Annotated in this window: 55 protein-coding genes, 1 tRNA gene and 2 pseudogenes (1 of these 58 only partly in view); 27 read left to right on the top strand and 31 right to left on the bottom strand. The window is 56.8% G+C overall.

Features of this window, described 5'->3' with window-relative positions; genetic code table 11:
* The first annotated feature begins 162 nt into the window (after nucleotides 1–162).
* Nucleotides 163–483: an I78 family peptidase inhibitor gene (locus ACEN8Q_RS13035; RefSeq protein WP_057396100.1), complete on the top strand. Its 321-nt coding sequence runs from the start codon at nucleotides 163–165 to the stop codon at nucleotides 481–483.
* Between the two features lie 70 nt (nucleotides 484–553).
* Here ACEN8Q_RS13035 and ACEN8Q_RS13030 read toward each other — a convergent pair whose 3' ends face one another.
* Entirely contained in the window at nucleotides 554–766 is a 213-nt protein-coding gene (locus tag ACEN8Q_RS13030; RefSeq protein WP_003179963.1) for a cold-shock protein, read from the bottom strand.
* A gap of 291 nt (nucleotides 767–1,057) precedes the next feature.
* Nucleotides 1,058–1,357, bottom strand: a complete 300-nt coding sequence (locus tag ACEN8Q_RS13025; RefSeq protein WP_413422208.1) for a hypothetical protein — start codon at nucleotides 1,355–1,357, stop codon at nucleotides 1,058–1,060.
* Between the two features lie 383 nt (nucleotides 1,358–1,740).
* Between ACEN8Q_RS13025 and thrS the strand changes: the two genes are divergently transcribed.
* The 12 genes from thrS to ACEN8Q_RS12965 all read left to right on the top strand — a co-directional run bounded on the left by thrS (nucleotide 1,741) and on the right by ACEN8Q_RS12965 (nucleotide 13,015).
* Nucleotides 1,741–3,663, top strand: coding sequence for a threonine--tRNA ligase (gene thrS / locus ACEN8Q_RS13020; protein ID WP_413705290.1), 1,923 nt, complete (start codon nucleotides 1,741–1,743; stop codon nucleotides 3,661–3,663).
* The gene (gene infC, locus ACEN8Q_RS13015; protein ID WP_172435703.1) at nucleotides 3,663–4,214 is read left to right on the top strand and encodes a translation initiation factor IF-3; all 552 of its coding nucleotides are present in this window, start codon (nucleotides 3,663–3,665) and stop codon (nucleotides 4,212–4,214) included. Before thrS ends, infC begins: the two co-directional genes overlap by 1 nt.
* 60 nt (nucleotides 4,215–4,274) lie before the next feature.
* Nucleotides 4,275–4,469 carry a 50S ribosomal protein L35 gene (gene rpmI / locus ACEN8Q_RS13010; protein ID WP_002553160.1) on the top strand — a complete coding sequence of 65 codons (195 nt, stop codon included), beginning with the start codon at nucleotides 4,275–4,277 and terminating at the stop codon, nucleotides 4,467–4,469.
* A 28-nt stretch (nucleotides 4,470–4,497) separates the two neighbouring features.
* The gene (gene rplT / locus ACEN8Q_RS13005; RefSeq protein ID WP_007905879.1) at nucleotides 4,498–4,854 is read left to right on the top strand and encodes a 50S ribosomal protein L20; all 357 of its coding nucleotides are present in this window, start codon (nucleotides 4,498–4,500) and stop codon (nucleotides 4,852–4,854) included.
* Nucleotides 4,855–4,963: 109 nt separating this feature from the next.
* On the top strand, nucleotides 4,964–5,980 hold the full coding sequence (pheS, locus tag ACEN8Q_RS13000; protein ID WP_007992477.1) for a phenylalanine--tRNA ligase subunit alpha: 1,017 nt from the start codon (nucleotides 4,964–4,966) through the stop codon (nucleotides 5,978–5,980).
* A 26-nt stretch (nucleotides 5,981–6,006) separates the two neighbouring features.
* A complete protein-coding gene (gene pheT, locus ACEN8Q_RS12995; RefSeq protein WP_413705289.1) occupies nucleotides 6,007–8,385 on the top strand; it encodes a phenylalanine--tRNA ligase subunit beta in 2,379 nt (792 codons plus the stop codon).
* 3 nt (nucleotides 8,386–8,388) lie between these two features.
* A complete protein-coding gene (gene ihfA / locus ACEN8Q_RS12990; protein ID WP_002553164.1) occupies nucleotides 8,389–8,691 on the top strand; it encodes an integration host factor subunit alpha in 303 nt (100 codons plus the stop codon).
* Nucleotides 8,672–9,028: a MerR family transcriptional regulator gene (locus ACEN8Q_RS12985; RefSeq protein WP_003179985.1), complete on the top strand. Its 357-nt coding sequence runs from the start codon at nucleotides 8,672–8,674 to the stop codon at nucleotides 9,026–9,028. The genes ihfA and ACEN8Q_RS12985 overlap by 20 nt, the downstream gene beginning before the upstream one ends.
* An 89-nt stretch (nucleotides 9,029–9,117) precedes the next feature.
* A tRNA-Pro gene (locus ACEN8Q_RS12980) sits at nucleotides 9,118–9,194 on the top strand.
* Nucleotides 9,195–9,699: 505 nt separating this feature from the next.
* The gene (locus ACEN8Q_RS12975) at nucleotides 9,700–10,740 is read left to right on the top strand and encodes an ABC-three component system protein (protein ID WP_222585592.1); all 1,041 of its coding nucleotides are present in this window, start codon (nucleotides 9,700–9,702) and stop codon (nucleotides 10,738–10,740) included.
* Nucleotides 10,728–11,219: an ABC-three component system middle component 2 gene (locus ACEN8Q_RS12970; RefSeq protein WP_413705288.1), complete on the top strand. Its 492-nt coding sequence runs from the start codon at nucleotides 10,728–10,730 to the stop codon at nucleotides 11,217–11,219. The genes ACEN8Q_RS12975 and ACEN8Q_RS12970 overlap by 13 nt, the downstream gene beginning before the upstream one ends.
* A 2-nt stretch (nucleotides 11,220–11,221) precedes the next feature.
* Nucleotides 11,222–13,015, top strand: a complete 1,794-nt coding sequence (locus ACEN8Q_RS12965; RefSeq protein ID WP_222585593.1) for a hypothetical protein — start codon at nucleotides 11,222–11,224, stop codon at nucleotides 13,013–13,015.
* Nucleotides 13,016–13,089: 74 nt separating this feature from the next.
* Here ACEN8Q_RS12965 and mobH read toward each other — a convergent pair whose 3' ends face one another.
* Nucleotides 13,090–14,814, bottom strand: coding sequence for a MobH family relaxase (mobH, locus tag ACEN8Q_RS12960; protein WP_413705287.1), 1,725 nt, complete (start codon nucleotides 14,812–14,814; stop codon nucleotides 13,090–13,092).
* Nucleotides 14,815–15,037: 223 nt separating this feature from the next.
* On the opposite strand from mobH, the pseudogene ACEN8Q_RS12955 reads away from it, so the two are divergent.
* A pseudogene (locus ACEN8Q_RS12955) lies at nucleotides 15,038–15,222 on the top strand (hypothetical protein).
* A 135-nt stretch (nucleotides 15,223–15,357) separates the two neighbouring features.
* Here ACEN8Q_RS12955 and ACEN8Q_RS12950 read toward each other — a convergent pair.
* Both ACEN8Q_RS12950 and ACEN8Q_RS12945 read right to left on the bottom strand, forming a co-directional pair.
* Nucleotides 15,358–16,320 (bottom strand): ArdC family protein, encoded by a 963-nt coding sequence (locus tag ACEN8Q_RS12950; RefSeq protein WP_222585595.1) that lies wholly within the window; start codon nucleotides 16,318–16,320, stop codon nucleotides 15,358–15,360.
* A gap of 136 nt (nucleotides 16,321–16,456) precedes the next feature.
* Nucleotides 16,457–16,786 (bottom strand): hypothetical protein, encoded by a 330-nt coding sequence (locus ACEN8Q_RS12945; protein WP_222585596.1) that lies wholly within the window; start codon nucleotides 16,784–16,786, stop codon nucleotides 16,457–16,459.
* Nucleotides 16,787–17,216: 430 nt separating this feature from the next.
* On the opposite strand from ACEN8Q_RS12945, the pseudogene ACEN8Q_RS12940 reads away from it, so the two are divergent.
* Nucleotides 17,217–17,988 (top strand): annotated as a pseudogene (locus ACEN8Q_RS12940) (IS5/IS1182 family transposase); the annotation flags it as partial.
* Between the two features lie 192 nt (nucleotides 17,989–18,180).
* On the opposite strand, the gene csiR reads toward ACEN8Q_RS12940, so the two are convergent.
* On the bottom strand, nucleotides 18,181–18,879 hold the full coding sequence (gene csiR, locus ACEN8Q_RS12935; RefSeq protein WP_222585597.1) for a DNA-binding transcriptional regulator CsiR: 699 nt from the start codon (nucleotides 18,877–18,879) through the stop codon (nucleotides 18,181–18,183).
* A 194-nt stretch (nucleotides 18,880–19,073) separates the two neighbouring features.
* Here csiR and glaH point away from each other — a divergent pair, with 194 nt between their 5' ends.
* The 4 genes from glaH to ACEN8Q_RS12915 all read left to right on the top strand — a co-directional run bounded on the left by glaH (nucleotide 19,074) and on the right by ACEN8Q_RS12915 (nucleotide 24,397).
* Nucleotides 19,074–20,051, top strand: a complete 978-nt coding sequence (gene glaH / locus ACEN8Q_RS12930) for a glutarate dioxygenase GlaH (protein ID WP_222585598.1) — start codon at nucleotides 19,074–19,076, stop codon at nucleotides 20,049–20,051.
* An 87-nt stretch (nucleotides 20,052–20,138) separates the two neighbouring features.
* Nucleotides 20,139–21,413 carry an L-2-hydroxyglutarate oxidase gene (gene lhgO / locus ACEN8Q_RS12925; protein ID WP_222585599.1) on the top strand — a complete coding sequence of 425 codons (1,275 nt, stop codon included), beginning with the start codon at nucleotides 20,139–20,141 and terminating at the stop codon, nucleotides 21,411–21,413.
* Between the two features lie 13 nt (nucleotides 21,414–21,426).
* Nucleotides 21,427–22,875 carry an NADP-dependent succinate-semialdehyde dehydrogenase gene (gene gabD, locus ACEN8Q_RS12920; RefSeq protein WP_222585600.1) on the top strand — a complete coding sequence of 483 codons (1,449 nt, stop codon included), beginning with the start codon at nucleotides 21,427–21,429 and terminating at the stop codon, nucleotides 22,873–22,875.
* A 100-nt stretch (nucleotides 22,876–22,975) separates the two neighbouring features.
* Nucleotides 22,976–24,397, top strand: coding sequence for an aspartate aminotransferase family protein (locus ACEN8Q_RS12915; RefSeq protein WP_222585601.1), 1,422 nt, complete (start codon nucleotides 22,976–22,978; stop codon nucleotides 24,395–24,397).
* A 918-nt stretch (nucleotides 24,398–25,315) separates the two neighbouring features.
* Here the strand turns inward: ACEN8Q_RS12915 and ACEN8Q_RS12910 are convergent.
* Complete coding sequence (locus ACEN8Q_RS12910; RefSeq protein WP_222585602.1) at nucleotides 25,316–26,059, bottom strand: cache domain-containing protein; 744 nt, start codon at nucleotides 26,057–26,059, stop codon at nucleotides 25,316–25,318.
* 105 nt (nucleotides 26,060–26,164) lie between these two features.
* On the bottom strand, nucleotides 26,165–26,899 hold the full coding sequence (locus tag ACEN8Q_RS12905) for a FadR/GntR family transcriptional regulator (protein ID WP_222590372.1): 735 nt from the start codon (nucleotides 26,897–26,899) through the stop codon (nucleotides 26,165–26,167).
* Nucleotides 26,900–27,178: 279 nt separating this feature from the next.
* Between ACEN8Q_RS12905 and ACEN8Q_RS12900 the strand changes: the two genes are divergently transcribed.
* The 4 genes from ACEN8Q_RS12900 (at nucleotide 27,179) to ACEN8Q_RS12885 (ending at nucleotide 31,468) form a co-directional block, all read left to right on the top strand.
* The gene (locus ACEN8Q_RS12900) at nucleotides 27,179–28,672 is read left to right on the top strand and encodes an aldehyde dehydrogenase (RefSeq protein ID WP_222585603.1); all 1,494 of its coding nucleotides are present in this window, start codon (nucleotides 27,179–27,181) and stop codon (nucleotides 28,670–28,672) included.
* Nucleotides 28,673–28,759: 87 nt separating this feature from the next.
* Nucleotides 28,760–30,238, top strand: coding sequence for an APC family permease (locus ACEN8Q_RS12895; RefSeq protein WP_222585604.1), 1,479 nt, complete (start codon nucleotides 28,760–28,762; stop codon nucleotides 30,236–30,238).
* A 66-nt stretch (nucleotides 30,239–30,304) separates the two neighbouring features.
* Nucleotides 30,305–30,790 (top strand): ester cyclase, encoded by a 486-nt coding sequence (locus tag ACEN8Q_RS12890; RefSeq protein ID WP_261398000.1) that lies wholly within the window; start codon nucleotides 30,305–30,307, stop codon nucleotides 30,788–30,790.
* 279 nt (nucleotides 30,791–31,069) lie between these two features.
* Entirely contained in the window at nucleotides 31,070–31,468 is a 399-nt protein-coding gene (locus ACEN8Q_RS12885; protein WP_222585605.1) for a DUF3742 family protein, read from the top strand.
* On the opposite strand, the gene ACEN8Q_RS12880 is transcribed toward ACEN8Q_RS12885, so the two are convergent.
* The 5 genes from ACEN8Q_RS12880 to ACEN8Q_RS12860 all read right to left on the bottom strand — a co-directional run bounded on the left by ACEN8Q_RS12880 (nucleotide 31,457) and on the right by ACEN8Q_RS12860 (nucleotide 36,016).
* On the bottom strand, nucleotides 31,457–32,998 hold the full coding sequence (locus tag ACEN8Q_RS12880) for a conjugal transfer protein TraG N-terminal domain-containing protein (protein ID WP_222585606.1): 1,542 nt from the start codon (nucleotides 32,996–32,998) through the stop codon (nucleotides 31,457–31,459). The two genes, ACEN8Q_RS12885 and ACEN8Q_RS12880, sit on opposite strands and share 12 nt — an antisense overlap.
* A 10-nt stretch (nucleotides 32,999–33,008) precedes the next feature.
* Nucleotides 33,009–33,317 (bottom strand): hypothetical protein, encoded by a 309-nt coding sequence (locus ACEN8Q_RS12875; protein WP_222585607.1) that lies wholly within the window; start codon nucleotides 33,315–33,317, stop codon nucleotides 33,009–33,011.
* A gap of 3 nt (nucleotides 33,318–33,320) precedes the next feature.
* On the bottom strand, nucleotides 33,321–34,703 hold the full coding sequence (locus tag ACEN8Q_RS12870; protein WP_222585608.1) for an integrating conjugative element protein: 1,383 nt from the start codon (nucleotides 34,701–34,703) through the stop codon (nucleotides 33,321–33,323).
* The gene (locus ACEN8Q_RS12865) at nucleotides 34,700–35,656 is read right to left on the bottom strand and encodes a TIGR03756 family integrating conjugative element protein (RefSeq protein WP_222585609.1); all 957 of its coding nucleotides are present in this window, start codon (nucleotides 35,654–35,656) and stop codon (nucleotides 34,700–34,702) included. Before ACEN8Q_RS12865 ends, ACEN8Q_RS12870 begins: the two co-directional genes overlap by 4 nt.
* 105 nt (nucleotides 35,657–35,761) lie before the next feature.
* Nucleotides 35,762–36,016 carry a helix-turn-helix domain-containing protein gene (locus ACEN8Q_RS12860; RefSeq protein ID WP_222585610.1) on the bottom strand — a complete coding sequence of 85 codons (255 nt, stop codon included), beginning with the start codon at nucleotides 36,014–36,016 and terminating at the stop codon, nucleotides 35,762–35,764.
* 168 nt (nucleotides 36,017–36,184) lie between these two features.
* Here ACEN8Q_RS12860 and ACEN8Q_RS12855 point away from each other — a divergent pair, with 168 nt between their 5' ends.
* The 3 genes from ACEN8Q_RS12855 to ACEN8Q_RS12845 all read left to right on the top strand — a co-directional run bounded on the left by ACEN8Q_RS12855 (nucleotide 36,185) and on the right by ACEN8Q_RS12845 (nucleotide 37,786).
* On the top strand, nucleotides 36,185–36,442 hold the full coding sequence (locus tag ACEN8Q_RS12855; RefSeq protein ID WP_222585611.1) for a LasR-specific antiactivator QslA: 258 nt from the start codon (nucleotides 36,185–36,187) through the stop codon (nucleotides 36,440–36,442).
* 364 nt (nucleotides 36,443–36,806) lie between these two features.
* Nucleotides 36,807–37,055: a hypothetical protein gene (locus ACEN8Q_RS12850; RefSeq protein WP_020300912.1), complete on the top strand. Its 249-nt coding sequence runs from the start codon at nucleotides 36,807–36,809 to the stop codon at nucleotides 37,053–37,055.
* Complete coding sequence (locus tag ACEN8Q_RS12845) at nucleotides 37,052–37,786, top strand: zeta toxin family protein (protein WP_222585612.1); 735 nt, start codon at nucleotides 37,052–37,054, stop codon at nucleotides 37,784–37,786. Before ACEN8Q_RS12850 ends, ACEN8Q_RS12845 begins: the two co-directional genes overlap by 4 nt.
* Nucleotides 37,787–37,821: 35 nt before the next feature.
* Here ACEN8Q_RS12845 and ACEN8Q_RS12840 read toward each other — a convergent pair whose 3' ends face one another.
* Genes ACEN8Q_RS12840 through ACEN8Q_RS12800 form a run of 9 tightly spaced genes read right to left on the bottom strand, consistent with a single transcriptional unit; the run spans nucleotide 37,822 to nucleotide 45,289 of the window.
* Complete coding sequence (locus ACEN8Q_RS12840; RefSeq protein WP_222585613.1) at nucleotides 37,822–40,575, bottom strand: conjugative transfer ATPase; 2,754 nt, start codon at nucleotides 40,573–40,575, stop codon at nucleotides 37,822–37,824.
* Nucleotides 40,575–40,991, bottom strand: a complete 417-nt coding sequence (locus ACEN8Q_RS12835; RefSeq protein ID WP_222585614.1) for a TIGR03751 family conjugal transfer lipoprotein — start codon at nucleotides 40,989–40,991, stop codon at nucleotides 40,575–40,577. Before ACEN8Q_RS12835 ends, ACEN8Q_RS12840 begins: the two co-directional genes overlap by 1 nt.
* Nucleotides 40,954–42,471 (bottom strand): TIGR03752 family integrating conjugative element protein, encoded by a 1,518-nt coding sequence (locus tag ACEN8Q_RS12830; protein WP_222585615.1) that lies wholly within the window; start codon nucleotides 42,469–42,471, stop codon nucleotides 40,954–40,956. Before ACEN8Q_RS12830 ends, ACEN8Q_RS12835 begins: the two co-directional genes overlap by 38 nt.
* The gene (locus ACEN8Q_RS12825) at nucleotides 42,461–43,273 is read right to left on the bottom strand and encodes a TIGR03749 family integrating conjugative element protein (RefSeq protein WP_222585616.1); all 813 of its coding nucleotides are present in this window, start codon (nucleotides 43,271–43,273) and stop codon (nucleotides 42,461–42,463) included. Before ACEN8Q_RS12825 ends, ACEN8Q_RS12830 begins: the two co-directional genes overlap by 11 nt.
* Entirely contained in the window at nucleotides 43,270–43,911 is a 642-nt protein-coding gene (locus ACEN8Q_RS12820) for a PFL_4703 family integrating conjugative element protein (protein WP_222585617.1), read from the bottom strand. The genes ACEN8Q_RS12825 and ACEN8Q_RS12820 overlap by 4 nt, the downstream gene beginning before the upstream one ends.
* Entirely contained in the window at nucleotides 43,908–44,321 is a 414-nt protein-coding gene (locus ACEN8Q_RS12815; RefSeq protein WP_222585618.1) for a TIGR03750 family conjugal transfer protein, read from the bottom strand. Before ACEN8Q_RS12815 ends, ACEN8Q_RS12820 begins: the two co-directional genes overlap by 4 nt.
* A gap of 7 nt (nucleotides 44,322–44,328) precedes the next feature.
* Nucleotides 44,329–44,700 (bottom strand): TIGR03745 family integrating conjugative element membrane protein, encoded by a 372-nt coding sequence (locus ACEN8Q_RS12810; RefSeq protein WP_222585619.1) that lies wholly within the window; start codon nucleotides 44,698–44,700, stop codon nucleotides 44,329–44,331.
* A gap of 17 nt (nucleotides 44,701–44,717) precedes the next feature.
* A complete protein-coding gene (locus ACEN8Q_RS12805) occupies nucleotides 44,718–44,957 on the bottom strand; it encodes a TIGR03758 family integrating conjugative element protein (protein WP_222585620.1) in 240 nt (79 codons plus the stop codon).
* Nucleotides 44,954–45,289, bottom strand: a complete 336-nt coding sequence (locus tag ACEN8Q_RS12800; protein ID WP_222585621.1) for an RAQPRD family integrative conjugative element protein — start codon at nucleotides 45,287–45,289, stop codon at nucleotides 44,954–44,956. The genes ACEN8Q_RS12805 and ACEN8Q_RS12800 overlap by 4 nt, the downstream gene beginning before the upstream one ends.
* Before the next feature lie 307 nt (nucleotides 45,290–45,596).
* Between ACEN8Q_RS12800 and ACEN8Q_RS12795 the strand changes: the two genes are divergently transcribed.
* Nucleotides 45,597–45,968 carry a histone-like nucleoid-structuring protein, MvaT/MvaU family gene (locus tag ACEN8Q_RS12795; RefSeq protein WP_222585622.1) on the top strand — a complete coding sequence of 124 codons (372 nt, stop codon included), beginning with the start codon at nucleotides 45,597–45,599 and terminating at the stop codon, nucleotides 45,966–45,968.
* A gap of 288 nt (nucleotides 45,969–46,256) precedes the next feature.
* On the opposite strand, the gene ACEN8Q_RS12790 is transcribed toward ACEN8Q_RS12795, so the two are convergent.
* The 9 genes from ACEN8Q_RS12790 to ACEN8Q_RS12750 all read right to left on the bottom strand — a co-directional run.
* Entirely contained in the window at nucleotides 46,257–46,988 is a 732-nt protein-coding gene (locus ACEN8Q_RS12790; RefSeq protein ID WP_222585623.1) for a TIGR03747 family integrating conjugative element membrane protein, read from the bottom strand.
* An 89-nt stretch (nucleotides 46,989–47,077) separates the two neighbouring features.
* A complete protein-coding gene (traD, locus tag ACEN8Q_RS12785) occupies nucleotides 47,078–49,183 on the bottom strand; it encodes a type IV conjugative transfer system coupling protein TraD (protein ID WP_222585624.1) in 2,106 nt (701 codons plus the stop codon).
* A 9-nt stretch (nucleotides 49,184–49,192) separates the two neighbouring features.
* A complete protein-coding gene (locus tag ACEN8Q_RS12780; protein ID WP_222585625.1) occupies nucleotides 49,193–49,708 on the bottom strand; it encodes an integrating conjugative element protein in 516 nt (171 codons plus the stop codon).
* On the bottom strand, nucleotides 49,705–50,253 hold the full coding sequence (locus ACEN8Q_RS12775) for a lytic transglycosylase (RefSeq protein WP_222585626.1): 549 nt from the start codon (nucleotides 50,251–50,253) through the stop codon (nucleotides 49,705–49,707). Before ACEN8Q_RS12775 ends, ACEN8Q_RS12780 begins: the two co-directional genes overlap by 4 nt.
* Nucleotides 50,235–50,954 (bottom strand): TIGR03759 family integrating conjugative element protein, encoded by a 720-nt coding sequence (locus tag ACEN8Q_RS12770; RefSeq protein ID WP_222585627.1) that lies wholly within the window; start codon nucleotides 50,952–50,954, stop codon nucleotides 50,235–50,237. Before ACEN8Q_RS12770 ends, ACEN8Q_RS12775 begins: the two co-directional genes overlap by 19 nt.
* A 9-nt stretch (nucleotides 50,955–50,963) precedes the next feature.
* On the bottom strand, nucleotides 50,964–51,635 hold the full coding sequence (locus tag ACEN8Q_RS12765) for a chemotaxis protein (RefSeq protein WP_222585628.1): 672 nt from the start codon (nucleotides 51,633–51,635) through the stop codon (nucleotides 50,964–50,966).
* The gene (locus ACEN8Q_RS12760; RefSeq protein WP_222585629.1) at nucleotides 51,632–52,174 is read right to left on the bottom strand and encodes a PilL N-terminal domain-containing protein; all 543 of its coding nucleotides are present in this window, start codon (nucleotides 52,172–52,174) and stop codon (nucleotides 51,632–51,634) included. Before ACEN8Q_RS12760 ends, ACEN8Q_RS12765 begins: the two co-directional genes overlap by 4 nt.
* 156 nt (nucleotides 52,175–52,330) lie before the next feature.
* Nucleotides 52,331–53,599, bottom strand: coding sequence for an OprD family porin (locus ACEN8Q_RS12755; protein WP_222585630.1), 1,269 nt, complete (start codon nucleotides 53,597–53,599; stop codon nucleotides 52,331–52,333).
* Nucleotides 53,600–53,694: 95 nt separating this feature from the next.
* Nucleotides 53,695–54,495: the 3' portion of an aldose 1-epimerase gene (locus ACEN8Q_RS12750; RefSeq protein WP_413705286.1), read on the bottom strand. 111 nt of this gene lie beyond the right edge of the window; 801 of the gene's 912 nt are visible here — the last part of the coding sequence; its start codon lies beyond the right edge, outside the window — the gene reads right to left on this strand; it ends in the stop codon at nucleotides 53,695–53,697.

The following is a 54,495-nucleotide window of genomic DNA, read 5'->3' as shown; positions in this document are numbered from 1 at the left end:
CGTTCATATTCAGTCACGATTCAGTGATCAAGGGGAGGGCGCTGCTCAGGCAAAATCGCGGCTCGTCCGGATTGCAGGCAGGGTGCTGGCACCGCCTGTGAAACCAAACGCCAGTCTGGTGGTCGCACGATCTCAGCATAATCTTTGAAAAAAGGAGGCTTCATGCCTTGGAAGCTCGCGTCATTGGGTACTTTGTTGGCCGTTGCCACGCTGGCCGGTTGCAGTACCGCCTCTACGGAGTCGGCAACAACTGATGTTGCGACGACTGACACGGGTCACAGCCGTTGTGAAGCGAAGGCTGCCGAGTTCACCATCGGCAAGCAGGCATCGCCGCAGTTGCTTGAGCAGGCGCGTACCCGCGCAGGGGCACAAAACGCACGGTTCCTGCTGCCAACCGACATGGTGACGCTGGAGTACCGTTCCGATCGCCTGAACCTGAACACCGATGCCAACAGGGTGGTCACCCGCGTCAACTGCGGCTGATCCTTCGGCTTTTGTTTCACCCATAAAAAACCCCGTCACATGGACGGGGTTTTTTTAGTGCGCCTGGAAATTACTCTGGGCGAACTTGAGCAGCTTGCATACCCTTTTGGCCTTTCTCAGCCACGAAGGAAACGGTCTGGCCTTCTTTCAGGCTTTTGAAACCGTCGCTTTCGATAGCTTTGAAGTGTACGAACAGGTCGTCACCGCCACCTTGAGGAGTGATGAAGCCGAAGCCTTTTTCATCGTTGAACCATTTAACGGTGCCGGTTTGGCGATTAGACATGGTGTATCTCCAAGAAACATATATTTTCAGTAGTACTGTGCTGCTCAGGCCAACTGGGCACACCCGAGTATCATAGTCGAAATGTTCGCTTTGGGACCCCCCCAGACGTGTTGTTTGCTTTCATATTGCACGTCTTTCACTGTCGTGAATGGCTGAGAGCCCCGGTTTCAGGGGGTTTGCGCTACAAAATAGGGGAGTAAAAAAACCCGTAAAAGCTGCGTAAATTATGCAAATCAGCCGATATTTGGCTGTATTGGCCCCCTGGACTCCTCAAAAACGTCCTGCAAAGCTCTATTTCTGGACTCTGCACACCGAAATTTCTTTCAGGGCGCGCTGGCCCAGATCAGCGCTTGGCGGGTTGTTTTTGTCCATCAGTTGCGCGATCTCTTGTGTGGTGAATTTCTTTTCCAGCACGTCGGCGCCGCATGCGCAGTGTTTCTTTGCTTCGGCCGGATTAATGCTTTGGCTTGCGGCTTTTGTGCAGTCACCCATGTACTGCGCTTTCACGCCCGCAGGCCAAGCGGCGTGGGCGCTCAGCGGCAACAGCAGGGCAAGTGGGGCGGCAACGGCAAAAAGACGGGTAAGGCGCATGACATGAACTCCTTGGGATCGGTATCTGTGGCGATTCTCAGTCAATTTGAGGCGACTCGTACATCTCAAGTTCACTCTGCGTCATAAGAGTGAGTAAATCTTCACGGTCTGAATGCGTGCAAGTCGATAACCGTTCATCTGTGCTAGCATGCCTCGCTCGGGCGTTTGCAGGCTCCGACGGACCTTCAGTCCCGGTAGCGGCAGATGCGCGATTAACCCTGATTTGAATCCCAGTCACTCTGGTTCGGTTTTCCGGTTGGCCGCAAGGCTCCTGCCGCTGTAAGGCAGGCGTTCGTCATTGAATGGCCTGGACCGGATCTTGTACTGGCTCATCCCAACCCACGTGACCTTTGGTAGGGGTCACCACTAGGAGAGGAGGCGCCATGCCAACTATTACTCTTCCCGACGGCAGTCAGCGTTCATTCGATCACCCGGTTTCCGTAGCCGAGGTCGCCGCATCCATCGGTGCAGGCCTGGCCAAGGCCACCGTCGCCGGCAAGGTCAATGGCAAGCTGGTCGACGCCAGCGACATCATCGACAGCGACGCGTCGCTGCAAATCATCACGCCAAAGGATGAAGAGGGGCTGGAGATCATTCGCCACTCTTGCGCCCACCTGGTTGGCCACGCGGTCAAGCAGTTGTACCCGACCGCCAAAATGGTCATCGGTCCGGTCATCGACGAAGGTTTCTATTACGACATCGCCTTCGAACGTCCTTTCACCCCGGACGACCTGGCGGCCATCGAGCAGCGCATGCAGCAGCTGATCGAGAAAGATTACGACGTGATCAAGAAAGTCACTCCGCGCGCCGAAGTGATCGAAGTGTTCCAGGCCCGTGGCGAAGACTACAAGTTGCGCCTGGTCGAGGACATGCCGAACGAGCAGGCCATGGGTCTGTACTATCACGAAGAATACGTCGACATGTGCCGCGGTCCGCACGTGCCGAACACTCGCTTCCTGAAATCCTTCAAGCTGACCAAACTGTCCGGCGCCTACTGGCGCGGCGATGCCAAGAACGAGCAATTGCAACGCGTCTACGGCACCGCTTGGGCGGACAAGAAGCAACTGGCGGCTTACATCCAGCGCATTGAAGAAGCCGAAAAACGCGATCACCGCAAGATCGGCAAGCGCCTGGGCCTGTTCCACACCCAGGAAGAGTCGCCGGGCATGGTGTTCTGGCACCCCAATGGCTGGACTTTGTACCAGGTTCTCGAGCAGTACATGCGCAAGGTTCAGCGCGACAACGGCTATCTCGAAATCAAGACGCCGCAAGTCGTTGACCGCAGCCTGTGGGAGAAATCCGGGCACTGGGCCAACTACGCCGACAACATGTTCACCACGCAGTCGGAAAACCGCGACTACGCGATCAAGCCAATGAACTGCCCTTGCCATGTGCAGGTGTTCAACCAGGGCCTGAAAAGCTACCGCGAGTTGCCGATGCGCCTGGCCGAGTTCGGTGCCTGCCACCGTAACGAGCCGTCGGGTGCCTTGCACGGCATCATGCGCGTGCGTGCATTCACTCAAGACGACGCCCACATCTTCTGTACTGAAGAGCAGATGCAGGCCGAGTCCGCTGCGTTCATCAAGCTGACCATGGACGTCTACGCCGACTTCGGCTTTAAAGAAGTCGAAATGAAACTGTCCACTCGTCCGGAAAAACGCGTCGGTTCCGATGAGCTTTGGGATCGCGCCGAAGCGGCATTGGCTGCAGCCCTTGATAGCGCAGGCCTGCCGTACGATCTGCAGCCGGGCGAGGGTGCGTTCTACGGTCCGAAGATCGAGTTCTCGCTGAAAGATTGCCTCGGTCGCGTCTGGCAGTGTGGTACCCTGCAGCTCGATTTTAACCTGCCTGTCCGTCTGGGAGCCGAATACGTCTCCGAAGATAACAGCCGCAAGCACCCGGTCATGCTGCACCGGGCGATCCTGGGGTCTTTCGAGCGTTTCGTCGGAATTCTGATCGAGAACTACGAGGGCGCATTCCCGGCGTGGCTGGCTCCGACCCAGGCAGTGGTGATGAACATCACTGATAAACAGGCAGATTTTGCCGCCGAAGTCGAAAAAACTCTCAACGAAAGCGGGTTTCGTGCCAAGTCCGACTTGAGAAATGAAAAGATCGGCTTTAAAATCCGCGAGCATACTTTGCTCAAGGTTCCTTATCTCTTGGTTATCGGAGATCGGGAAGTCGAGATGCAGACTGTCGCTGTGCGTACTCGTGAAGGTGCTGACCTGGGCTCGATGCCCGTCGCCCAGTTCGCTGAGTTCCTCGCCCAAGCGGTTTCCCGGCGTGGTCGCCAAGATTCGGAGTAATTATTATTAAGCGTGAAATGAGACAAGATAAACGAACTGCACCGAAAGCCCCGATCAACGAGAATATCTCGGCACGCGAGGTTCGGTTAATTGGGGCTGAAGGTGAACAGCTCGGGATTGTGTCAATCGAAGACGCGCTTCTTAAGGCTGAAGAGGCCAAGCTGGATCTGGTGGAGATTTCCGCCGATGCAGTACCACCTGTTTGCAAACTGATGGACTACGGCAAATCGATCTTCGAAAAGAAGAAGCAGATTGCTGCGGCCAAGAAAAACCAGAAGCAGATTCAGGTTAAAGAAATCAAGTTTCGTCCAGGGACGGAGGAAGGGGATTACCAGGTAAAACTGCGCAACCTGGTACGTTTCCTGAGTGACGGGGACAGGGCCAAGGTATCCTTGCGATTCCGCGGCCGTGAGATGGCCCACCAGGAGCTGGGGATGGAACTCCTCAAGCGAGTTGAAGGTGACTTGCTCGAGTACGGTTCGGTCGAACAGCATCCTAAGATGGAAGGACGCCAGCTGATCATGGTCATCGCCCCGAAAAAGAAGAAGTAATCAACAGGGCACGGCAGGCCTTCTGATTATGTTTATCAACTGAATGCGGAGTATCCGAACATGCCAAAAATGAAGACCAAAAGTGGTGCTGCTAAGCGGTTTCTGAAAACTGCTAACGGTATCAAGCACAAGCACGCTTTCAAGAGCCACATCCTGACCAAAATGTCGACCAAGCGTAAGCGTCAACTGCGCGGTAGCAGCTTGCTGCATCCGTCTGACGTGGCAAAAGTCGAGCGCATGCTGCGCCTTCGTTAATTTTAGTCAAGAATAGAGGAAGTAACTCATGGCTCGTGTAAAGCGTGGCGTCATTGCCCGTAAACGTCACAAAAAAATTCTGAAACTTGCTAAAGGCTACTACGGCGCTCGCTCGCGCGTATTCCGTGTTGCCAAGCAAGCGGTAATCAAGGCAGGCCAATACGCCTACCGTGACCGTCGTCAGAAAAAACGTCAGTTCCGCGCTCTGTGGATCGCTCGTATCAACGCTGGTGCTCGTATCAACGGTCTGTCCTACAGCCGTTTCATCGCCGGCCTGAAAAAAGCGTCCATCGAGATCGACCGTAAGGTTCTGGCTGATCTGGCAGTGAACGAAAAAGCGGCGTTTGCTGCGATTGTCGAGAAAGCTAAAGCCACCTTGGCTTAAGTACCCCCGACAGTCACCCGGCCTCGCATCTGTGGGGTCAGGTGTTAAACGTCATAAATAGGGGAAGAGCCTTCAAGCTCTTCCCCTATTTTGTATCTGGAGTCTGTACATGGAAAACCTGGATGCGCTCGTCTCTCAAGCTCTAGAGGCTGTGCAAAGCGCTGAAGATATCAATGCCCTGGAGCAAATCCGGGTTCACTACCTTGGCAAGAAGGGTGAATTGACTCAGGTGATGAAGACCCTGGGGAATTTGCCAGCAGAGGAGCGTCCGCAGGTCGGTGCTCTGATCAACGTTGCCAAGGAACGTGTCACAGAGGTCCTTAATGCGCGCAAGGCATTGTTTGAAGAAGCCGACCTGGCTGCCAAACTCTCTGCCGAGTCCATTGACGTGACCCTGCCTGGCCGCGGTCAGACCTCCGGTGGTCTGCATCCGGTCACCCGCACTCTGGAACGCGTCGAACAGTTCTTCACCCGTATTGGCTACGGCATCGCCGAAGGCCCTGAGGTCGAAGACGATTATCACAACTTCGAAGCGCTCAACATCCCAGGCCATCACCCGGCCCGGTCGATGCATGACACCTTCTATTTCAATGCGAACATGTTGTTGCGCACCCATACCTCGCCGGTACAGGTCCGCACCATGGAGTCGAAACAGCCGCCGATCCGCATCGTCTGCCCAGGCCGCGTATACCGTAGCGACTCCGATATCACCCACTCGCCGATGTTCCACCAGGTCGAAGGCCTGCTGGTCGATCGCGACATCAATTTCGCCGACCTCAAAGGCACCATCGAAGAGTTCCTGCGGGTGTTCTTCGAAAAAGAACTGGCCGTGCGTTTCCGTCCTTCGTACTTCCCGTTCACCGAGCCATCCGCTGAAGTCGACATGGAATGCGTGATGTGCAGCGGTAAAGGCTGCCGCGTCTGCAAGCAGACCGGCTGGCTGGAAGTGATGGGCTGCGGCATGGTTCACCCGAACGTGCTGCGCATGTCCGGTATCGACCCGGAAGAGTTCTCGGGCTTTGCCTTCGGCATGGGCGTTGAGCGTCTGGCCATGCTGCGTTACGGCGTGAACGACTTGCGTCTGTTCTTCGACAACGACTTGCGGTTCCTTGCGCAATTTCGCTAGTCGTAACGAATTCTTAGGAGAGCAGGATGAAATTCAGTGAACAATGGCTGCGTGGCTGGGTTAGCCCGCAGGTAAGTCGCGACGAGCTGGTTGCTCGTCTGTCGATGGCCGGTCTTGAGGTCGATAGCGTTACGCCGGCCGCCGGTGTTTTCAGCGGCGTGGTCGTTGGCGAGGTGTTGAGCACCGAGCAGCACCCGGACGCCGACAAGCTGCGCGTGTGCCAGGTCAGCAACGGTTCGGAAACCTTCCAGGTTGTTTGCGGTGCGCCAAACGTGCGCCCGGGCCTGAAGATTCCTTTCGCCATGATCGGCGCCGAGCTGCCAGGCGACTTCAAGATCAAGAAGGCCAAGCTGCGTGGCGTTGAATCCAACGGCATGCTGTGCTCGCAAACCGAGCTGCAGGTTGGTGAAGGCAATGACGGTCTGATGGAACTGCCGGCCGATGCGCCGGTGGGTGAGGATTTCCGTGTTTACCTGGATCTGGAAGACGCCAGCATCGAGGTCGATCTGACCCCGAACCGTGGTGACTGCCTGTCCCTGGCGGGTCTGGCGCGTGAAGTCGGTGCGCTGTACGCAGCGCCGGTAGTCCGTCCGGTGGTGGCTCCGGTTCCTGCCGCGCACGACGAAGTGCGCTCGGTAGAGGTGCTGGCACCCGCCGCGTGCCCGCGTTACCTGGGTCGTGTGATTCGTAACGTCGACCTGTCCCGGCCTACGCCGCTGTGGATGGTTGAGCGCCTGCGTCGCGCCGAAGTGCGCAGCATCGACGCCGCCGTCGACATCACCAACTACGTGATGCTGGAACTGGGTCAGCCGCTGCACGCTTTCGATCTCGCCGAAATCAACGGTGGCATCCGTGTGCGCATGGCCGAAGAAGGCGAGAAGCTGGTATTGCTCGACGGTCAGGAAGTCAGCCTGCGTAGCGATACGCTGGTGATTGCCGACCATTCCCGCGCTCTGGCGATTGCCGGTGTCATGGGTGGCGAGCACAGCGGTGTGTCCGCGACCACGCGCGATGTATTCCTGGAAAGCGCGTTCTTCGACCAGATCGCCGTCGCTGGCAAGGCCCGTTCCTATGGCCTGCATACCGACGCCTCGCATCGCTACGAGCGTGGCGTGGACTGGAAGCTGGCCCGTGAAGCCATGGAGCGCGCCACTGGCCTGCTGCTGGAAATCACCGGTGGCGAAGCGGGCCCGATTGTCGAAACCGTCAGCGAACAACACTTGCCGTCGATCGCGCCGATCACCCTGCGCGCCCAACGCATCATCCAGATGCTGGGCATGGAAATGGATTCGGCCGAAGTCGAGCGTCTGCTCGGTGCTTTGGGCCTGACCATTACTGCCGATGGGGCAGGGCAGTGGCGCGTTGAAGTGCCAAGCTTCCGTTTTGATATCAGCCTGGAAGTCGACCTGATCGAAGAGCTGGCCCGTCTGTACGGTTACAATCGTCTGCCGGTTCGCTACCCGCAAGCCCGTCTGGCGCCACAAGCCAAGGCCGAAGCGCGCAGCGATCTGCCTGAACTGCGCCGCCTGCTGGTGGCCCGTGGTTATCAGGAAGCGATCACCTACAGCTTCATCGATCCGAAACAGTTCGAGCTGTTTAATCCAGGCGCGGAGCCATTGCTGCTCGCCAACCCGATTTCCAACGACATGGCCGCCATGCGTTCGTCCCTGTGGCCGGGTCTGGTCAAGGCGCTTCAGCACAACCTGAACCGTCAGCAGGATCGCGTGCGTCTGTTCGAAAGCGGCCTGCGTTTCGTTGGCCAGCTCGAAGGCCTGAAGCAAGAGCCGATGTTGGCGGGTGTTGTCTGCGGTAGCCGCCTGCCGGAAGGCTGGGCGCAGGGGCGCGATACCGTCGACTTCTTCGACGTCAAGGCCGATGTCGAAGCGGTGCTGGGTTTTGCCGGTGCACTCGATTCCTTCACCTTCGTACCGGGCAAGCATCCGGCGCTGCACCCGGGCCAAACCGCGCGCATCGAGCGTGAAGGTCGTCTGGTCGGCTTCATTGGCGCTATCCATCCTGAGTTGTCGAAAAACCTCGGTCTCGACCGTCCGGTCTTCGTCTTCGAGCTGGTTCTGGCGGAAGTGGCGCTGGGCAAAATGCCTGAATTCCACGAGTTATCGCGCTTTCCTGAAGTGCGTCGTGACCTTGCACTGATTGCACACAAAGACGTCGCAGCCACGGCTGTGCTGGATGTAATCCGTGAAAATGCAGGTGAATGGCTGACAGACCTCAGGCTATTTGACGTGTATCAGGGTAAAGGCATTGATCCTGATAGAAAAAGCCTCGCAGTCGGCTTGACCTGGCAGCATCCATCGCGCACTCTTAATGACGATGAGGTGAATACCGCAACGCAAAACATCCTCACCTCGCTCGAACAAAGGTTGAACGCCACGTTAAGGAAGTGACGTATGGGGGCTCTGACGAAAGCTGAGATGGCGGAACGTCTGTATGAAGAGCTGGGCCTGAACAAACGGGAGGCCAAGGAATTGGTCGAACTGTTTTTTGAAGAAATCAGGCACGCGCTCGAAGACAACGAACAAGTCAAATTGTCCGGTTTCGGCAATTTCGACCTTCGGGACAAACGCCAGCGGCCTGGCCGCAATCCGAAAACGGGGGAAGAAATCCCGATCACGGCTCGCCGTGTGGTCACCTTTCGTCCAGGGCAGAAGTTGAAGGCCCGAGTTGAGGCTTATGCTGGAACCAAGTCATAACGACGAGCTCCCCGTCATCCCGGGCAAACGCTACTTCACCATAGGTGAAGTCAGCGAGCTGTGTGCGGTCAAACCACACGTGCTGCGCTACTGGGAGCAGGAGTTTCCTCAGCTCAACCCTGTCAAACGCCGCGGAAACCGCCGGTATTATCAGCGCCAGGACGTGCTGATGATCCGGCAGATCCGCGCGCTTCTTTACGATCAGGGGTTCACCATCGGCGGCGCACGCTTGCGTTTGTCCGGCGATGAAGCCAAAGACGACACAACCCAATACAAGCAAATGATCCGCCAGATGATCGCCGAGCTCGAAGATGTTCTGGTGGTGCTCAAGAAATAAATTCCTGCTTTTAAATACTTCCAGTTTTCAAAAGCTTGCGATATATTCTTAAGCGTTCCTCGAGATGAGGGACAGGTTTCACGCCTAGTCGGGGCGTAGCGCAGTCCGGTAGCGCACTAGCATGGGGTGCTAGGGGTCGAGTGTTCGAATCACTCCGTCCCGACCATATTTTTCAATGACTTAGCCCAATCTGAAAAGATTGGGCTTTTTCATGTCTGAAAAAATACTCCCACATTTACTCCCACGGATATTCTGGATCTAGTTAGCTTCGACGTCTGAGGGAGTGTAATGGGGCACTGCCTTGTCTCTGCTGATCTACGCCTGTCAGTGCTACAGGTTGGAGCCCGCTTGTGGCCGAGCTACCGGTCGCGACAGGATGCTAACTACCAAATGTAGCCTTTAGTCCTCGCTGCATCCGAACATGCTGGTGATTCACAAGCTGGTCCGCGGCACCGAGTACCGACAGTTATGGAATAATGCATTCACGTGGCGGTTTTCGGGGCTTTCTAATTCTAAGCGGCGTGAGCCTAAGGAGGGCTTTGGCAGTCGGCTCCACTCAAGCAAGCCCGATGTGTTCCATTGAATGGCAATATGGCATAGTGGTAGCACAAGTCTGTTGCATGCTCGCAACGTGGGCGCAACGCCGAAAAAGAATATTGCCGAAGCTCCTCATGCCCAAGAAACCGGCCCCAAATCAACTCGTCGTCAAGCGCGGAGCAGTCCCTCCCTCAGTGTATCTGATGCATATATCGGATAAAGAATGGGAGCTTTTTATCGAGGATGCGTGCCGGCATGGCGGAAGGTATATTCAGGTTAAGCGGCTGGGTAATGCCAATGACAAAGGACGGGATGTAGAAGCGCGCTTCCAGGGTGCGCTTGTGGCTGATGGTTGGGACCTTTTTCAAGCAAAACACTATAAAGACCGATTGACGCCCAGTGAAGCCTTTCCGGAAATAGCTAAATTTCTTGGCCATTTACTGTCGAAAAGTTACCCGGTTCCTCGTAAGTATTATTTTTGTGCCCCTCTTAATGCAGGGCCTGATCTTCATGATTTGCTGGCTGACCCTCAAAAGCTTCGCGAAACGTTTCTTACTGCATGGAGGTCGGGTTCCCAGGGCCTAGGGCCTGAGAAGGCGAAGCTGACTCCAGAGATGGAGGCGTTTGTGATCGCGTTCGATTTCAGCCGTTTCGAAGAGTGCTTGGTTCATGACCTCCTCGCATGGCACGAGCAAGATTCCTCCGCACACTACAAGCTATTCGGCATCGAGCCTGAGCGCGGTGACGATCCCGAAGTGCCGAATGAAGCTCAAGCATACGAGATGGTGTATGTGACTGAGCTCCTTAATTTGTATGGTGAGCTCGATGGTACGCCAATATCATTGAAGGATGTTCTCGACTCAGAAATTTACAACGACCATTTTGCTGCTGCTCGCGAGACTTTTTACTCTGCGGAAGGGCTAAAACGGTTTAGCCGCGATATTTACCTAGAGGACGAGTTCGCAAAACTTCTCGATATGGTTAGAAAAGGGATCAAGCTAAAGGTGTACAGCCCAAGTTTAAAAACGGGGATGGAGCGCCATGATGCAGCCATAGGTGCAGTTAGTAGCGTCGCTCTCACAGATAGTGCTCTGCATCCTCGACTTCGGGGCGGAGATTTGCCGGGCACATGCCATCACTTAGTTAATGACAAGCACTTAAAATGGGTTCGATAAAATCAAGGAAGCAACCCGAACTGTTCAATACCCCTTTCGAGCTGGGGCTAAGGATGGTTTACCTGCTGTCAGCGCTTCGACCTGAAGGCGCTGATCTTCAAAAATTGGTGTTATTGGATTATGCAATTGTGTACTCGAGCGACGTTGGAGGGCCCGATAGTCTTCATACTCCAGTACCCTTTCGTAACGCCGAGTTGTTCAGCAGACGTGAGCGAATCGAGCAGGGTTTGTACCTGATGAGCACGCGTGGCTTGGTCGATGTTGTACTGGATGATCGAGGTATGACCTATGTGGCTGGGCCAAGCAGCTTCACGATGGTTGGCTCCCTATCCTCAAAGTACTGGCGAGAGCTCGAGACTAGATGCAGGTGGGTTGCAACTCGATTCGGAGCAAAAGAGTCAAGCGCGTTGCAGAGTGAGTTCGCTGAAAAAGGGCACCTGTGGGGTGCCGAACTTGAGACCGTAAGGAGGCTATTGTAGACATGGCTGTCGCGCTTATTCAGCTGAAGGCATCCGGACCGGGAAAGCCAGACGCGCTCATTGATTTTAAGTTTCCAGCAACACTCGTCCGTGGGCCAAGTGACACGGGTAAATCCTACATTCGCGACTGTTTATGGGTACTCCTTGGTGGCGAGAAAAACCCCAAGAAAATCCCTCAGGCAACCGGATACGACACCCTTACCTTGCAGCTGGATGGTGATGGGCAGTTGTATGAAATTCGCCGGGCATTGGCTGGAGCGGAAACAAGGCTGAGCTCACTTACATTAGCCGCGGACGGTGCGCATGCTCGTGAGGAGCTTGAAGAAGATATAGGTGATTTTCTTGTAAAAATGTCGGGTGCTGCTGGCAAGCTTTTACTTCGATCTCGTGCAAAAAAGGGATCTGTAACGGGCGGGGATTTACGTCACTGGTTTCTTCTATCGCAGCCGAACATGATCAGTGAAGACCCGACTAGTGGCCAGGTGGTATCGGCGACTCAGCGTATTGCCGCATTCCACATGTTCATCACTGGCAGCGATGACGCTGCGATTGAGCTGACCAAGTCAAACGCGGAAAAACAACAGATTGTTGGGAAAGTATTAGGAGCCGAAGAAAGCTTAAAACGAGTGCGATCGGAACTGCCATCCGATCAGAGCCGTGACGAGATAGTCGATGCTCTTGAAAGGGTGGATAGCGTTCTAGGAGCCATGACACAACGTTATGATGAGCGGGCGTCGCATCTGCGTGATGTTCGTGAGCAGATTTATAGTGTCGAAAGACAACTGATCGATGCTCGATCCAAACGTGAGCACAGTCGAGCTATGGCCGACCGTTTTGAGTTGCTTGATGAAAAGTATCGTAGTGATAGTGAGCGGCTAGGCGCAACCTGGGAGGGTGTGTCTATGTTTCAAGCGCTAACTGAGGTGCCATGCCCCTTGTGCTGCGCTCCGCCTGGAGTGCAAACCGATCAGCGACAGCTTATTCAAGGTAATCAAGATCTCTACAGACGAGCCCTGAAGGTGGAGCTGGAAAAAATCTCTGTTTTACGTCACGGATTGGCTGATGCCCTGAAACGCGAGCTCCAACGCGTTTCGGAGATTGATGCCCAAAGCCGAGAGTGGAGCGAAAGCCTTAAACAGTTGGAACAAGAAGAGCGTAAACGTTCAGCATCAACGCATCAGGAGTTCAGCGGAGATCCTAAGTCTCTAGCCTTGCGTCGCAGTGAGCTTTCTGAATATCTAGCCAAATTCGAAGAGGAAAGCCACCTAATCGCCGAAATTGAACGCCTGTCAAAATTCAAAGGCGGCAAGCAAACGCGTCTCGAGCGTAATGTCGGCGATGCCGCCACAGATGTAGCTTCGCTTGCAAAGGAGTATTTGCATGCTTGGGGTTTTGAACTGATCGATTCTGTATTGCTAGATGCGAATGTATGCGACCTCACCATTAACGGTCGTGCACGCCTTGATTTTGGTGCAGGTAAACGATCCATTTTCTTGGCAGCGCTAACCGTTGCCGTAATGGCTCATGCTATAGAAAAGGGGTACCCGCATCTCGGATTCGTCGTCATTGACTCGCCTTTAAAGTCTTATGCGGACCCCAAAAGTAAGGAGCAGCGAGATGTTGCAGTCCTCACGGTAACTGACCGCTTCTATAGCTGGCTTGCAAATTGGTCCGGCCCGGGCCAGATCATCATTCTTGAAAATCAGGATCTGAAGCAGATCGCGCGTGAATTGCTTAAACCTATTGAGTTTGTTGGAGATGCAGGGGACGAGGGACGTACTGGTTTTTACCCGTAGGGTCAAACAGGTATTGAAATTATGCAGGTCGAGAAAACAAAGGGATTAATGACAGCCATTGAGCACCACGGGAATTAATCTGTTTCGATTTTAAGAAAAGGGTTATCGGGTGGTATCAATTCAAAAAATAGTTTCGGCTCCTTAATTAGATACCCCTTCAGGATGGTTTTCTTCCTAGGGCCTTGCACTTGGCACGCCCAGATATTCAGACCGTTGTCTCGCTTCCTGTGGATCTTCAGCTTCTCAAACTGCTTCTGCACCCAGCGCCATTCTTCAACTTCTTGATCGGCCCCCTGTGAGATACCAGGAAACTCCTGCGCGTAGCGTTGGAAGAGGTCAGGTGTGACCAGAAATACGCTGCCACACACTGTGTGGATTTTAGCTTTGCTGTCATTGATGATCAGCTTGTGATTCTGGATGCCTTCTCTGACCCAATTTAGGAATGCCTGGCCAGGGTCATCCGATGGGAGGGGGGAGGTTTCGGGTGGGCTTTCTGACGGCGAGTCACTGGCCTCTGGCCCCTCCAACTCGAACATATCGAGCAGAGTTCCGAGGTAGTCGGTATCTTCCATCGCCATGGGATCTCTCGGCGAAGAGCTCTGACGCGATCCTGTACTGACAATCTTCGGCGCCGGTGGTGATGCCGAAGCGTCATTCGAGTGGTCATCAGCTATAACGCCCACCGTTCCGCTGAAGGCATCAGGCCGAATTTCGCTCCCCCAAATCAACGCCGGTTGAAGGCGCAGAAAGGTAAATCTCTGCTGCCATTCTCCCTGTGTCACTTGCGCAGTCCAGATAGCTTTGCCTTCTGGTGTGGGCTCGACCAGCCCATGCGATTGCAGCTCGTCAAACACAGCGGTGTTGGATGAGGGAATGCCTTCAATCGCTTGCGACAGCAGATAGGCTCGCAGCTTGTCCGTGACCGTCTTGCTGACGAGCCAGAGTGCGTCCTGTGTCAGCCATCCTGCGGCACCTGGCTGGTTGAGTTTCAGCTCGTGCTGAACCAGATGACGCAGTCCGCTGATCAAGTGATGTTGCAGCGAATGAATCGGGGCCTGCAGCGCCTTGCTTGGGTTGCCACCGATGTTTTGCGCGGTGGAGACACGGTCGGCCTGCATCACCAACTCACCGAGCACTCCAGCACGTTCGTACTGACCGGCCAGGACATACAGCAGACTGGCCCATAGTGGCGGAAATCCACTCAGCCAGTCCAAGATAGGTCGGTCGAGAATTTGGGTGTAGAGCAAACCTGCGGCGGCGCCGTGCAGGTGGTAGTCACGACCTTTGAGGTAGCGAAAACGGTAGGGCTGATCCAGTGGCCCCTGCCAGGGATGCCAAGGACTACCGTCCTGGCGTTCAACCAGCAGGTCCACGGCGATCTTGCCGATGTCATGCAGCAGCGCACCATAGGCGATGCCTGCGGACCAAGCGTCGGTCTGGGCAGCCTGGTCTTCGGGCGCGGCGCCAGTGGGAAGCAGATACGACTGACGCAGTTTCAAACTGCAAGCGATCAGCTCCAGGCCATGGTCGAGCATGCCGCCGAGATACGCATGGTGGTGTGTCTCGCTGGCCGGGAGTTGCTGGACCAGTTCGGCATAGCGATGGATCGGATTTAAATAGAGCTGGGTGAATTGGGCGTGGGAGAGGGCGGTGTACTGCCAGATGCGATCGAGTAACTGGCGGCGGTGCTCCGTTGCTAACAAGCTGTGGGCTGACTCGATGGGCAGGTAACCGTCGGCGACGTTCACGGTCGGCGGCGGAGGGGGCTTCTGCCTTTTGGGGCGAAACAGGCTGAGCATCGTGACCTCCGGGAGGTGGTTGGGTCAGTGGCCTATTAGCCTTTTCGGATAGAGCTCTTACCCTTGAGTCCCCATTCCCTTCCAACCCTTACTCACCCTTTTGGCTCGTGTCCCTTTGTACCGCAATCGGAATATGGATACTGCTCGACATCGTTTTGTTGGGGGGCTGGTACTGCAAAGAAAGGAGTCGGTACACTGCGGTGCATATTTTTTGGGTCTTGCTATGAACCTCACTGACGCCACGCTCGTGTTGCTGCTCGCAGCACGTATCCATGGGACCGACGAAGCCGTCAGGGCCTCGGCGAAGAGCAGTTGCCGCGCAGTAAACGCGATCTGATCTACAAAGTGATCGACAGCCGAAGCCCGCTCGAGCTGGTGGATTTTCTGGCGCAGAACCTGGATACGTAACGGCATGCTGCGTGTGTGCGCCGCCTCTCTTATTTTTTACGTCAGGGTCCTGCGGCATGGGAATTTTCTGCGCGCAGAAAAAAGGGCTCAACTCGCGTTGGGCCCTGTGAAGCGTTTGCAGCGGTGAGGTAACGATCAAGCTCCATCGTTCATGCATAGTGAGTCATCCACGACCGCTTGCTTTAGTTGCTGCTCCAGGTTGAGTACATACTCCGAGGCGCTTCGGGCCTGGCCACTGGTGCGGAAGATCGCGCGTTTGTCAGCCTTGAGCAGGCCGAGCCAGGAGTCAATGTAGCCCTCGTGCCTAAGTTCTCCCTGTATACCGGTGTAGGCACATAAAAACGCAGCGCCCATTTCGGCGATCAACTCCTCAAATGCGTAGCCTGGCGAGCCGAACGGACAGGATGACGTCACGCCTTCGCGCTGCAACCGAGAGTGATGCCCGGTCCAGTGGATCAGCTCGTGAAGTGCGGTGGCGTAGTACCCACCTTCATCGTGGAATTGCGCTTTTGTCGGCAGTTGGATGAGATCCCTGATCGGGTGGTAAAAGGCTTCGTCTGCAGATCGATGAACGATGTGTGCACCTGAACTTAACAGCAGATTTTCCGCGGCGCTGTTGGGCTGGAAGGGATCACTCTGTTCCGTCTCGAGCAGGGTTTCATTGAGCATTTCGAGTCCCTCTGTTTGCTCGATGTTGAACAGGAAATGCGTCCTGAGAATACCGAAGTGAGCGACCTTGGGCTGACCGTTTTCATCGAGTACGGGTTGGCCTGACTCGGTCTGTTCCTCGCGCTCCATCGGCTTGTAGAGCACAGCCAGAGTACTGTGCTCACCCTTACGGATGTGCCCACCGGCCTTTTTGGCTTGATTGAAGGTCAGCCAACGATCTTGAGTGAATCCCTGCAATCTGGCCTCGGCCCAGAGCAACGGTAAATTGATACCCGAGTAGGGACGCCGCGTGATGGCGTTGATGGGGTAGGGGTGATGATGACCGACGTCAGCTGAGCCACTTGAGGAGCAGGGTTTGATCCAGGGGGCAACGCCTTGGTCTAACGCAGTAACGATCTTATCAGTCACGTCTTGGTAGATATCGCGCATGGCATTTTCCTCGAGAGAAGACGGAGGAACGCCTTGCCCGTCGGGGAGGGTTCCCCGGTTGGGTGATGGGTGGATTGATGCAGGACTTGCATGCCATCTAAGTGTGGATCTGGGGGCCGAGTACGGCCGTAGGCGTTTAGCGCTGATGCTCTCCCACGAGAGCGATTAGCAAGGCGTCAGGCTGCTCTGGCTCGAGGAGCAGGCGGAGGCTCAGCTGCAGCAACAGATCATGGTCGGGATGCCCCGTTGATGCGATGTGGGCTACCTCGAACACCACATAGGGCTCGTGTGGATAGGCCAGGTGAGCCTCGAAGGCTGCGCGCAATATGTTGCTCAGCCGATCGACCTGCAGCTTCTCAGGATGAACGGAGCGCTCGAACAGTACTGCGTGTTGCCAAGCTCCAGGCGTGAACACAATGGGCAGCCGAAGAGTGTTCAGTGCATCCGGTGTAAGTGAGTCGGACATGGTGTACCTCCGTTGAAAACGCGAAGAAACCTGTCCCGTGCGGGAAAGAATTTCCCGGCAGTGGGTTGAAGAAAAACAAGAAGGTTTGCTTGGCGAGCAGCGCTCGAAAGGCGCTCTGGAGAGCAGTAGGCGTTCATCACCGTAGAAACGGTCACCGTGCGAGCCACCGAACGCTAATCGCACTTGGGGAGAACCACCACGGAAGTGACGTAGCCTTGAAGGCTCTGGCTACCTGGGCAGGTGCTGTCGATAACAGCGATCCGTACTCATATTTAGCTTAGGGGGTTATGCGGATCAACCACTTCAGAGGAGCTATCTCACGAAAGTTGTCTACTCGTTTCCAGAGTGGATTTTCCAGGCGAGTGAACTGATAGACGGTCAAGTGTGAAATTGCTTTTGACCTGAACAGGAGTAGGTCACTACGGGGGACCATTTGAATCTGACGTATCGCTGGTTTTGCTGGTTGAACCTTGAAATGAAGTACCCAATCACTCTACTTTTTTCCAAAAATCGACACGGCTGTTTTCGGGGCAGCAATCTGTTTCGCTGTTATCCAATGAAGTGCTGCGTCGCTAGATGGGCGCAGGCCAAAAGCGAAGGATCTGCCGTGGATGCCAGCATCATCAAAGCGGATGCGAGTCGGCAGCGCGGTGTACCGGGAGATGAACAGATCAACTGGAGCGATCCGGCCCTGAGCTCCCGGGCTGTGCATGAGTACCTTGAGGCACTGGATGAGGAGGCCCTGACCGAAATGCTACCGAAGCGCCTATCGCGGACAGATCCTCAAGCCCGCGGGACCGCCACTCCGGACGGCCCAGTATTTTCGCCTACTCTACGAACTACCTGATCGATACCGAGCACAGTGTCATCGTGGATGTGGAACCCACACCGGCTCATCGAACGGCTGAGTCGAAAGTACCAATACCATGGTTGAGCGTGTCGAAGAGCCATTCGATATTAAGCCAGAGCAGCTCGTCGGCGACACCACCTATGGTACGGCGTCGATGGAAAAAAGCGTCGAGCAGCATGTACTGGTGTGGGACAAAACGGAGCGCAACAACGGCAGTCTCTCGAGCAATAACTTCCACTGGAATGAAGAGGCTGAGGAATACCGCTGCCCAACTGGCAATGCTTTGTGCAGCACATGGCGAGCCTTCAAAAAACTGCGTTCGCACGTCACCAAAGCCAACACCATCTCTTACGATCCAGGCAATGCGCTCTGGCCATGCGGTTGCAGTGCGGCGTTGTGCTACGGCATTGATAGCCACGCAGTGCTGTCCCGCAGGGGAGCCTGCGTGGAGGGCTGCGCGAAGTAAGGGGGTTGCAGGCGTCGCCAATGCTTCAGCTAGAGAGGGCGGGTATGCTCGCTTTGGCCGACCCGTTTAATCTCAAATTTATGCGGCGCTGCCCATTCCTTGCACCAGCATGATCTCGGCGATGATCGGCACCGGCGTCATCAGGTGAGTGCGCATCATAGTGCTGGCCCGTTGCGCATCGCGCGCCAGAATAGCTTCAACCAACGCGGCATGTTCCTTGCGCTTCAACGCTAGTGCTTCTTCGGAGAAGACTGTCCGGGTCAGCCAAAGGTGGCGGTAACGTTCGGCCTGGTCAAACAAATAACCGCGCGCCTGTAACAGGTGTTTTGAGCCACAACCGGCGGCGATGGCCGTGTGGAAGGCCTTGTGCCGTTCGTCCCAGACATCCAAGACCTGCTCTCGGGTTTTCACGTCCATGACTTTGGACAGGGTGTGGGACTGGGCCAGGATCTGCGCCTCCCAAGCGTCGTCACCGCGCTCGATAGCCAAGCCTACGATCATCGCCTCGAGGTTGGCGCGGGCGTCGTAGATGTCCTGCATTTCCTGCAACGACATGGGCGCGACCCGGTAGCCCTTCTGGCTGATCACCACTACCAGATGCTCGGCCACCAATTGCGAAAGCGCCTCTCGCAGCGGGCCGACACCCAGGTCATAACGCTCCTTGAGCCCGCTCATGAGGAGCTTCTCACCGGGCTTGAAGACACCACGAATGATGTCCTGTTTGAGCCGCTCATACCCGCTAAATGCAGAGTTCTGCTTGGGGGCGAGGCTATCCAAAGGTACTGCTCCTGATATCGACAAGGTCCAATCATACCTAAACAGCTGTCATACGAGAAATGCAAGACGGAATGTGATTTTGTCGATCAACAATAAAAATGTAGACATTATTAATTTATGGCGATATTTTTCTCTGCGCCTGATCCAGATCAATGCTGGAGGGGCTAATCCCTACCTTCTGCCTAGGAACTGCCATGAACGCCTTTACTCAGATTCAGGACCTTGTGATGCCACTCCCATCGGAAACTAAGGGCTTCATCCTTACCCCTTCCAGCCAGTCGCCGCGCCTGCTTGAGCTGAAATTCGCCAAGGAAACCGTCGACGCATTCGTCAAGGCGGTGGCTGAATGGCCGGTCCAGGCTCTGGAGTACAAGTCGTTCCTGCGTTTCCGGGTCGGTCAGATCCTTGACGAGCTGTGCGAAGGCACCTTGCGCCCGGTGTTGGTCAACACCATTCTGGACCGCACCACCGGCGGCATGCTGATCACGCCTGAAGGTTTGAATGACGTGACCCAAGCCGATGACATGGTCAAGTTCTCCTCCGCCGTCGCACACCTGATCGGTCGGTCCAACTTCGATGCCATGAGCGGACAGTTCTACGCGCGCTTCGCAGTGGTCAACACCGACAATTCCGACAGTTACCTGCGCCAGCCACACCGGGTCATGGAACTGCACAACGACGGCACCTTCGTTCAGGAACGTACCGACTACGTGCTGATGATGAAGATCGACGAGCAGAACATGGAAGGCGGCAACACCCTGCTGCTGCACCTGGACGACTGGGAAGACCTCAACCACTACTACACGCACCCACTGGCCCGCCGTGAAATGCGCTTCACTGCGCCACCGAGTAAGAACGTGCGTGAAGACGTATTCCACGCGGTGTTCGATAACGACGCCGAAGGCCGCCCGACCATGCGCTACATCGATCAGTTTGTGCAGCCTAAGGACTTCGAGGAAGGCATCTGGCTGACTGCCATGAGCGAATCCTTGGAAGGCAGCCAGAAGAAGGTTTCGATACCGGTGCCGGTCGGCAGCTTCGTGCTGGTCAATAACATGTTCTGGTTGCACGGCCGTGATCGCTTCACCGCCCACCCGGGCCTGCGTCGTGAACTGATGCGCCAGCGCGGCTACATCAGCTACCAGAAAACCATGTACCAACGCGGCCAATAAGGTTTGCCAAACGCTGAAACGACCAGGGCCACGACGTACGGCCCTCGTCGTGCTACCAACAAAAATGTAACTCAAGTGGGTGCACTAATGGCTGCGTACGACTTCATCATCATCGGTGGCGGCATTGTGGGCATGTCCACGGCCATGCAACTGACCCAGGTTTACCCGGACGCAAAAATCCTCCTGCTGGAGAAAGAGTCCGGCCCGGCCAAGCACCAGACCGGCCACAACAGTGGAGTGATCCATGCCGGTGTTTACTACACCCCCGGCAGTCTGAAGGCACGTTTCTGCCTGGAAGGGAACGAGGCCACTAAGGCCTTCTGCGACAAGCACAGCATCCGTTACGACGAGTGCGGCAAGCTACTGGTGGCCACCAACGAGCTGGAAATGCAGCGCATGAGCGCGTTGTGGGACCGCACCGAAGCCAATGGACTGAGGCGTGGATGGCTGTCGGCCGCCGAGCTGCGCGAGCGCGAGCCGAATATCGTCGGCCTGGGCGGTATCTACGTGCCTTCGAGCGGCATCGTGAACTACGCCGAGGTCACCGCGGCCATGGGGCGGGAATTCGAAGCCGCTGGTGGCGAGATCCGCTACAACAGCGAAGTGGTTGCCATCGATGAGCGTCCGGATGAAGTAGTGGTGCGCACTGACACTCTGGAGCACCACGGGCGTTTCCTGATCACCTGCTCGGGCCTGATGGCTGACCGCGTGGTGCGCATGCTCGGGATCAAGCCCAACTTCATCATCTGCCCGTTTCGCGGCGAGTATTATCTGCTGCCCAAACAGCATAATCAGATCGTCAACCATCTGATTTACCCGATCCCGGATCCGGCCATGCCATTTCTCGGTGTGCACCTGACCCGCATGATCGACGGCACCGTCACCGTCGGCCCCAACGCGGTGCTGGCAATGAAGCGCGAAGGCTATCTCAAGACCGATTTCTCGCTGTCGGACATGTTCGAAACCCTGACCACCCCGGGCATTCTCAAGGTGCTGATGAAGAACCTGCGTCCCGGCCTGATCGAGATGAAAAACTCACTGTTCAAGGGCGGCTACCTGAAGGAAGTACAGAAGTACTGCCCGAGCATCAACAAGAGCGACCTCACCACTTACCCGGCCGGTGTGCGCGCCCAGGCGGTCTCGCTGGACGGCAAGTTGATCGACGACTTCCTGTTCGTCAACACCGCCCGTAGCGTCAGCGTCTGCAACGCCCCGTCGCCCGCAGCGACCTCCGCGATCCCGATCGGCGCATACATCGTCGATAAGGTCCGAGAGCAGCTCGCCAGCACAGGCGTCAGTTTTGTCAAATCCGCCAACTCCACTCGGACCGCCCCGATGGCGGCCTCCGTCGCAACCCGCTAATGAGGAATTTCGCGTGCAACTCAACGATCCGAAACTGTTCCGCCAGCAAGCCTATATCGAAGGTGCCTGGGTAGATGCCGACAATGGCCAGACGCTTAAGGTCAACAACCCGGCCACCGGTGAAATCATCGGCAGCGTGCCGAAGATGGGCGCTACCGAGACCCGTCGAGCCATCGAAGCCGCCGACAGGGCGCTGCCGGCCTGGCGTACCCTGACCGCCAAGGAACGAGCCAACAAACTGCGTAAGTGGTTCGATCTGATGATGGTCAACCAGGAAGACCTGGCCCGCCTGATGACCCTCGAACAAGGCAAGCCGCTGACCGAGTCACGTGGCGAAATCGCTTACGCTGCTTCCTTTCTGGAATGGTTCGGCGAAGAGGCCAAGCGCGTGTATGGCGACATGATCCCCGGTCACCAGGTCGACAAGCGACTGATGGTGCTCAAGCAGCCGATCGGTGTTACCGCCGCCATCACTCCGTGGAACTTCCCTTCGGCGATGATCACCCGCAAGGCCGGTCCGGCCATGGCCGCCGGATGCACCATGGTCCTCAAGCCGGCCTCGCAAACGCCTTACTCGGCCCTGGCCTTGGCGGAGCTGGCCGAGCGCGCCGGTATTCCGAAAGGTGTGTTCAGCGTGGTCACCGGCAGTGCCGGCGAAGTCGGCAGCGAGCTGACCGGTAACCCGCTCGTGCGCAAGCTGACCTTCACCGGCTCCACCGAAATCGGCCGTCAGTTGATGGTCGAGTGCGCCAAGGATATCAAGAAGGTCTCGTTGGAACTGGGTGGCAATGCCCCCTTCATCGTGTTCGATGACGCCGACCTGGACGCCGCCGTCGAGGGCGCGCTGGTCTCCAAGTACCGTAACAATGGCCAGACATGCGTCTGTGCCAATCGTCTGTATATCCAGGATGGTGTCTACGATGCCTTCGTCAAAAAACTCACCGCGGCCGTGGCCAAGTTGAACATTGGTAATGGCCTGGAACACGGCATCACCACCGGCCCCCTGATTGATGCCAAAGCCATGGCCAAGGTTCAGGAGCACATTGAAGACGCTGTCAGCAAAGGCGCTCGCGTGGTTGCCGGCGGCAAGCCACATACCCTGGGCGGGACCTTCTTCGAACCGACCGTACTGGTTGATGTACCGCGCAACGCCGCCGTTGCCAAGGAAGAAACTTTCGGTCCGCTGGCACCGCTGTTCCGCTTCAAGGATGAAGCCGATGTGATCGCCATGGCCAACGACACCGAATTCGGCTTGGCGTCCTACTTCTATGCCCGCGACCTGAGCCGGGTGTTCCGTGTGGGCGAAGCCCTGGAATACGGCATTGTCGGCGTCAACACCGGGACCATCTCCAACGAAGTGGCGCCGTTCGGTGGCATCAAGGCCTCAGGTCTGGGGCGTGAAGGCTCCAAGTACGGCATTGAGGACTATTTGGAAATCAAATACCTCTGTATCGGCGTGTGATCACGGCGGACATTCATCAAGCGTCAAGAGGGGTGGAAATGAACACCCACCAAAGCCTGCAACAACGCCATATGGCCGTCATTCCCCGGAGTTCCTTAACATGAATCACTCGTATCTTTCTCTCGCCGAAAAGGATGTTCAGCATCAACTCCACCCCTACACGGATGCGCGTCTGCACCAGGAAGTAGGCCCGCTGATCATCGAGCGTGGCGAGGGCATTTACGTCTATGACAACCAGGGCAAGCGTTATCTCGAAGCGATGTCAGGTCTTTGGAGTGTGGCGCTGGGGTTCAGTAATGAGCGCTTGATCAAGGCGGCAGAGCAGCAGCTACGCAAACTTCCCTTTTATCACCTCTTCAGCCACAAGGCTCACACACCCAGTATCGAATTGGCCGAGAAGCTGATCGAACTCGCCCCGGTGCCGATGAGCAAGGTCTTCTTTACTAACTCAGGCTCTGAAGCCAACGACACCGTCGTCAAGATGATCTGGTATCGCAATAATGCCATTGGTAAGCCTGGCAAAAAGAAGTTCATCAGCCGTCACAATGCGTATCACGGCATTACTGCTGTCAGCGCCAGTCTGACCGGGTTGCAGGCGAACCAACGTGGCTTTGATGTGCCGCTGCCCGGCTTCTTTCACGTCGCTTGTCCGCACCACTATCGCAATGCCAAGCCTGGCGAGACCGATGAACAATTTGCTGATCGCCTGGCAACTGAACTGGAAAATGTCATCCTCCGAGAGGGCCCTGATACCGTAGCCGCTTTTTACGGCGAACCGCTTATGGGGGCGGGCGGCGTGATCGTGCCTCCGCGCACATATTGGGACAAGGTTCAGGCGGTGTGCCGCAAATATGATGTGTTGGTTGTCGCGGATGAAGTCATTTGCGGCTTCGGTCGTACCGGCAAGATGTTTGGCTGCGAAACCTTCGGCATCAAGCCAGACGTCATGGTAGTTTCCAAGCAATTATCTTCTTCGTATCAACCGATCGCGGCAGTCCTGATCAACGATAAGGTCTTCGAGGGGATTGCCGATCAGAGCCACACCTTCGGTACTCTGGGCCATGGGTTCACCGGCAGCGGCCACCCGGTTGCGACTGCAGTTGCGCTGGAAAACATAAAGATCATCCAAGAAGAGCGGCTTGTCGAGCATGCCTGCGAGTTGGGCGAACAACTTCAAGCCGGACTGGCTCAATTTGCTGATCATCCGTTGGTAGGGGAGGTTAGGGGCTGTGGATTGATCGCTGCTGTGGAGCTCGTTGCGGATCGTCGGACAAAGGAGCCGATGGATACGGTTGGGAAGCTGGGGCGCTACCTGGCGGGACGTGCGCAGGAGTACGGCATGATCACAAGGGCGATGGGAGACTCGATCGCATTCTGCCCGCCGTTGATTTCCACGAAAGAAGAAATACAGCTCGTGGTTGATATTTTCAGCCGTGCACTCGACGACACAGACCGCTGGTTTGGCCTGGGTGTCAACCAAAGCATGTGGCATCAGTGGGAGGGCTACACGCACAACTCCTGATAGCGTCACTTGGTGTCATAAAGTCGTATCGGTCATCGGCGCGGCGCAGGGTGCTGGTCGCGCCACGACCTTCGTTTCGTGAGTAAAAAAATGATTCTTCACGGATTACCGGGAAAGACGCTCTTGATCTTCATGAAAAAGAGTTCGCTGTCCCGGTAGCCGTACACCATCCGTTTGATGACCATGATTTATTCCTTTTAATTGACCGGTGTGCATTGACCAATGAACCCGGCTCACAATGCCTCTAGATGAACCTGTTGTTCCGTCTTCTTCAGGTTCTCTGGATTGTGCAGCAGTAAACAGCGGGTTTGCTTGATAACCTAATAGGGCAGGTTTGTTGTGATGCAGTCGATTGGTCTCGTCGACTCGCACCTGATTGATCACTGCTCGGCCATATTTGATGACCCCGTAGAAAAGGTTGTAGGCCTACCGTGCTTTCAGGCAATGCTGGCTAACCTCCAGGTCAAAAGCTGTATTCATGTTCACCGCAGCGGCCTCGATTTGAGCTCAGTCCTCTGGCTCCATTCTTCGAAAAATGATCTGACCGCGGTGCGGGTTTTAGACAGGTCCGACAGGCAGGAAACGTGTGGCATGACGCATCAAAGTTCTTGTTTCTGTCGTTCCCGGGCTTCGTGAAGAACCTCAGTGGCTGCGCGACCACCTGCGGCTACGCGAATGACAGTCCTTCTAGAGGTGGTGTTCTTCCAGTGCCGCGGCGAGCGAGCACAGCCTTGCCAAGTTGGTTGAGTTGGTTCTGGTGCAATAGCTTGACGGGATAGGCGGCTGGATGGGGGGCGCTTTCGGTAGCGGAGTGCATGGCGACCACCAGCCATCCATGGCAGGAGCTTTCATTCGACGGGATTCTTCCTGAAACGCATGGGTTGAGATTTGGTTCTTCAAACCAAGATGGAGTCTTAATCAGCACCTTGGCACAGGCCGCTCCACGACGCTCCAATATGACGATGTGTCAATAAGGCTCAGGACGCGACCCTGTTCGTTGTCCAGGCTCAGGGTACCTCGGATCAAATCACCGGCCAGCCAACTCGGTGTGTTAGCCGCCAGCACTCGACCTTCGGCATTGAGTAACAACGCCTCGTTACTGACCCGCATAAGGCTGCGCACGAGCAAGGGTTCCAGGGAGTGCAGAGAAATATCGGCAGCCGCTACACCAATGAAGCGATCTGCGAAAAAAATAGGAACCGAGAAGGCAACGATGTACTGCTCCGTGCCGTACAAATCCACAAATGGGCCGTCTATGGAGGGCTGCCGGGTTTGCTGGGGGCGGGTGTACCAAGGCATGTGCAGGTAATCGTAAAAACGGTCGCTACGGCTATTAAAATTCAGTGTCAGAGGCTGGATCTCTTCTTTTTGGGTTCGGCACCACCACTCCAGATGCATCTCGCGATCTTCCAGCTCACCAGGAGCGAAGACAACTCCGGCGCCATGAAACTTGAGGCTCTCCGAGTTCAGGATTTTCCGGATAATAGGCAGCAATGGCTTGAGGTCGCCTTGGCTGGGGCGCTTTGTGTTGCAACACAGATGTTCCCAAATGCTCAATACTTGGGCGCTCATATCGTTGAGCCCCTTGAATACGTTACTAATGGAAGCGTTGATCAACGTGGCACATTGGGACAACTCGTTTGCTGACATTTCGTTAGCCATGGCTCTACCTCATGACTCAGAGAAGACAATGCGGTGCCTGCAGTCGGCGAGGTATGCGACGCCGTGCTGCATAGCGAGCGAGTAATTCAGCAAGTTTCGTTCCATTCATAAGTCGCCTTCTGCCATTTGTTGTAGTCGTAGGGTGCTTAGGCGGCGAACGCCTCTTGTTACATGTGCTTCTGCCAGGGCGCCCGCCAGATTGGCGTCGTTCGCTACGATAGCTTCCAGGATAGCTCTATGTTCCCGTTCGATAGTCTGTGGATCCGGTTGACCGGCAAACGGCAGCCATAACAGTTCCCCAAGTTCCGCCTGCAAGCGCGCTTCGCTGTGAGTCAGGCGCACAGACTGCGCTGCCACGGCTATTTCGATATGGAATCTGGCGTCGGCTCGTCGGCGGTCTCGCCGCTCTTGAGCGTTGGCCAGAGCGTCGACAAAGCTGCTCAGTCTTGCATGTTGCTCAGGCCCGGCGCGCTGAGCCGCTAGTCGGGCGGCCGCGCCTGAAATGGCAGCGTGTTCATCGGCGAGGTCGCGCAGTTCAAGCGTACTGATTTCACGAAGTTGATCGAACAGAGACTGATCTGAGGTTTGCGGCGCGGCGCAGATGAAGCTCCCGCCGCTGCGTCCGCGACGGGTTTCGATAACCCCGCGCTCGCGCAAGACCGCCAACGCGTCCCGCAGTGTGACCGTGGCAACGCCGAGTTGTGTGGCCAGGACACTTTCATTGGGGAGCTGTTCGCCTTCTGTGAACAAACCCAGATCGATCATTTCTATCAGGCGACGGGTGACAGACTCCGTTTTACCTTCCTGGTTAAGGCGTATGAGGCTTGAAGTAGGGCTCATGGTTGATTCATTCATGGGCGGCGCCGTTTTACGCCTGTGGCAATAGTCCGATGTAGCGTCAAGCGCGTCCGGATGTGTGTTTCTTTTAAAATTCTATTTCATATTTAATGTTGTTTTTGTACATGTTCGTGTGGTGATTCTAGAGTTTTAACGCATAAAAAGTCAAAAAAATCACCTTCAATCCGCTTTTTTGGGGTTCTCATGGATTAAAAGATATGGTTCCATAGGTTTAAGGCGATTTGAGATCGCATCCATCCGAACCCAGGAGCACTTTTAACCATGAGTCAGTTGACCCGATCAGAGTGGGAAGCCAGAGCCAAGGCGCTGAGCATCGAAGGGCGAGCCTTTATCAATGGCGAATATGTGTCGGCCAGTTCAGGTGCAACCTTCGAGTGCATAAGTCCTATCGATGGGTGTGTGCTTGCCCTGGTCGCGAGTTGCGATGCGGCGGATGCCGATTTGGCGGTAGCCAGCGCCCGGTCGGCGTTCGAGTCCGGCGTTTGGTCACGCCAAGCACCTGCAATGCGCAAGGCCGTGATGGTGCGATTTTCCGAATTGTTGCAGGCCCATGCCGAAGAGCTAGCTCTGCTGGAAACATTGGACATGGGCAAGCCGATTTCCGATTCGCTGTCTGTCGACCTCCCGGGGACCATTGACAGTATCCGCTGGTGCGGTGAGGCAATCGACAAGATCTACGATGAGGTGGCAGCAACCTCGGTCGATCAGCTCGGGCTGGTTACCCGGGAGCCGGTCGGGGTGGTCGCTACTATCGTGCCGTGGAATTTCCCACTGATGATGGCGTCCTGGAAGTTGGGGCCGGCGCTGGCTGCCGGTAACTCGGTGATCCTCAAACCCTCGGAGCGTTCTCCGCTGACCGCTATCCGCATCGCACAGCTTGCTCTGGAGGCGGGTCTGCCAGCGGGTGTCCTCAATGTTCTGCCGGGCTATGGCAACACCGTGGGCAAGGCGTTGGCCTTGCACGGTGACGTTGATACCTTGGCGTTTACCGGGTCTACCCAAGTGGCCAAGCAATTACTGGTTTATGCGGGTGAGTCAAACATGAAACGGGTCTGGCTCGAGGCCGGCGGCAAGAGTCCCAACATTGTATTTGCCGATGCCCCTGATCTGCAGGTGGCGGCCGAAGCTGCAGCGGCAGCCATCGCCTTCAACCAGGGCGAGGTTTGCACCGCCGGTTCACGTTTGCTCGTGCAGGCGTCAATCAAGGAGCGTTTTGTACCAATGGTTGTCGAGGCCATGAAGGGCTGGAAGCCGGGACATCCGCTCGACCCTGATACTAATGTCGGTGCACTGGTGGACGGCCGTCATCTGGAAGGGGTGTTGCAGTACATCCAAGAGGGTCAGGTACAAGGTGCGCGGCTATTGCTGGGTGGACATGCGGCACTGGCAGAAACCGGCGGCAGTTATGTCGAGCCGACCCTGTTCGACAATGTCAGCAACTCGATGAAAATCGCCCGGGAAGAGATCTTTGGTCCTGTACTGTCAGTGATCGAATTTGACGAAGCCGAGGATGCGATACGCATTGCCAATGACACTCCTTATGGACTGGCAGCAGCCGTCTGGACGGCTGACCTGTCTCGAGCCCACAACATGGCCCGCGCACTTCGTGCCGGGAGTGTTTGGGTCAACCTCTATGACGGCGGTGACATGATGGCGCCGTTCGGCGGCTTTAAACAGTCCGGTAATGGCCGTGATAAATCCCTGCATGCCTTTGATAAGTACACCGAGATCAAGGCCACCTGGATACAACTCTGAGGCAACGCTCGTTAACTGCGCTACGGGCGGAATTGCGCCGTCCGATCAACGCCTACTAAAACAAATTCCTTTTTGAAGGATGTTGGAATGAACAGCTCAATAAGTCCTAATGTGGCTGTGGACCAGGATGCGGAGCAACTCCGTGCTCTTGGGTACACCTCGAATTTCGAACGTAGTATGAGTCTGTGGCAAAACTTTGCCCTTGGGTTTACCTATCTGTCCCCGGTGGTAGGGGTCTACACCTTGTTCGGCCTGTGCTTGGCCGCCGGCGGGCCACCAATGTTTTGGTCCTACCTGCTGGTGGGGTTCGGCCAGATGCTGGTGTGTCTGATTTTTTGCGAAGTGGTATCTCAATACCCGATTTCCGGTGGCGTCTATCCTTGGGCCCGTCGTCTGGTCGGCAAGAAGTGGGCGTGGATGGTCGGGTGGATCTATGCCATCTCTCTATGCGTCACCATTGCTGCCGTCGCGCTGGGTGCTGGTCCCTACATCGCTAACCTTCTAGGTTTCGAGTCGTCGCCGGTGACTAATACATTGGTCGCGCTATTTCTGACGGCCACGGCGACGGTCTTGAATCTCAGTGGTACCAAGCTGTTAGCTCGGGTGGCGATGTTTGGTTTTCTTTGCGAATTGGTCGGGGCTTTGTTGATCGGTGGATACCTACTGATCTTCGAACGCCACCAGTCCTTGAGCGTATTGTTCGACACTTTTGACATTTCCATCGACGGGGCCTATTGGCCAGCCTTCCTTACAGCCTCGTTGGCGGGGATGTTCCTCTACTACGGCTTTGAAGCCTGTGGCGATGTAGCCGAGGAAACCCCAAATCCTAGCCGCCAGGTTCCAAAGGCCATGCGGATGACTATTTGGATCGGCGGCGCCGCCTCGATCTTTGCGGCCTTGGCATTGATCCTGGCAGTGCCGGACATGGCCGCAGTTATTTCCGGACAAGACAAGGACCCGATGTCCACGATATTCGGCGCGGCGTTCGGTCCTGTTGGCTCTCGGGTCGTTATGGCGGTGATTACAGTTTCGTTCGTTTCCTGCGTGCTGAGTTTGCAGGCATCTGCCAGTCGTTTGCTCTATGCCTATGCTCGAGACGAAATGCTCATGGGCAGTAATGTGCTGAAAAAGCTCTCGCCTACGACGCACGTCCCGACCGCAGCCCTGGTGGTGTGTGGGGTGCTGCCGGCGATCATTGTGTGTGTGGGCTTCTACCTTCAGAACGCTATTGCGCTGGTGGTGAGCTTTGCCGCCATCGGTATCTACCTGGCGTTCCAGATGATTGTTGGCGGTGCGCTGTACGCCCGTATCCGTGGGTGGAGACCCAAGGGCCAGTTCACCATGGGACGTTGGGGTTGGGTAGTTAACATCGCTGCCCTCTGCTACGGCATGTTCGCCATCGTCAATATGTCCTGGCCGCGTACCCCGGATGCGCCCTGGTACGTGAACTACGGCATCGCACTTGTCGGTGCCATCGTCATCCTCGTCGGAGTCCTATACATGAGCCTGTTTCGTCCCTATGAAAAGGGCAGGGCCCCAGCTTCGGATGCTTGGAAAAACCGCTAATTGACATCAATACCTGCCGCTGAGCGCGGCAGGCAACCCCATCTTCTGACAACAAGGTTGAAGGCTATGATGTTTCGAATCCACTCACTGCTGTTCGGACTGCTTCTGGTTTTGGCCAGTCATGCAAGTTTTGCGGCTGGACAAAACACGACCCTTGATGTGGTCCATGACTACATGAAGGCTTGGAATGCCCATAATGCGGATGCCGCGTCCGAGTACTTTTCTGACAACGTTGAGTTCCTCGACGCCTCGGTGGGCACACCTCAGGTTGGTCGCGAAAACGCCAAGACTCAGGTCATTGAAGTGTTCATGCAGGCAGTGCCAGATCTGCAATGGAAAATGTTCGGCGAGCCGATTGTCAACGGCGAGAGCATTGCCTTCGAATGGGAATTCAACGGTACCAATACCGGCCCCTGGAGTACCGAGACCCCGGCCACTCAGCGCCGTCTCAGCTTTAAGGGCGTTAGTTTCATACATCTCAAGAACGGCAAGATTCTCACGCAGCATGACTACTACGACGCCCTTGGTTTTAACAAGCAATTGGGGTGGTGACGGGGGTGTTACAGTTTGCAGTATTAGCGGCAGCCAGCTTACGCAGTGACGTCGCCCACGGCAGGGTGTTGTCGATAATAGCGATCCGTATTTGTATTTAGTGGAGCGTTTTATGTGGGGTAACCTCCGCAGAGAAGCTGTGTTGCGAGGTTTGTCTTACGTTGTCCAGTGAGGGTTTTTCGGCTGGGCAAACTGATAAGCGGTCAGGCATGGGCTGCTTTCAGTAGTAGGCTATTACTCCTGTCTCAACCATGAAAACGCTCAGAAGAGGGCGAGACCATGCCGACTCAGCAATCGGATCAGAATTCACGTGCCCACCGCTGGGCGTATGCCTGTGGCATGTTGATAAAACGCGGGTATCTCAAGTTGATAGCGTTTGAGTCCCGCGTGGCTGAGCGTGCGGTGACGGCAGGTATGCCCGCAGGTAAATTACTTGTTCGCGGGAGCTTCCTGACTGCCAAGTTGGCGTTGGTTGGGGGGCTGCTCTTTGTTAGTGTTTGGCTGGTTACTTTTATTGTGATGACGCTGGCTGTCATCACTTTGCTATGGTTCAGGGGCTTTATTGGTTCCGATAATCAAGAGGAAAATCCAGGGCCAGACTATCTAGGTGCTGATCTCTACATCGGTGACTTTGACGACAATGGGCATTATATAGGTGACAGCAAGTCATCTAATTGAGCGCTTAGCAGCATCCAATATTTGATCCGTACCTTTGCTCGCTGAATCACTTGCGGCTTTGCTACCGTTCGCCAACATGCCTTGAATTCCGTTGCCAACTGAATATCCTGCCCAACTCATGGCCCCTAGAAACAGCATCGGCAGCACGATGAACATCGCCCCCATCACATACTCAATTACCTGCGCCGTGACCGTCCCATCCATGAAGCCGGATGTGGGCAGCGACAACAGCACTTGATTGGAAACCGACACCTGGTTGTACAGGGTATCGAGCATGCTGGAGTCGACCCAGCGGGCCAGCTCCCACCAGAAGCTCAACATGTGCAGCGTGAACAGTGCGAACGTCACCGTCATGACGGTCTTCAACTGGTAGGTACTGACCAGCAGAATCAGCGGCAAGCTGATGATGACGCCCATGATAAGGAAAGCCTGCACCATCGGTAGCGCGGCGCGTAACGCATTCATCGCCGGGAAGTTGCTGAAGGAGCCAAGGGCTAGCCCAGTATTGGTGGCCAGGTTATTGAGCCCCTGATTGATCGAGCCGCCACGAGCGCTGGAGCCATAGTCCTGGTACACCTGTCCGGGCGGCATGGACATCGATTGCTGGCGCGGGCTGACCAGCTCACGCAGGGTGGCATCCTCGATCTCGTTGCTCGAACGACCAGTCAACCAACCTTTCAGCTGAGTCAGCAACGAAGGATCGACCTGCTGGATCAAGCGCTCGCGCAACCCAACACCGCTATCACTCCACCACTGCTTGCAGGTGGGGTAGCCCGCGCCATTCTCCAGCCGAGGTAAGGAAACATCGCGGCTTTCGTCATACGGCCAGCTGACTCGCGGTGTGCGTGAATGATCCGTATCGTAGTAGCCGGGCGTGTCGAGAAAATAGCTTGAGCCGATCCAAGATGCGTCGTGACTTTGTGCCTTGTTCAACTGCGGACGGTTGGTGAATAGCCGAGAACGTGAATAGCCATAGCAGTCGCGAGTGAAGTCGGCGACTTCCTGCAGCAGTACCTGGCTGTCGATGCGCGAACTGTCGATCTCCATGCGCATCTGCCGGATATCCGGTGCGCAGGGGATAGAGGCAGTAGCTGCCGCAGTCACGCCTTTGCTCAAGGTATGCACCAGAAACCACCAGATCGGCACGTTAGCGGAGCGTTCGCCGATGGTATTGAAGGTCGCCCCCCAAGCAGTTTCCGCTGGCTTGGCCACACTGACACCGCAGCGCTGGCTCGCCACGTCATCGAACGCTATTGAGGTGAGGCTCAACGGAAAGACGGGCGCGCAGCCGAACAATACGACGATATAGGCCAGCCACAGCCGGTTCTCGATCCGCGGCACCGATAGCAGACCCTTGTTGCCTTCATCCGCGCCTTGCTGACGGGCCGACAACCATTCTTGCAAAATGATTGCACCAAAGGGCGCGGCAAATAGCCCGGTATCGGACAGGATGCTCCAAAGGCCGTTGTTGATGATCCAGGCCAGCAGGGAGAGGTAAAACTCCAGGTAGCTGTTGGTGCTCATGAGCATCGTGGTGGCCTCACAATCGGGTGAGTTCGACGCAGGTAAAGAGCACGAGCCCTATTGCTCCGATGCGCTTCACGCGCAGTCGATCCTGTGGTCGATGTCGGTAGCGCCGAAGCAGATCCCACCAGAGTACAAAGAGGGCGCCGTAGAGCAGGGCACGCCACCACCGCAGATAGGGCCGTACGGATTCGAATGCCTGCTGCCAGACCTCGAAACTACCCAGCGCAGTGCGGCCGATCCATGCGACCAGCGCAGCGGTTAAAATCATCACCGCGGCAATCCCCAGACTCGAAAGCAAAGTGAATAGCAGTGAGTGTTTCATGGCTTACTTGCGCCTGGCGTCAGCATCATTGAGTCGACCGGGCTCGGGGTCGCCTTGCTCGACGGTACGCGAAGCATCGGCACCACCGGCATGCCGATCGAGCACTAGGCTGGCGGTGTTGGTGGCCAGTATCTGCCGGACCTGCAGTTCGGCCTGCAACAGGCGGATTTCGCGCTCCAAGACGTCGATGTTTTTCGTCAAGGCGGCTTGTGCCGGCTCGGCGGAGGCGATGTTCGGTTCGTGACTACCCGCCAGCAGCGTGCGCAGTAGCAGCAGTGCCTTGTCGAGCACGCTGGACAGAGCAGTCTCACTGGCCAGGCGTCGCGTTAACAGATCCTGATCGGGATCGTCGCGTAGCGCTTCAATCACACCGCGGGTCACTGGCAGCATCGGGCTGGAGGCCTTAGCCAGGTTGTCAGGAGTAGGCGGCAGTGAACCTGACAGCATTCCTTGTATGGCTTTCAGCCGCTCGCTGTAGGCCTCCTGAATCAGTGGCGTCAATCCGCTGCCAGCGGTAGCACGCAGGGTTTCGCAGGTGTCGCAGGTCGCGACTTCGTTCTCGCCCAACACGCGAACGGCCCATTCGGATTCCTCCTGGGGCGAAGCCCATGTCTGGCAAATGGCTCCACCCAAACAGTCACTGCTACTAATCGACGTACTGTCATCTACCGTCCGGTTATGCAGCAAGTTGTAGCCCGCGCGCACTACGTCGGAGGTCACCCGAATGGGTGTCTGCCCATTCCCACCAGCCTTCGAACCGCCAACCCAGGACACCCCATTATTGCCGTTATGGGACTCGGTATTTTTCACCGTGGCCACTGCATCACCGCCGGTTTGCTCCAGATTACTCTGCATCTCCTGGTTCTTGGCTAGCGCGCCCCAGCCGGCTTGACCGACCTTGTCCGCCATCTTTTCGGCCATGGCTTGACAGGTCAGCTTGGAGCGGTCGAAGTCGATACGTCCCTGCATGACGCCGTTGCTCAACAACTCATAGAGGCCGGGATTGGCGCGCTGGATGATCAACGCTGGCAGCGACATCACGGCTTGGGTCGCGTTCTGCACGATGCTGCCCATGATCTGCTGGAAGCCTTCGGTGACGCCATTCAGTTGGTTTTGCAGGGTGTTGGTGAGGCTCATGTTGCCGCACATCATGTTTGCTCGCCAGGAGCTGCCGACGCCGAGACCGCTGGGTCGGTAGAGCGAGCTCGGTGAGCCCGCTGCCGAACCACCACCGATGGTGTACATCACCCGGTCGTCGAGCACTTCGCTTTGAGTGCCCAGGCGGTAATCGCCTTCGGCGGCGGGGACATGCGTGGCCATGGTCAACAGTCCGCAGAGCACCAGACTCGTCACGCCCAACCATGGTCGTGTGAGAAGCCGACTCATGAAGCACGGCCTTCGAAGTCGATGCTGAACAGAAAGGTCTGCCCCTCACGTTTGCAGCAGCTGTAAGGACGCCACAGCGACCAGGCGTAGCCGCCATCCACGCTCTGTACCGGATCGCTGGGGAAGATGGCGCACGTGGGCTGAACCTGAGGGTAGAGCAATTGCCATTTGTGGGTCGAAGCTTCGTTTTCAACGATCGGGCCAGGCGGCCAGTAGCCGTCGTGCTTGGCGGGCGTGAGCGGTACATACACATGCGGCTGCCCGTTACGGGTAATCACATCGCCGGCCCGTTGCGCCATGACTGCGGCCGCCTTGAAATCGTCGGGCTGTACCAGAAAGCCTTGGCGGGGATAGACGTTGCCCCACATGTTTCCCGAGGTCTGACTACCAATTTCACGGATCCCCGGCATGAGCGACTCGGGGTAGAAAACTTCCGGAATGCCATGGCGCCAGGCCAGCGAATCTAGGATGCTCAGGTAGTAGGGCATGAACGCAGTAGCACCGCTGGCGCAGGCGTAGCCGGATTGCGAGGCCAGTTGCGTGGCGGCCCAGCCACCCGGGTGGCCGATACCATCGACGTTCTTGAAGCGGGGCAGGTTGTTGCGGCGGGTGTTCGGCGTGATCAGATTGCCGCCACCCTCCGCGCCACTGATAGGAGAGGAGAGGGCGGCCATCTCTATCCAGGGGTTGCCGCCGGTTGTGGCGTAGCTCGAGACCACGAGTTCCGGAATGAAATGACGAACCTTGGTCGAGGTTTTGACCTTGCAGCCGACAGGCGTGCAGAGGAGCCAGAAACAAATGCCGACGACCCTGTATTCGAGACAGTTTGGAGAAAGCACGGAGGACGTGATGCTACCGGTATCCAGCGCCATGCTTGGGCCGCATGCCAGCAGGACGCTCAGCGCCAAGGGCCGTAGCTTTGTGGGCGGGATTGACGAGCAGGCAACAGGCATGATCCAGGCTCTCGGTGTATGGCCTGGGCAGGTTCGGTTAGGGAGTGAAGACTGTCAGTGGAAATTATGAAGGTGGATCTATCGGATTTGTGAGACGCGAGACTATTATTTGACGTGAAGGGCGCTGCGCAGGATATCGGAATCCACAAGTAACTGATCGGCGGTAATTTCGAAAATATTGGCGAGCTTGCACAGGACCAGCAGCGACGGATTGCCCGTGCATCGTTCGATTTGACTGACGTAGGTGCGATCCACCTCGGCCATGAGCGCCAGTTGCTCCTGGGTCAGGTTTTTCACGCGCCGCATCAAGCGGATGTTTTCCGCCAGATGAAGACGAAGCTGTTCGTAGTCTTGAGTCATGCGCGCAAATTGCGCCTTGAGGGACTCTCAATCCACGGGATATAGTCTACATTGGTGTGATCTAGGCCATTTGAAGCTGAAGTCTGTTATCAAGCATTCATTTGGTTTCGTTATGATTTCGAGGCTGGGTCCAGCGTCTAATAATAAAGTCAGAAATCTAGGGTGTGTATGGACGAAAACTATATTGCAATTCCTGCGGCGGATGGTTGCCCAAGTCTTCTGACACCTTGGGGCAACGAATTCGCCCCAATGATCGAACGTGGTGTGCAATGCGCCCAGGCTTGGCTTGATGCGCCCGGTGAGATTCCACTGTGGTGGGAGCTGGCTCAAACACGCAAGACCTTTCCTATCGGTGATTGCCAAGATGCGTTTGAAGCCGCATTCCTGTTGAGGATTCAGCAGCGGCTTCGGAGCGTGCCACAGTAACCCTGTTGCTCATAGGCGATTGCATCGTATTGATCGTCCGTTCGCCTTCAACCTGGCGATATCGGTACAGGCCAGCTGATTGCAGTTTAAGAATGATCGTCGCTTCTAGCTGCACGTTTTGTCCAACGGCTGAAAGACTTGTCAGGGAATCACACTTTCCTCCCTTGGTTGAGGGCGGTACTTACCTCAAATGCCGCCGGTTATGCATCGAACGGGAAAATCTCTTGAAAGGTATGGTTCCAGACGCCATTCCTCTAGAATGGGGGCTGACAGAAGTAGCTTTCGCCCTGTTACAAACAGGTTTACGTAGCTAAGATTCTGATTAAGTGCAGATTCTGCACGCTCTGAGAACGTGGAGCGCGATATGAAAGCCAAAAGAGTGTTGAGTGACGATCTGGTGAGTCGACTGGAGGATAAGATCCCGGTCATGGCTGAAGGCGCCATCAATACTGCCTATATCAACGCGCTGGCTGCCGGCCGCAGTGTGATGGAAGTCATGAACGGCATGCTTGTTGAAACGACTGCCGATGGTAAGCACAAAGTCATTCGGGTGGCAAAACCCAAGCACAAAGTAACTCTGGGTGGCGTAATTAAGGTGCGCCGCTGCTCATGACGGTTCCCCGGTTGAGGGTTTTTGCTGGACCCAATGGCTCCGGCAAGAGCACGATGAAAAGTGCCATCCCTTCCCATCTGATTGGTATCTACATTAACCCGGATGAAATCGAGAAGGCTGCCAAAGAGAGCGGTCGTCTGGAGTTTAGTGATTTTCAATTGGAAGCTGAGGGCGATGAAGTCCTCGCTTTTCTTAGGGAACATCGACTGGTCAAGTCCTCCCAGCTCGATGAGGAGGTAGCCAAAATAGGCTTTAGTAGCAACGGCCTGAATTTCCAGACGGTCGCGATGAACTCCTATTTTGCATCGGTGCTCTCTGACTTCATCCGGAACAAGCTTCTGGAAGAGCAGCTGTCTTTCACCTTTGAAACGGTGATGTCCAGCGACGATAAAATCGCTTTTATGCTCAAGGCAAGAGCGTCTGGATATCGCACGTACCTCTACTTCGTGGCAACTGAAGACCCTGACATCAATATCAACAGGGTCAGGAACCGTGTAGCGGCAGGTGGGCACCCAGTTCCCACAGAGAAAATTGTCCAGCGCTACGGCCGTTGCCTGAGCTTACTGCCTGCGGCCATTGCCGCTTCGAACCGGGCCTACATCTTCGATAACTCCGGAGCTGACCTGGTACTGCTTGCCGAAGTTACGGATGGGACTGACCTTGAATTCAAGGTTGACGAGGTCCCTGACTGGTTCATGGATGCCTACGTTGAAAAGGTGTCCAACGGCTAGCAGCCGGGGTGGCCAAAGCCGGGAGTCACTTCCCCTTATATTGGCTCTATTCCTCGCGTTCTATCGATCCGTTCAGCTACCTGGTAAACCGCCTCCAATTCCGAGCAACCGTTGTTCTGCATCAGTGTCCAGCGCTCGGCCTTTTCCTCAGGCTCGGTCATGGCCAGGGCGAGGTAAAGACTGGGCGGCACAGCCCGAAACAGCGTTTCGAGCTTTTTCGACAGCACCACCCCCTCGGTGTATTTGCCCGGTTCCTTGCTAGCGGAAAGCAACAGGGCTTTTTGTGCCGGGGTGAGCTTCTTGAAGCGAGCGATTTCTTCAATCTCCGCGGGCGGCATGTTCAAACAAACCCACCACTCGATCATGTTGAGCATGGTCTGCGCGGCAGTGGGGAAGTCGGCAAGGTTTTGCGTCGCCAGCCAGAACCACGCGCCAAGCTTGCGCCACATCTTCGTGCCCTTGACCACGAACGGCGCCAACAACGGGTTCTTGGTGATGATATGACCCTCGTCGGTGACCATGATGATAGGCCGGCCCAGATACTGATCGCGCTCGGCGAGATTGTTCACGGTGTTCATCAGGCTGATGTAGCTGATGGACATCTGTGCCTCGTAGCCTTCGCGAGCGTAAGTGGCTAGGTCGACAATGGTCACATCGCTCTCGGGCCAAGGCGTGCCCTCGCGATCGAACAGTTCGCCCTCGAAACCCTGGCAAAACAAGTCGAAGGACTCGCCCATTTCCTGGGCGCGCTCGCGACGTTTCTCCGGCAAGTGTGTGTTAGCAGCGACGCGCAGCAAGGCGTCGCGCACGTCGCGGGTAAGTACTTGACGGCCTGCTGCGGTACAGGTCTGCGCCGCATCGAGAATGCACTCACGGATCAAGCTGCGATCGGCTCGGCTCAGACGCGCCTCTTCCTTGGCCTCGCCGCCGGTGATCATCAGGCGGGCGGTGATCTCCAATTCGCCGAGAATATCGCGCTGGTCTTCGCGACTGGCTACCGCCTCATCGTCCCACTCATCAACCGACAGACTTGCCACCTGATCTGGCTGCTCGACCAGACGCCAAGCATCGACAAAGGGGGCGAGGCTGACCGAGGCACCAGGTTTCAATTGGACCTTGTTGACTGACAGGCCCTGTGTCGCGAAGTAGTCGCCCTGCAAGCCGAATGAGTTGCCGGCTTCGACGATAAACAGGCGAGGGCGGTACACGGCCATGACCTGCATCAGCAGGGTGACCAATGTGGCCGACTTGCCGGCGCCGGTCGGGCCGAACAACAGCAGGTGGCCGTTCATGGCCCGGTCTAGGCGTGACAACGGATCGAAGCTCAGCGGCGAACCGCCGCGGTTGAACAGGGTGATGCCCGGGTGGCCGGTGCCTGTGCTGCGGCCCCAGACTGGAACCAGGTTCGCCAGGTGCTGGGCGAACATCAGGCGGGTGTACCAATTGCGCGTGTCGCGGGCCGGGTTGTAAGCCATTGGTAACCAACGCAGGTAGCTGTTGCAGGCGGCGACTTCATCGCCTTCGCGTACCGGTTGCAGACCCGCACCCAACAGTGCGTTGGCAAGGCTGACCGAGCGCAGGTGCAAATGTTGTTCATCGTGACCGCGCAGGTAGAACGCCAGGGTGCCGCGGTACAGCTTGTGCTGGCGGCCGATGATCGCACGAGCCTCTTCAACATCTTGGCGGGTCTGAGTCGAGGCCAGGTTTTCACCGATGGCTTTGCGCGCCAGGCGATTCAACTGATCCTCAAGCACGTCCTGAGGCTTGACCACCAGGGTCAGGCTCATCACCGTGCCTTCAGGTAACTGGTCGAATAGCGCATTCACCGCGTCGCCCTTGCGAGTTTCTCCGGTGAGTTGACCAATCGACGGTGCCCGTCGCAGTTTGTCCACCACCATCACCCGATGGGGTTGACCATCGAAGCACCAGAGTCCGCGCTGCACATCCGAATGCGGCTCATTGAAAAATAGGCGCTCGGCGAAATCGTGATCGAAGGGCAGATCCAGCGACTTACCGTCGCCCGACTCCGGGTAGGCCACGCGGCGGTAGAACTCCTCGGGTGCGTCATTGGTGAGCCTGGGCGCAGGATTGAACCAGGGCAGCAGCCAGGCATAAAGACCTCGGCCATCGACTCGCGTCGATTGCACCCCACACGTCTGTAGCGAAGACACAATTCGTTCGCAAGTCTGTTGCAGGAATTGCACTGGGGTGAGCCCCGTTTCCTCACCGTCAGACTCAAGCCAGCGATAGACCACCAGGCGTACCCGGCGGTTATTGCCACGCCAGGGCAGGCGTGTCACCACCTTATCCTCAAACAGCCCTCCGGGCTTGGCGATGGCCTTCAGATGACAGCGGCTAAGCTCCAAATAGGCCTCGGTGAAGATCGTGCCTCGCGCGCTGTCCTGAATATAATTGGTGAGCCGGGTAATGTAGGGGCTAAAGTCGTTGTCGTCCTGGCAGAAAAACTGCGCCACCCAAGGCGCTTGATCCAGCTCGTCAAAGCTATCCTGCAGGGCATCCTCGAGGGCATCGCGGGCCGCCATCAGCCAATCAGGTTCGCGCCCTTCGGTGCCGATGGGCAGTAACTCGAACACCGCACCCACCGAGCGATTGTCATCGAGTAGAAAACACTGTTCGGTGTCGAGGTATTCGACCCAAGGCAGGTGATCGGTGAAGCTGGGGTTGTGCGCATACAGTGCAGCTTCATCGGCCAACGTGGCGCGAGGGCGCAATGGGTTGCGGCAGGCTTTCCCCGCGGGAGTGCGGTTACCCGAATCGCCGGTACGCACTACAAGTCATCCTGACGTTCACCAGGCAATGCGTACTGCACCCGTTGGTAGAACGGAAAGACGGTCGAGTAACCCGGGACCGGTACCTGCTCGGTACCACTCAAATGCGGATACACGTACAACACCAAATCGGGATTGGGCAGGCGAGGGAACAGGTTGCGGATCTCGTTCGCCGCTGTGCGAGTGTACGGTTCCTGGAGAGAGGAGGAAAAATCTACCTGAGCCAGCGGGCGTCGTAACGGTTGCCGAGCATCCAGCAGTTGCTGCTGAGTGCCTTGCGAACCGGCACTGTTCCAGATGTCCAGCATGGTTTGCTCGCCATGGGGCAAAAGCGTGCCCTTGTCGGTGGAACACCCCGTCAGGACCCAGCAGAACACGCTAATCCATGTCAGGCAGAGAGGCATGGTCTTTTTCATGGCGAACACTCCGGCCCTTGGGCTCGTAGTCGATGGTGATTTCATGGTCGAGGTGGAGTGCGACCTGTGCTGCCGGGGGCACGTACACCGCAGCAAAGGCCTCGCCATAAAGCTTGTTGACCCACTCGCGGATGTCGCTGACCCCACCACTGAGGATTGAATTCAGTGCGCTATTGCCACTGCTGCTGGTAACCCCGAGCGTACTGCCACCCGAACTGATCACACTGCTGTTGTTCTGCTCATCCCCGAGCAAGGCGGCGACACCGGCACCAGCCGCAGTGATCAGGCTCTGGCTGCCGAGGTACTGCTGGGCGTTCGAGCGGCGCTCGCCGGTGATGCAAGGAATGCCATACGGATCGGACAGGTAGCCGAGTCCGCCACGGATCTTGTCGGTGCTCGAACTCTGGGTGTTGGAGGCATTACGGCTGGCTACCACCTTTGGCTGAGGCACCGTGCGGATAGTGCCATCGGTAAACACAAAGGTGATCGACTCGACTTGCCCGCGCACGCAGGACAGAGTCCAGTCACCGGACGCCGTGCCGCTCATTACGGCACCTGCGACGTCCGGCAGGTCGATGCCGTTGGCGGTCAGGTTCTCGGGGCCGACCAGCACCTTGAAGGGATAGGGATCATTCACTGTGCCGTCTACCGGGACTCGGCCGATCAGCGCGGTCATGGCGACCGAGCCCATCAATGTCGCGTTTTCAGGAATGGTGTAGACCGGCTTCGCACCTTCGGTACGATCAGCGGATCGTGTCAGGTCACGTTCACCCTGGGTGACCGCACGTAGCTGTTTCTGGCTGCGATCAATAGCGTTATCTTTCAAGCCCTCCAGTGAGTTGAAGGCGGTAGGCAGACTCAGTGCGGAGGAGGTCTTGGTTTTGCCTCGGGCGTCGGTGGGCGGAGCATCCGAGGGTTCAATCCACTGCAGCGCATCATTGGCAGAATGTTGCCCGTCGAACTGAGCCCCATCGCCAGGCTCAAGCCCCAATCCGATCGGCATGTCCTTGCTTTTGCCGGTCAGCCCCGACAACTGTTCCTGCAATTGCGTCAGCAGACCACGGGCCTGGCGGCTGTCTTGTTCCGCTTTGAGTCGGGCCTCGTTGGCTTGTCGGCGGCCTTCGTCGACCTGCTGGGTCACGCTGCCAAGCGCGGTCTGGATACGCGAATCGACGCTGTTTTCCCGCTCGCGCAGGCGGTTGTTCTCCGTCTGCAGTGAATCGTTGTGTTTCTTCAACCCGAGCATGTCGCTGCGCATGGCCTTCACCTGACCGACCAGGGTGGCGACCGTATCGCGTGGGGTATCGCCAGCAATGCCGAGCGACTTGGCTTGCTCGGCGGATAACTGAAGGTTGCCCTGATCAACTGGGTGCTCTGGGGAGGGCGTGCTACTCCCCACGACCCAGGTTTTCAGGATGATCACCACCACGGCCAGTAGCGCAGCCGGTACCAGCCATTTGAGCAAGACGTTAGCCTTCATCGTCAGCACCTCGCGCAAGGTGCGGAAGCAGCACGGCTCGTTCGAGGCCAGCACCGCGGGTGACGAGGTAGGCAATCGTGGTGTCTTCAGCGCTGCCGACTGGTCCGAGGAAAGCATGCTGGAAGGTGGCGGCGAACAGGGTGGCCTGAAGCCGACGCGGATCGAGTTGCACCGTCGCTGAACCATGATTGTGCAACTTCACCGCCGTCACCCAGTAATCACCGAGTCGCCAGGCTGCTATAGGTGTGCTGGACACATGTTCGGTCGGCAGCAGGGTTGGCAGTTCGCTGCGCAGTTTGAGCGGTACGTGGCGTACGCCGGGCAGGGATTCTACGGTGCGCAGCGGCGCGTACAGGCTCTGTGCGGCGTAGCGCGTCAAAGCGACTGGGATCGGCGTACGATCTGGAACAGGGACGGTGCTAGATTCCGTCTCGGTAGCCTGCACCTGAGCATTCTTGAGAATACGCACTGGCTCCAGTGGTTGATCACCAGGTGTGGTCGCGATATCCAGCAGGATGATCTCGCCCGTCGCGACCGATTGCAGTTGCAGTCGGGTCGGGGCAATGGCTTGCGACGCGCGCAGGTACAGCGTGCCGCCAGTTGATTGCACGCGCAGCTTGCCCGTGAGGGTTGAGGGTACGCCGACTCGAACATCCTCATTGATAAAGACCACTCGTTCTTGATTGATCACCAACGGGACCGCGAGGGGTAGGCGTTCCCAGCGCATCAGCTCGACGGCCTGCGCTGCAGCTCCCCATAGCATCAGTGCGACGGTGAGTCCCAGGGTAGACATCCACTTCATGGCTCAACTCCAGGCAGGGAGATTTTTTGCGGCGTGCCTTGATAACAATCCAGTGCCAGTCCCCACTTGTTGCGCTCAGGATCCAGGTCGAAACGCACTACGCGTAATGGATAACGCACCACCACCCGTTTCACCGGTTCGGCGGCGTAATACTCATCGGCGTTGAGGTCGAGCTTGACCAACCAGCTGTCGCGGTCGAGTTGCTTGACCCTGAGTTCTGGATCCTCGCTGTAGCCACGGCCCAGAATTTCGTAGACGCCACGCACCCGCTGGCGCAGCTCGCCAGCAGCCTTGCGGTACTCATAATCGCCGTCGAGAAAGGCTTTGCAGGCGGGTGTCAGGTAGGACTGCAAGCCATAGATGGCGCGTCGATAATCCAGCTCGCCATCCGAGGGCCAGCGGTTGAGTTGGCCAAAGATGTACAGGGCAAAGGCATAGACATTCTCTGAGGGGATATCCCACCACTTGCGAGTGCTGCCCGAGCGCAGATCCGGTGGCACGTGCACGGTCAGATCGGTCGGTGCCGAGCGCCAGCCATACCAGAGTCCGGCACAGATCAGAGCCAGAATCAGCACTGCCAGGCGCAGGCTGAAGATATGGGCGTTCTGGGCATCCACCTTGTTCCGAAACCGGCTCATCGCTGCCACCGAGACAGGGCAGGGCGCAGTCGACGCGAACGACGGACCGTCCAGGCGCCGGAGTGGAGAATCAAACTTCCGCGATCCAGGCGCCAACGGCTGGCGAGTATCCATTCGAGCTTGCGGTACAACCACGTCTCGGGGCGAGCCCGTTTGGCCCGCCGCAGTAGCGTGCCTCCGGCCAATAACACCACCGTCATGCTTGCGATTATGCTTGTCGGTGCCGCGGCAATGGAGGCGGTGGCAATCGCCAGAGGAACACCCAGCATCAGGCCAATGACTGCGCCGGCACCGAGCGCCACCCACATTTCATCATTGGTTAAACCACGCAATACGGCAGGATCACGATTGAGTCGCTCTGGTAGAAAAACCAAGGTGCCGTCGGCAAGGCGTTCGATAGTGTCGTTCATCTTGACCTCACAGAATCGCGGCAGCCTTGGTCAGGAACCAGATGATGATCACCACCAACAGGGCCCCGATGCCGACTACAGCACCCAAGTCCTTCCAGGTCTTGCGTTGGTTCTGCACATCGGCATACACCGTCAGCGAATGCCAGGCTACGCCGAGAAAAGCGAGTAGGGCGATTAGCAGACCGAGCAAAATGCCGCCGTCGTAGGCGTAGTTTTTGATCGTCTCGATCAACCCGGATCCTTCGCCGCGCGAAGGCGCTTCCATGGTGGGGAGTTCGGCAAAAGCCAGGCTTGGGCCGAGCACCAACAGCAGACTAATCAAGCGCTGGCTCGCACCATCACGCAGGTTGTTTTTCAGAGGGGCAAGGCACTTGAGCATGACGGTGATCTCCTGGATTAGGACAGGGTGAAGAACATCAGGACGAGTAGGGCGAGCAAGACGCGCGTGGCACTGCCGCCGAAGGCTCCAAAGCGCACACTGCCTGTCGCCCAACCCCGGTAGGCCGTCCACATCACCCAGGCACACCAAAGCAAAGCCAGGACGAGAACCAAGGAAAGCCATAGCGTCGAGCTGCTCTGCACCGAGAAACCGGAGGCGTTTTGGAACGCTGAGGTCTGGGCGTCAGTCATGCTCATGGCGAAGGCTCCGTGGACGGAGTGTCGAGGCGGTAATCGCCGACCAGTTCAGTGGGATCGCGGGGTTGAGCACGGGATGGAGAGAGATAGTTCTGCACACCTTGGCGGATGCGCTGAATGTCCTGAGACAGGCGTGGGTAGTCGAAACGATAGCGCTCGTCTAGTTCTGACGTGCTGGCTGTCTCCGCTCGTGTTGCAAGGCGTTCGATAGTATTGAGTTGCTGCTGAATTAGGCTGAGCTGTATCTGCTCATCAGCTGGTGCCGCATAGCTACTGCCATGAACGCAGGCCAGTGAAAGGAGTAAAGAACAGCGAAAAATGGTAGTCGACATGATGCTGGTCCACATGGATATGGAGCCAGCATCAAGTTAGAGGTTGAATTATTCAGTATTAAACGTGACATGGGATGTATCGCTTTTTTGCAGCCGTGCGGAAGAAGTTTGCTCACACATACGCCAGCTATCGATTGGGCGAAAAAGAGAGCCCAGTTTAGCAATCCTTCCCCGTTAATAATGCGTCGTTCATGCAGTATGAGTAGATTAACTCCTGCTTGAAAGCTGCATGGGTGACGAAGAGCTGATCATCGCTTAGTATGGGAATGTTCGTTTCCTCGTTCCCCTAACCTGAAGGAAGTTTCACATGTCTCGTTTGGCTGAATTTCGCAAGCTTGAGCAACAACTGGCCGAACAGCTAGCAGAGCTCGAGTCGATGAAAAGTGATTCCGGTCTGAAAAAAGAAATGGAATTTGAGAGCAAGCTACGTGCGCTGCTTGGCGAGTACGGCTTCAGCTTGAAGAACATCATTGGCATCCTGGATCCAGAAGCTGGCCGTCGGACCTCGACACCTGTAGCCGCCCCCGTAAAGGCAGTCCGTAAGGCTCGCGAAGTGAAGATCTACAAAAATCCGAACTCTGGAGAGGTGATCGAAACCAAGGGAGGAAATCATCGTCGACTGAAGGAATGGAAAGCCGAGTTTGGCGCAGACGTTGTTGACTCGTGGCGTACTCAGTAAAATCGAGTTGATGACAAGGGGCCTGTAAAGGCCCTTTTTTCTCGATGAGAATGATAAGTCCTGAATGCAAGTCTTGACCCAGTCCTGCGCCAGTTTAATTGGTGGTTAGATCCTTAATACTCCTCAAAATTTTGGACGTCTGCATTTCACTTGATGCTCTAACTCATAGTGGGATTTGAGAACGACCTTTAGCAGCTTAATTTGCATTCGTGTGGTGTATCAGTTTTCGGTCGCGGGATAACTATCCAAGCATCGGGATATGTAAATGAAACTTTGGTTTTTTCCGAATCAGAGATACTTCTTGAATGTAGTTGCCGTGATGGCCGTGGTGATGCCGAGCGTCACCGCACAAGGCAAAAATACGGCCGTGGGATCGAGCGAAAAGGGCAGAGACAGGTAAATGACCCAGGGCACGATCAGTAGTGGTATCACGGCTCGTTTAGCACGATGGTAGACAAAGCTGCTTTCTCGCCCAGCGCCAAATTTTCGTAGGTCTCGGCGCATCAGTCCATCGACAAAACCAGTAAACATTGCCAGCAGAAACAGGGGGGTGGCCAGGACCAGTATGGTCAGGCGCACGACGAAAGTGAAGGTCACATACACCGCGGCCAGCACGAAATTCTCAATGCTCACGTAGAGCTGGTTGATCCAGCTCCAGACGCCGTTGCCCTGGCTCGACACCCGCGCCTGCAGGGCAAAATCCGCAAAGCCGGTCTTGACCAGCAGCCACTGATTTAGGAAATCCAGCCACTGGACAATCGTTTGCCCGGGTTGTTGGAGGATGAGTGACGATTTGAAGTGCTCGCTGAGCCAGCCCAGTTCGCTGGTCAGCATGGCCTGACTATGCAGCCAGCCTTGATCTCCCCAGAAGAGCAACAGACCGACGAATTCGATGAGGATCGAAAACAGCAATGAGGCGACCAGCAAACCAATGATGCGCAGCATCAGGCTAATCGTTGAGACAATTAGCCCTGGATGTTGGATCGGTTGTGGCGGCGTGTTTTGTGTGGAAGTCGCCATCATTCACTCCATTGCGCGCCGCAGAGTTGATGCCGTCCTGACGCCTTCAGAATGTGTGTTTGCTTAATCGGAACCTAGTCAGAGTAGGGCTACCGCACCTGATCTAAATCGAAGTTAATTGTTGGGCCGCCACCACTCGCGCTCCACCATTGCCCTGCCTGCTCGTTGTAGGTCGCCCGCATCCGTTGAGTGAGTTCCTGCAAATCCTTGGGCATGGCATCGTCGTTGGAGGGTTTAGGCAAAGGCATACGGACTTTCCAGAGCTGGCCACCGACCTGGAAGGAGAACATTTGCCCTTTTGGCAAACTGACGATGTGTGCAGGCTCGATCAACGGCACGCTGGTGCTACTGACGCGGTCCTGTGAGGATGAGGTGAAGTCCGTGTTGGCCTCGGGATCGGAGGTGTCGGTGGCACCCGACACCAGGGTCTTGGTCAACACGTTTACCTTGGGCAATTGTTGAGTAAGCAGCTCCGCGGTGGCGGTCTCGCGTACACGGAGCATCTGCAGGGTGTTGAAGTTGCCGATGACCTGACCGGCCTTGGCGCGGTTGCCGATGCGCGCTTCGATATCACTGAGGGTCTGGGTGTAGGCTGTCACCTGGATGCCAGCGCCACCGCCTTTGTTGATCAGCGGGATGAATTCATCGCCCATCAGCTCATTGAACTCGTCAGCGTGCAGGTTGATCGGCAGCTTGTCGGTGCTCCTGCTCGATGTAGGCAGACCATGGTCGATACCATGTTTGTAGATATGGCCCGCGACCGAGACCAGATCGGCGAACATGGAGTTGCCCACGGCGGCAGCGACCTCGGCATCGGTCAGCGCATCCAGACCGACGTAGACGATGCCGCGTTTTCGGATGATCTGCATCCAGTCGAAGATCGGCCGTGGGTCATCTAGATCGGTGTAGTTGGGAGCCAGTAACTGGGCGGTCTTGCCGGTGGTGAGTTTCTCCAGCAGCGGTAGTAGCGAGGCGACGATTTTGTCGAAGTAGGTGCGGTCATACCGCACCGCTGAACGCAGTCCGTCCATTACCGGATCAAATACCCGCTTTACCGCCAGGTACTGTTCTATGGCCACCACCCGCTTTTCGCGCCCGATCATATGCCGGGGAATGTTCTTCTCGGTGAGCTTGCCTTCAAGCTGGACGATCACTTCCCACGCTTTTGAGTCAGTCTTGGCGAAAAACTGCTGGGCGTACTCGATGAACAGGGCGTCGATGTTGACCACATGCCGTTGGATCTGCAGGTAATCCGGGCGTCGGCCCAGCTCGATCAGGGCGCGGGCGATGATGTTGACGAAACGCCAGGCGAACTCACGAAAGGCCGCAGAGTTACCTTCACCACTGAGCTGTCCAGCAATGCGCGACGCCACTTCCGAGATGCGCCCGAAACGTCCCACGGCGTTGTAACGCGCGGAGATCTCTGGCCAGCCCAGATGGAACACATAAAATTCCTTTTCCCGACCGGCCCGTTTGGCTTCGACGTACATCCGCTTGAGCAGGTCAGCGTCGCCCTTCGGATCGAAAACGATCACTACCTCGTGTTCGATGCGGTGGATGTCCTGAGTAATGTACACCTCGGCGAGTCGTGTCTTGCCGACGCGGGTGGTGCCCAGCACCAGGGTATGCCCGACCCGTTCGCCCAGCGGCAGGCTGACTTCCGTTTCGTCGGGCTCGACCCCGTGCAACAGCGGCGAGCCACCGACCGGGGGCAAAGGGCGCAACGGATTGCAAGCATTGTCCCAGGCAGTGACACGCGCCAGTGACGAGAGTGGAAACGGTGCATGTTCCAGGCGCCGTTCGAGTCCACGTGCCAGGCGGTAACGGGTCGGTTGGTCGACATAGTGGGCGACTGCCGGATCCTGGGCCTCGACCAAGCGCTGGGTGTGCAGGCGGGTCCAGCGAAAGCCTCGGCCCATGAACAGAAGCTTGCGGCTGACCGGAATCTGTCGGCTGGTCAGCTCGTAGCGGGGCAGCCGGCGGATATTGCGCCGATAGCGCAGTACCTCCCAAGCTTGTTGCAGTCGGATCAGGCCGAACAGGGCATAGGCCAGCGCGGCAACCAGACCGATCTCGGGTGACAGGGCCACAGCCCAGGGCGAGTACACACACAACACCGCGGCGGCGATGCAGATCGCTACGGTATACAGCTCCACCGCTGGCCGGAGCTTGGACTCCATTGCATGCTCGGCCATGACCTGGGCTTACTGTTCTAGTGAGGTGGCAGTGATCAAGATGGGGTAGTGCTCGATCTGCAGGCGGGTGGCGATGTCGTTGCCGTTGACCGGCAAAATGGTGATGCCCGGAGCGGCTGCTCGAATCCGGGCCAGGGCTTCATTATCAGTCACCTCGACGGCGAGGCCATCTGCACCCATTTCCTGCAGTTCAGCCGCGCGTTGACGCAGCCAAGTCAGCGATTGGGGATCCTCACCGACCAGAAAAAATGGCCGCAAGCCCGGCATGTTCAGGGAGCGAGACGTGATCTGGCCGGGGCTCAAGTGAGAACTGCGGATGGGCAGTATCCAGGCTTCATCGGCAAACGTGGACAGGTCCGCATGCATGGCCCGATCAGGTTGGATCTTGTTGTTTATGGGCGGCCTGGAAACTTGAAAATGGGGTCGGGTGAAGTTGCTAGGCTGATCCTCGGCAACGGTCAGTTCCGGCTGGGCGAAAGGTGCCAAGAGCAGGATGCAATAACAGGCAATGGCGATTCGTTTCATGGTGGTGTGCCCAGTTCAAAGGAAATCAGCAGCTGTTCGAGTCTCTGGGAAAAGCCAGCACGGTAGCGTGCTGCCGGCGCGCCCCCTGCCGGACGGTGATAGCGCCCGGCAGCCAAGACCCAATCACCGGTGGCATCGTGATGCTCCTGCAACAGCGCGGCGGTCACGGCAAGATTTCGGTAGGGGTCGAGGGCTTCGCAAGGGCTGGAAAAACGTTTTCCGTGGTAGCCCAGGTTGGTTTGCCCAAGTCCAGCATCGACCCGCTTGGCGTCATACTGATTGAGCGCCTGGAGCAAGGCGTGACAGGCGGCCTGGTGAGTGGCGAAGCGGTAGGGGGTTCCGGCGATGTTCAAGGTCCAAGGCCAGGGCAGCAATCGACCACGGACGCGGATACCACTCTCCTGCAAGGCAATGGCGAACAGCACCGTAGAAGGGATGTCGGCGTCATGCGCCGCCAGTTGGTAGGCAGGAGGCGGAAGTTCGTCAGCCTGGACGGCAAGCACCGTCAGCAGGAGCGCAATACCACTCAGTCGAGGCGTTGCCATTGTCCATTCACCTGTTGAAATGTGGCAGGCAATGGCCCCGGAGCCCCCAGGCTGAACCAGCGACCCCGGTCATGGTTCAGGGTGATCTGACGGCGTTGGACCTTGGCCGGATCGATGTCTGCTTGCCGAGCCCAGCTACGGATGCGTTCATCCTCGCCTTGGCTGCCCACCAGGTAGATATCGAACGCCGTGTCACTGCTTTGCAGACGCTGCACTTCGGCGGTGCACGCGGGGCAGTGGTCCTCCACAAACAGGGCTTGGCGCGGCGCGACCGCTGAGCTGGCGGGGGACGGGGATGCCATGCCCTGGATTGGCAGCAGCCCAGGAAACAGCTTGGCCCAGGCCGCGGTGTAAGCGTTTTGGTAGGCCAACTCGCGCTCGGCGCGCTTGGCTTCCAGTGCTACCTGTAGTTCGGCATAGCGCTGGCGCTCTTGGTCGGTCTGGGCTTCGACTCCGAGTGCGGTCAACGGATCGAGGTTCGGGCTCCAGAAACCGCGCGGGCCAGCTTGGATCTGTTCAAAGCGCGTCCACTCCTGCTCCGTCAGACCCCAGCTCGCAGCCTGCTCAGAGTGAGAGCTCTCCAGCGGAGCGGACTGTGTGTCCTGGATCCGTGACTGTGTGGTGATGGGGTTACCCATCGCAACACCCGTGGTCAGCAGCGAAACCAGACAAACGACGAGGAGGAGTGGCGCTCTGTTCATGATTGCTGCTCAAGGGACTTGCACGGTCTGGTCTGGCTGAGCGGCCACCGCGAAGATGGCTGAGTTCAGCTCCAGCACTTTCAGACGCCAAGCGCCGAGTTGCTCACCGCTATGCAGCAGCCGGACATCCGTGAGCGAGCGACTGTCATGAGGTGCAACCGCCAGAAAACGCTCATCCCCGCGGGACTCGACACTCAACACTGAGAACGGTGGCGAGAGCGGGACGGGTTTGGGGCGAGCCTTCTGTTTCGGCTTGGTCGCGGAAGACGTTGGTGGTGGGGGTGATGGCTGGGTCTTGAGGTCCAGGAACTGCTGCTCGACGTACTCAAAACGTGCGCGTAGCGCTGTCAGGTCTGCCACGGTGGCGCGGTCTGCCAGACCGTCGTGCAGTTCCTGTATTTCTTGTGCCCATTGATCCAGCATCGGATCGAGGGTATTGGTCTGTTGCTCACCGGAATCGACCACCTGCTTCAGGTCTTTCAGCGCGTACTGCAGTTTTTCCTGTGCATCCTTGAGTGCGTTCGCATCACGTTGCAGGGTGTCCAGGGCTTGTTGGTATTGCGTGTTCGTGCTCTGTAGCTCGGCCACGCGCTGATACTGGTTATACAAACCACCACTCAGGCCGGCAATTACCAGGCAAAGAAGTCCGACAATGACGGTTTGAAACGTCGAGGCTTTCACGGGCGTGCCTCCGACTGATGAGGCAAGACGGGTGTGACCTGCACGACCCCGGCAACCATTTTCTGCTGTTCGAAGCAGACCGAACGGCTGACTTCGTCGGTCGTGAGTTGCCAGGCGGGGCCAGCCAGCACTTGCAACGCGCGGCGCAAAGAGATTGGGCCAAGCCGGTAATGGGCTGCGGGCAGAGACCGGGTAAAAAGTACCTTGACTGGATCGGCGGCAGGGCAGAGTGAATAACCCGAGCGCTGCAGCACAAAGTGCATTGCCTCCAGTACCGAAGGATTCAGGTTGGACGGGATACTCACGTCGATGATTTGGGCGAGAACATCGCGTTGTTCCGTGGTGGGCTCGGTGCTGACCAGCGTATAGCGGCCATAGCGGAGCACTCCCGGAGAGCTTCTTTCGGCTTTGCCCTTCCAGAGATAGGGTCGATTGGAGCCGCTGTCGATTTCTGGATTGATCGGCAATGAGGTGGGGATTGGCGCGGTGCAGGCGCTCAACAAGCCCAGCAGGCAGGCAGGCGTGAAAAAACGCTCCATGGAAAAAACCTCATGTCAGATTCAGTGCAGAACTTGACATGAGGTGATGGAGTGATTCAGTGATAAAACCGAGTCATAGCTAATCGCTTTAGAAGAGAGCGTTCGATTCATCCTCCATGATTTGATCTCATGATCGACTTGGGGGCATATCAAGGATCAAAACAGCGCCAGTGCATAGGAAACGATAAAGCGATTCTCATCGCGACGTCCTGTCGCATCACCGACCAGTTCGACGTTACGCAATCTGAACGACAGGTCTTTGAAGGTGCCGCTCTGGATGGTGTAACTGAGGTCGATGTTACGTTCCCATTCTTGACCGTCTTGTCCGTTAATCTTGAAGTTATCGCCATGAACATAACGTGCCATTGCCACCAGGCCTGGCAAGCCGACGCCTGCAAAGTCAAAGTCGTAACGTGCTTGCCATGAGCGCTCTTGCGCGCGATCGAAACGCAGCACCTGGACTGCGTTGGCCACACCGGGGAGGTCGGTGTCGTGAAGAAATGGCAAGGCGCTATCGCCCGCGTTGTACTGCAAACCAAAACGGAATGTTTGTGGGCCCAGATTGGCAGACAGCAGGGTCGACGCCATGCGACTGTCGAGCTTGCCTGCGAGTTCTTCGCCGGCTTCGCTGGAGGCAAGGTAATTGACCACGGCGCCGAGCTTCCAGGCGCCTACCGGTTGGTTGAGGGTGGTGGTGTAGAGCGTCTGACGATAAACGTCTTTCAGTTCGCCTTCCCACACGCCAACCGAGGCATTCGGCGCAATCCGCCAGGTCCCCCCAAGGTAGTTGAAACGGTCGCTTTCTACCGACAGGTAGTTACCGGTTTGCATCTTGCGGCTGCCGCTGAATTCACGATAGTTGACCGCGCGCATCTGGCCGAGATCGATATCGACATGGTCGAACTCGCGAACGCTGAGCATGGCGCCTTCGAAAAACTGTGGTAGCAGGCGCGCGTCACCGGCAGACACCAGCGGGATTTTTGGGAACAGGCCACCGACCTTCAGTTCGCTTTTCGATACTTTCATTTTTAGCGCACCGGTCGCCTCGGAATACTCATCAACGGAACGTGGATCGGCATTGCGCGGGCCGCCCGCGCGGTTGTAGGCACCGGGGAGCAAGGCCGAGCCGCTGCGGTCGGGCGAGGAGTCGAGCTTGATCCCGAGACCGGCATACATGTCCAGACCCAATCCGACCGTGCCTTCGGTGTAACCCGATTCAGCCTTGAGAATGAAGCCTTGCGCCCACTCCTCGATCTTCGATTGAGCCGGAGCTTTTGAATCCCGAAGGTCATGGTTGTAGTAAAAATTGCGCATCAGCACGGTGGCTTTGCTGTCGCTGACGAAATCGGCATGGGCCGCCAATGGCATGGCGCAGAGTGTCATGCAGAGGGTCATGGCGTGAGGCGATGAGGGTTTGATTTTCATTTTTTTGTTCTTTTTAGAGATGAGTGAACTCACCACCCGAGATTCTCGGGCGGGCAGGTAGGCGTCAGTTAACGGTTGAAGGTCAGGCTGAGAGGTTATCCGGGCCGTTGTGGGGGCTCGATCCATTCGAAACACAGGTCGGCCGAGAAGCATTCTCCAGGCGCCACGACTTGGGTGCCGCTCAGTTCTCCAAGCAGCGGTTGCAGGTTGAAACCATCCGCCAGGTGTGAAACCGGCTCGATGCACAGATAAGGCGAGCCTACTGGAGCGAACACCACCAGATGCGATAGTTCAGGGCTGGCTGTCAGGCGCAGGCGGCCCTGCGGATAGTCGAGATCGACCTTGCCCGCCCATTGCGACAGGTAATGGGCACAGGTCTCGGTTTGCCAGGACTGACTGTCGAATTGCATCGCCACGTCACCTGTCAGGTGCTGTCCGGTGCTCAGGTAATCCGCTGTGATCTGCCATTGGCGAGTGCAACTCAAACTGGCTTGCAGTTGCGGGTGAGCGAGGAAATACGGGTGCAGACCTAAACCGGCCGGCATCGGTGTTTCCCCTTTATTGAACAGTGCAAGCCGGATCCGCAAACTGCCGCCGTTCAGCTCGAAATGCTGCTCGGCCCGAATCGGCCATGGCCAGTGTGGGCCGCTGTAGTCCAGGCTCAGGCTAGCCTGGGTCGTCGACTGGCTATCGACTTGCCAGGCTTGGGTATGGCTGATGCCATGTAAGGTGTGCGGCAAAGCCTGCGGATGAGCGGGCAGCGCATAGTCCCGACCCTCGAAGCGCAACTGCGCGTTAGCAATTCGATTGGAGTAGGGGATGAGCGGATAGGCGCCGCCCTTGGGCCAGATCAGTGGGTCCAGCGACTGAGAGGCATCGATCGGCTGCAAAATTTC

The sequence above is a fragment of the Pseudomonas sp. Pseusp16 genome, from assembly GCF_047324915.1.
Taxonomy (GTDB): domain Bacteria; phylum Pseudomonadota; class Gammaproteobacteria; order Pseudomonadales; family Pseudomonadaceae; genus Aquipseudomonas; species Aquipseudomonas fluorescens_CD.
The sequence above is the reverse complement of the archived record's forward strand: the minus strand, read 5'-3'. Positions and strand labels throughout refer to the sequence as shown.

Excerpts from the sequence above, each read along its gene's own strand:
- ACEN8Q_RS12845 (WP_222585612.1), top strand. The coding sequence starts at position 37,052 with ATGACGGTTCCCCGGTTGAGGGTTTTTGCTGGACCCAATGGCTCCGGC.
- ACEN8Q_RS12875 (WP_222585607.1), bottom strand. The coding sequence starts at position 33,317 with ATGAAACACTCACTGCTATTCACTTTGCTTTCGAGTCTGGGGATTGCC.
- pheT (WP_413705289.1), top strand. The coding sequence starts at position 6,007 with ATGAAATTCAGTGAACAATGGCTGCGTGGCTGGGTTAGCCCGCAGGTA.
- ACEN8Q_RS12885 (WP_222585605.1), top strand. The coding sequence starts at position 31,070 with ATGCCGACTCAGCAATCGGATCAGAATTCACGTGCCCACCGCTGGGCG.
- ACEN8Q_RS13030 (WP_003179963.1), bottom strand. The coding sequence starts at position 766 with ATGTCTAATCGCCAAACCGGCACCGTTAAATGGTTCAACGATGAAAAA.
- mobH (WP_413705287.1), bottom strand. The coding sequence starts at position 14,814 with ATGCTCAGCCTGTTTCGCCCCAAAAGGCAGAAGCCCCCTCCGCCGCCG.
- ACEN8Q_RS12775 (WP_222585626.1), bottom strand. The coding sequence starts at position 50,253 with ATGGCAACGCCTCGACTGAGTGGTATTGCGCTCCTGCTGACGGTGCTT.
- ACEN8Q_RS12770 (WP_222585627.1), bottom strand. The coding sequence starts at position 50,954 with ATGAACAGAGCGCCACTCCTCCTCGTCGTTTGTCTGGTTTCGCTGCTG.
- ACEN8Q_RS12985 (WP_003179985.1), top strand. The coding sequence starts at position 8,672 with ATGCTGGAACCAAGTCATAACGACGAGCTCCCCGTCATCCCGGGCAAA.
- ACEN8Q_RS12915 (WP_222585601.1), top strand. The coding sequence starts at position 22,976 with ATGAATCACTCGTATCTTTCTCTCGCCGAAAAGGATGTTCAGCATCAA.
- ACEN8Q_RS12950 (WP_222585595.1), bottom strand. The coding sequence starts at position 16,320 with ATGCGCGATATCTACCAAGACGTGACTGATAAGATCGTTACTGCGTTA.
- ACEN8Q_RS12755 (WP_222585630.1), bottom strand. The coding sequence starts at position 53,599 with ATGAAAATCAAACCCTCATCGCCTCACGCCATGACCCTCTGCATGACA.
- ihfA (WP_002553164.1), top strand. The coding sequence starts at position 8,389 with ATGGGGGCTCTGACGAAAGCTGAGATGGCGGAACGTCTGTATGAAGAG.
- ACEN8Q_RS13035 (WP_057396100.1), top strand. The coding sequence starts at position 163 with ATGCCTTGGAAGCTCGCGTCATTGGGTACTTTGTTGGCCGTTGCCACG.
- ACEN8Q_RS12810 (WP_222585619.1), bottom strand. The coding sequence starts at position 44,700 with ATGCTCAAGTGCCTTGCCCCTCTGAAAAACAACCTGCGTGATGGTGCG.
- pheS (WP_007992477.1), top strand. The coding sequence starts at position 4,964 with ATGGAAAACCTGGATGCGCTCGTCTCTCAAGCTCTAGAGGCTGTGCAA.
- lhgO (WP_222585599.1), top strand. The coding sequence starts at position 20,139 with ATGGCTGCGTACGACTTCATCATCATCGGTGGCGGCATTGTGGGCATG.
- ACEN8Q_RS12815 (WP_222585618.1), bottom strand. The coding sequence starts at position 44,321 with ATGAACGACACTATCGAACGCCTTGCCGACGGCACCTTGGTTTTTCTA.
- ACEN8Q_RS12870 (WP_222585608.1), bottom strand. The coding sequence starts at position 34,703 with ATGAGTCGGCTTCTCACACGACCATGGTTGGGCGTGACGAGTCTGGTG.
- ACEN8Q_RS12900 (WP_222585603.1), top strand. The coding sequence starts at position 27,179 with ATGAGTCAGTTGACCCGATCAGAGTGGGAAGCCAGAGCCAAGGCGCTG.
- ACEN8Q_RS12780 (WP_222585625.1), bottom strand. The coding sequence starts at position 49,708 with ATGAAACGAATCGCCATTGCCTGTTATTGCATCCTGCTCTTGGCACCT.
- ACEN8Q_RS12795 (WP_222585622.1), top strand. The coding sequence starts at position 45,597 with ATGTCTCGTTTGGCTGAATTTCGCAAGCTTGAGCAACAACTGGCCGAA.
- ACEN8Q_RS12905 (WP_222590372.1), bottom strand. The coding sequence starts at position 26,899 with ATGAGCCCTACTTCAAGCCTCATACGCCTTAACCAGGAAGGTAAAACG.
- ACEN8Q_RS12820 (WP_222585617.1), bottom strand. The coding sequence starts at position 43,911 with ATGAGCCGGTTTCGGAACAAGGTGGATGCCCAGAACGCCCATATCTTC.
- ACEN8Q_RS12975 (WP_222585592.1), top strand. The coding sequence starts at position 9,700 with ATGCCCAAGAAACCGGCCCCAAATCAACTCGTCGTCAAGCGCGGAGCA.
- ACEN8Q_RS12760 (WP_222585629.1), bottom strand. The coding sequence starts at position 52,174 with ATGGAGCGTTTTTTCACGCCTGCCTGCCTGCTGGGCTTGTTGAGCGCC.
- ACEN8Q_RS12805 (WP_222585620.1), bottom strand. The coding sequence starts at position 44,957 with ATGAGCATGACTGACGCCCAGACCTCAGCGTTCCAAAACGCCTCCGGT.
- ACEN8Q_RS12855 (WP_222585611.1), top strand. The coding sequence starts at position 36,185 with ATGGACGAAAACTATATTGCAATTCCTGCGGCGGATGGTTGCCCAAGT.
- ACEN8Q_RS12970 (WP_413705288.1), top strand. The coding sequence starts at position 10,728 with ATGGGTTCGATAAAATCAAGGAAGCAACCCGAACTGTTCAATACCCCT.
- rplT (WP_007905879.1), top strand. The coding sequence starts at position 4,498 with ATGGCTCGTGTAAAGCGTGGCGTCATTGCCCGTAAACGTCACAAAAAA.
- ACEN8Q_RS12835 (WP_222585614.1), bottom strand. The coding sequence starts at position 40,991 with ATGAAAAAGACCATGCCTCTCTGCCTGACATGGATTAGCGTGTTCTGC.
- thrS (WP_413705290.1), top strand. The coding sequence starts at position 1,741 with ATGCCAACTATTACTCTTCCCGACGGCAGTCAGCGTTCATTCGATCAC.
- ACEN8Q_RS13025 (WP_413422208.1), bottom strand. The coding sequence starts at position 1,357 with ATGCGCCTTACCCGTCTTTTTGCCGTTGCCGCCCCACTTGCCCTGCTG.
- ACEN8Q_RS12830 (WP_222585615.1), bottom strand. The coding sequence starts at position 42,471 with ATGAAGGCTAACGTCTTGCTCAAATGGCTGGTACCGGCTGCGCTACTG.
- ACEN8Q_RS12880 (WP_222585606.1), bottom strand. The coding sequence starts at position 32,998 with ATGCTCATGAGCACCAACAGCTACCTGGAGTTTTACCTCTCCCTGCTG.
- ACEN8Q_RS12865 (WP_222585609.1), bottom strand. The coding sequence starts at position 35,656 with ATGCCTGTTGCCTGCTCGTCAATCCCGCCCACAAAGCTACGGCCCTTG.
- ACEN8Q_RS12850 (WP_020300912.1), top strand. The coding sequence starts at position 36,807 with ATGAAAGCCAAAAGAGTGTTGAGTGACGATCTGGTGAGTCGACTGGAG.
- traD (WP_222585624.1), bottom strand. The coding sequence starts at position 49,183 with ATGGCCGAGCATGCAATGGAGTCCAAGCTCCGGCCAGCGGTGGAGCTG.
- ACEN8Q_RS12800 (WP_222585621.1), bottom strand. The coding sequence starts at position 45,289 with ATGTCGACTACCATTTTTCGCTGTTCTTTACTCCTTTCACTGGCCTGC.
- ACEN8Q_RS12860 (WP_222585610.1), bottom strand. The coding sequence starts at position 36,016 with ATGACTCAAGACTACGAACAGCTTCGTCTTCATCTGGCGGAAAACATC.
- ACEN8Q_RS12895 (WP_222585604.1), top strand. The coding sequence starts at position 28,760 with ATGAACAGCTCAATAAGTCCTAATGTGGCTGTGGACCAGGATGCGGAG.
- rpmI (WP_002553160.1), top strand. The coding sequence starts at position 4,275 with ATGCCAAAAATGAAGACCAAAAGTGGTGCTGCTAAGCGGTTTCTGAAA.
- ACEN8Q_RS12965 (WP_222585593.1), top strand. The coding sequence starts at position 11,222 with ATGGCTGTCGCGCTTATTCAGCTGAAGGCATCCGGACCGGGAAAGCCA.
- ACEN8Q_RS12890 (WP_261398000.1), top strand. The coding sequence starts at position 30,305 with ATGATGTTTCGAATCCACTCACTGCTGTTCGGACTGCTTCTGGTTTTG.
- ACEN8Q_RS12910 (WP_222585602.1), bottom strand. The coding sequence starts at position 26,059 with ATGGCTAACGAAATGTCAGCAAACGAGTTGTCCCAATGTGCCACGTTG.
- ACEN8Q_RS12790 (WP_222585623.1), bottom strand. The coding sequence starts at position 46,988 with ATGGCGACTTCCACACAAAACACGCCGCCACAACCGATCCAACATCCA.
- ACEN8Q_RS12825 (WP_222585616.1), bottom strand. The coding sequence starts at position 43,273 with ATGAAGTGGATGTCTACCCTGGGACTCACCGTCGCACTGATGCTATGG.
- glaH (WP_222585598.1), top strand. The coding sequence starts at position 19,074 with ATGAACGCCTTTACTCAGATTCAGGACCTTGTGATGCCACTCCCATCG.
- ACEN8Q_RS12945 (WP_222585596.1), bottom strand. The coding sequence starts at position 16,786 with ATGTCCGACTCACTTACACCGGATGCACTGAACACTCTTCGGCTGCCC.